Raw genomic sequence first — 54,221 nt, forward strand, 5'->3', positions numbered from 1 at the left:
GAGCCCGCCACAGTCCGCTGCTGCTGCTCGGCGGGCCCGGCTGGCGCTCGGCGGGTGCGCCGCAGGCGGCCCTGCGGCCGGCCGGCCTGCGCGCCGCGGTCAGCCTCGCCGCCACGGCGCGTGACGTGCTCCTCGCTCCGCCCGCGAACGCGCGGGCGGAGCGAGGAGCACGGTGACGGTGGCGCGGATGCCGGATCAGGTGGTGCCGACGCTGTTGCTGTAGCCGGTCATGTAGGAGGTGCCGAAGCCGTTCTGGACGGGATCCCCGCTGTCGTTGATGCAGTGCAGGATCCCCCCGCCGCCCGCCCCGTTCAGACAGACCGTCATCAGGTCGGTGAAGACGACGCCGGGGGTGTCGGGCACCTCGTACGCGCGGTCGGTGTAGATGTTCGCGTTGAGGTCGAAGAAGCAGTAGCTGCCCAGCCCCCACGCCTTGTGGTCGGTGACCGTGTCGGCGACCTTGTAGGCGGCGTAGCCCAGGGTTCCGCCGTGCGTCCAGGCCGACTGCGTCGGCACGTCGTAGGGGTGCTCGTTCTGGAAGAAGTAGGTGCGGCCGTGGTCGCCCTTCCAGAGCACCTCGTACTTCTGGTAGTGCTCCACCGCCAGGGCGTAGGCGGTGACCCGGTCGCCGTTCACCTCGATGCCGGTGTCGGCGGGGTTGACCGTCCAGCCGACCGAGCCGTCGTTGCCGTGGTCGGCGCGCCACAGCCACAGGTTGTCGCAGACGACGTCGTTGCTGTCGATCCGGACGCTGACGCCCGCGCCGCCCGGAACGGCCCCACCGATCCGGGCGTAGACGTCGAACAAAGCGGTGGGATCGGCGGAGTGGCGCACCCGGCTGCGCCCGTCGCCGACCTGCAGCAGCACCGGCGAATGCGGCGATGCGGCCTCCAGCAGCACCCCGGCGACGGTGACGCCGCCCACGTCGGCGACCTCGACCAGCGCGTTGCCGTGCGTCGCCTGCAGCGTGGCGAGCCCGAGGCCGAGGACAACGGTGCCCGGGCGGCGCACCTCGATCGGGGCGGACAGCGGGTACACGCCCGGGGTGAGCAGCAGGTGACGTCCCTGGGCCAGGGCCCGGTTGATCGTCGCGGCGCTCTCTCCGGGACGGGCGACGTGGAAGCGGGAGAGCGGGATGCCGTGCCCGGCCGCCCGTCCGGAGGTCCAGGTCGGTCCGGCCGAGTCGCCCCGCAGCGCGGGCACGAAGACCTGGTACGACCCGTCCGGTCCGGCGGTCAGGAACGGCTTCTCGCGTACGGTCGGGGTCTTCTCGACCACGGTCCAGGCGGGGTTCGGGAAGTGCTGGGCCGGAGCGCCCTCGGTGCCGACGAAGACCATGTTCCAGTTGGACCCGGTCCAGCTGCCGAAACGGTCGTTGCGGGAGAGCCACTGCTGCTGCGAACCGGAGTCCACCTGGCCGTCCACCACGCTGTCGGCCAGGAAGCCGCCGCTGGACCAGCGGTTGCCGGGCGGGCTGGGCCACAGCGTCATGTCGCCCTTGACGTGCGTGCGGCGCATCGGGCCCGCCTGGGCGACGGCCCAGCGCTCCAGGCCGTCCGGCGGCACGATGCACAGGTTCTCGGCGGCCCGCCAGAAGTTCTGGGTGCCGTTGCCGCCCAACCACTGGGCGTCGACCGTGACATGGCCGTTGATGACGACGTCGTCGGGCGAGTCGCCGAGCCCGAGGACGTGGGTGTAGAAGCCGACGTTGATGTCGACGTCGTAGGTCCCGGGCAGGAACGCCAGCGCGTACCGCTCGGCGCCGAACTGGTTGGACTGCTGGGTCTGGAAGACGGCGTCGACCTGGGCCTGGATCGCCGCGTTCCCCATCGAGGGGTCGAAGAGCAGCACGTTGGGGCCGAGATCGGTTGTGCCCGGGCGACCGGCGGCCGGGCGCGGGGCGGCGTCGGCGAGGGCCGAGGGCGTGGGCAGCGCCCCCGCCAGCGGAAGCGCGGCGGCCAGGGCGATCGAACGACGCAGGACGGTACGGCGGTTCGGGGCGACGGGCATTGCTCTCCCAGGAGTGGACGGGTGGAGGTCAGAGAGCGCTCTCTGCCGGGAGTGAAGCACTGTCACTGATGGTGCGTCAATGGAGTGGAGGCAATCGCGGACCGGTGCCTCCGTTGCGTTCAAGTCATGAACCCGGAACGGCGCTGCGGAAGCGACGCGCAGAAGGTGCAGAATCGAAGGCATGGACGCCCTCCGGTACGGAGCCGAGCGGCTCCGCCGCGACGTCGGAACCGCGATCTTCGCGCGGGTCGCCGGCCCCGACGGCGAAGAGGTCCGCAGCCGGATCCACGACACCCCCGGCCCCCGCTGGTTCGCCCCGGACCGGCCGATCCGCACCGTCCACGCGGACGCGTCCATGTTCGTCGGCGGACTGAGCGCCCTGCTGTTGCAGACCCTCCACCCGCTGGCGATGGCGGCCGTCGACCAGCACTCCGCCTACCGGCACAGCCCGTGGGGCCGACTCCAGCGCACCAGCGTCTTCCTCGCCACCACCACCTACGGGACCGCGCCCGACGCACAGGCAGCGGTGGACCGGGTCCGGTCCGTGCACGCGGAGGTCCACGGCGCCGCCCCCGACGGCCGCCGCTACGACGCGACGGATCCACACCTGCTGGAGTGGGTCCACCTGGCCGAGATCCGCTGCTTCCTCGCCGCCTACCGTCGGTACGGCGCGGAGCCGCTGACACCGCGGCAGGAGGACGGGTACGTCGCCGACACGGCACGGGTGGCGCGCGCCCTCGGCGTCCTCACGCCGCCGACCGACGTGGCCGGGCTGGAACGGCGCTTCGCGGAGTTCCACGCCGAGCTGTCGGCGACGCCGGCCGCCCGCGAGGCCGCCCGGTACCTGGTCCTCGACCCGCCCCTGCCGCTCGTCGCCAGGCCCGCCTACCTCGGTCTCTCGCTCGCCGCGGTGGACCTGCTGCCCTGGTGGGCGCGGATCGCGCTCGGCCTCCCGCTGCCGATGCCGGTGCGGGCCTCGGCACCGGTCGCCGGCCACCTCCTGGTCCGGGGCATCCGCTGGGCGACGCGCCCGCAGCAGCCGCCGGAAAGGCCGGAAAGGTCGGAGACGCCGGAGGCATAGGGCCTGCCTGCCGACCCGCGTCGGCCGGGAGGGCATGCGGCTCCGCCGCGCGGGCCCAGGCCGGCTGACGCGGTCAGAGGCAAGGCGGAGCGTGGCCCTCGTACCGGGTGTCATCGGGCGTGCGCCGAAGCGCGGCAGATCGCCGTGTCGGGCGAGCCCGGCCCAGCGAGGGTCCGCAGAGGTCGTGGGCCGGGCCCCGCGGCACAGGGGGGTAGGCGCGGGGCCCGGACCGGAGGGGAGGCGGTCGTGCGCCGGGGGACGTTCGCCCGGCCGCTTCCCTCGCGTCGGCGGCGGGTCGTCCCTGCCGCGCCGACAGGCAGCGCCTGCCCCTTCCGCGGCCGGGCAAACGGGCCCCGGCGGTACGTGTGCGCCGCGGAGTCGGGGGCAGGCGCACCCTCGCGGCGCGCCGTCAGGCCCGGCCGCACTCCTGGCGGAAGAGGGAAGAGGAGGATTCCCGTGACGACCACCGTCTCGGCGCTTCGTCAGCACACCGGCTACGAACCGGCCATGGACCTGTCCGGCTTCGAGGTGCGGGCGTCCGACGGACGCCTCGGCAGGATCGCCGAACGTCCCGTCGCCGACGCCGAGGTCCACGGCGGAACGGAGCCCGTGCTGGTTCCCGTCGGCGCCATCGTGTCGATCGACCTGACCGACCGCGTGGTCCACCTGGACTGCACCAAAGCGGAGGTCCGCAGTGTCCGGTGGGGCGTGCGCAGCGGCGCTCGCTACGTCCTGCGGGAGGCGTGAGCCGATGGGGCGCAAGCCGGAACTTCCTGGACCGATGACGTGGGCCTGGGCGTGGCAGGACCGCGCGGCCTGCGTCGAGTGCGACACCGGGCTGTTCTTCCATCCGGCGGGAGAGCGCGGCAGGGACTTCGCCGACCGGGAACAGGCGGCGAAGCAGGTTTGCGCCGCCTGCCCGGTGCTGCGTCAGTGCCGCGAGTACGCGCTGGCCACCCGCGAGCCCTACGGCGTGTGGGGCGGAATGACCGAGGACGAGCGTGGCACCGTGCTACGGCGCCGCCGGCACGCGGTCCGCGCCGCCACCGCGCTCAACGGCGTGGCGGCCGCGGGATGAAGCCGCTGGTGTGGGCCCGGTAGGCCGCGTAGCCGGGACGGTCGGCCATGTGCCGTTCCAGCAGGGCCTTGCCGCTGCCCGCGGTCAGCAGGAACGTCATCACGAGCGGGGAGACCACCGTCGCCGCGGCGACGGGCAGGCCGGTGCAGGCGAGCAGCCAGAGGCCCCACCAGACGAGGAAGTCGCCGAAGTAGTTGGGGTGCCGGGTCCACGCCCACAGGCCCCGGTCCATGACCCGGCCCCGGTTGGCCGGGTCGGCCTTGAACACGTGCAACTGCCGGTCGCCGACGGCCTCGAAGGCGAGGCCGACCGCCCAGAGGAGCGCTCCGACGACGGCGAGCGGGCCGACCGCCTGCGGCGCGTAGCACGCGGCCTGCACCGGGAGGGACACCAGCCACACCAGTGAGGCCTGCAGCAGGTACACCATCCGCAGTGCGTACCGGGCCCGCCGGGCACGGCCCGGCCCGGCCTTGGCCAACATCCGTTCGTAGCGCGGGTCCTCGCCGTGGCCGCGCCCGCGCCATGCGATGTGGACCGAGAGCCGCAGGCCCCACACCACCGTCAGCGCGGTGACGAGCGTGCGGCGTCCGGCGTCTCCGTGGCCCTCGGAGGCCGCCAGTGCGCAGGAGGTCACCGCGACGGCCGCGAAGGCGAGCCCCCAGGCGCTGTCGACGATCCGGTGCACACCCTTGACCAGGGCGAGCGCGAACGTCACCAGCATCACGACCAGCGCGGCCCCCGCGGCCGCACCCAGGCCGACCGCGAACGCCGCCCACGGGAACCCGCTCACCGCGCCGCCCCCGCCGCCGTCCTCGATGACGGCGAGGTGAGGGCCCGGTCCTCGACGCGGTTCATGCCTGGACCTCCCGGGTGAGCAGGATCTGCCGGACGTCGAGGTAGCCGGCGCGGAACCCGGCCTCGGAGTAGGCGAGGTAGAGCGTCCACATGCGCCGGAACGCCTCGTCGAAGCCCAGCTCGGCCACCTGCGCGGCGTGCGCCGCGAACCGCTCGCGCCACAGCCGCAGGGTCTCCGCGTAGTGCGCCCCGAAGCCGTCGCTGCGGCTCACGCGCAGGCTCGTGCGGGTGCGGGTGACCTCGTCGACGGCCTCGTTGGAGGGCAGCATGCCGCCGGGGAAGATGTACTTGTGGATCCAGGTGTAGGTGCGCCGGGTCGCCAGCAGCCGGTCGTGCGGCATGGTGATCGCCTGCAGGGCGACCCTGCCGCCCGGCGCCAGCATCGCGTCGAGGGTGCGGAAGTAGGCGGGCCAGAACTCGACGCCCACGGCCTCGACCATCTCCACGCTGACCACGGCGTCGAAGCGCCCGTCGCGTACCGGGTCCAGCCGCCGGTAGTCCTGCAGCCGGATCTCGACCGCGTCCGCGAACCCCGCCGCGCGGACCCGGTCACGGGCGAGTTCGAGCTGCTCCGTCGAGAGCGTCAGCGACAGCACCGTGGCACCGCGCCGGGCCGCGCGGACGCACAGCTCGCCCCAGCCGGTGCCGATCTCCAGCACCCGGCTGCCGGGGCCGACCCCGGCCATGTCCAGCAACCGGTCGATCTTGGCGTGCTGTGCCTGCTCCAACTGCTCCCAGCGGGCGGGCAGGCGCGGGAAGACGGCGCTGGAGTAGGTGAGCGAGTCGTCGAGGAAGAGCCGGAACAGCTCGTTGGACAGGTCGTAGTGGGCGCGGATGTTCTCCCGTGAGGCGGCCTCGCCGTTGGCTCCGTCCGGCTGACGCCGCTCCCACAGCCGCCGCAGCCGTTGCAGGGCGGGCGGGACGAGCGTGGTGAGCTGCTCGGCCATCACGGTCAGCGCGCCGGGCAGGTCCGGGGCGTCCCACTCGCCGGCCTGGTAGGACTCGCCGAAGCCGATCAGGCCGTCCGCGGCGAGGCGTGCGACGAACGCCTCCGGGTCGTGCACCCGGAGCAACGGCCCGCCGCGGCCGATGACCTGGTCGCCCATCAGCACACGCAGCGGCAGCCGCTTCAGGGCGCGGGTGACGACCGCGCGGGCGACGGCGGTGCGCAGCGGTGAAACGACGGGGACCTGGACGACGTCGGCCCAGCGCCGCGGGTCGATCCGGTCCCGCAGGAGCGGCGTCGGCGGGGTCTGCTGCAGGGTCACTTCATACCTTCCTGGGGCTGATGGCAGGTGCGTGGCACGACCGGCAGACCGCGCAGGTAGAGGCGGATGCCGTGGAAGCGGATGGCGAGGGCGGCCACGAGCGGGGCGAGCGGATGCCGCAGGGCCGCGGCGGCCAGCGCCCGGGAGGTGCCGGGCCGGGGCGTCCCCTTCACGGTGGCCGTGAACGCCCGCGCGCCGTCGAGGTCGAGCTGCACGGTGAGGTCGAGCCGGTCGCCGGGCACGGGCAGACGCATCCGGTAGCGACCGGCGACAGGGAAGAAGGGGGAGACGTAGAAGGCCTTGTCGGCGGTCGCGCCCGCGGCGGCGTCCGGGCCCAGCAGGTACGCGTGGCGGCCGCCGTAGGTGTTGTGCACCTCGGCCACCACGCATGCGAGCGAGCCGTCGGCGTCGTGGCACCAGTACACGGTCAGCGGATTGAAGACGTAGCCGAGGACCCGGGCCTGGGTGAGCATCAGCACCGGGCCGTCCGGGACGGCCGCGTCCTGCCGGATGAGGAAACGGTCCAGCGCGGCGCGGATCGTCGGGCCCCGGCCGTCGAAGTGGTCGCGGGCCGAGAACCCGGCCAGCGGCCGCAGCGGGCGCGCGACGCGGGGGAGCCGGTCGACGTCGACGAACCAGTAGTAGGTGCGGTGGTCCAGCCGGTAGCGCCGGCCCGCGGTGCGGACGTGGCGGACGCGGCTTTCGTAGAGCGTCGCCGGGGACGGAACTGCCGGGCAGGACGCCGGGAGCGTGCCCGTGGGGGAGTGCGCGGTGCTCACCACGCCACCCCCAGCGCGGCGGCCGCCGCGACGCCGGAGCGGCAGCCGTCCTCGTGGAAGCCCCACCCGCGCCAGGCGCCCGCGAACGCGCAGACCGGCGAGTCGAGCTCGCCCGAGCGGGCCTGCGCCGCGACGGACTCGCGGGTGTAGACGGGGTGCTCGTACTCCATACGGTCCAGCACCGAGGCCGGGTCCACCAGCGCGCCGCCGTTGAGCGTCACCAGGTACCGGTCCGGGGTGTCCAGCCGCTGGAGGCGGTTCATGTCGTAGGAGACCTGGACGGCGCCGGCCTCCGCGTCGCAGGCCGGGAGCAGCAGGTTCCACGACGCCCGGGCGGCGCGAGCGCGCGGCAGCACGGAGGAGTCCCCGTGCAGCAGGGCGGGGTTGCGCGAGTAGCGGGACGCACCCAGCAACTCCCGCTCGGTGTGGGTGGGTTCGGCCAGCACAGCCAGCGCGTGGTGCGGGTGCAGGGCCAGGACGACGCCCCGGAACGCCCTGACCCCTCCGGCCGCGTCGCCGATCTCGACGCCGCCGGCGCCGCGCACGACCCGCGTCACCGGCGTGCCGGTGCGAACCCGGTGCAACTGCTTGGCGATCCGCCGCACGTACTCCTGCGAACCGCCGGTGACGGTGCGCCAGGTCGGCGAGCCCGTGACCGCCAGCATGCCGTGGTGGTCCAGGAAGCGGAACAGGTAGCGGGCGGGGTAGGCGAGGGCGACCTCGCCGGGGCAAGACCACACGGCGGAGACCAGGGGAGTGAGGAAATGGGCGGTGAAGTACGCCGAGAACCCGTGCTCGCGCGCGAACTCGCCGACCGTCGGCCCCACGTCGTCCGCCGTCGGCGGTGGCTCCGCCAGCAGACGGCGGGCCCGCCGGTGGAACAGCGGGACCTCCGCCAGCATCCGCAGGTAGCGCGGGTCGGCGGCGCGGCGGGGCTGCGCGAACAGCCCGCGCGACCCCTTCGCACCCGCGTACTCCAGACCGCAGCCGTCGCACCGCACCGACATGCTCATCTCCGACTCCTGGGTGGCCACCCCCAGCTCGGCGAAGAGCCGCAGCAGGTTCGGATACGTGCGGCGGTTGTGCACGATGAACCCCGTGTCGACGTACTGGGGCACGCCGCGCGCGTCGACGAGCTCGTGGGTGTGCGCGTGCCCGCCGAGCCGGTCGTCGGCCTCGTAGAGCGTGACGTCGAACCGCCGTTGCAGCACGTGGGCGGCCGTCAGTCCGGCCACCCCGCTGCCCACCACCGCGACCTGCTCCCGCACCACCACGGACCTCCGCGCTTCGTCGACTGCTCCGGCATGGGGGATTCGGAGCCGCCGCGGCCCCGGATGGGTGGTCGGTGAAGATTTCCGTCTCCGGGACCCGTCCGTGCGCCGCGCGGCTGCGAAGAAGGAGCAAGAGGATGGACGCGGGCCCGGTCGACGGGCTCCGCCGAAGGCAAGGGGATGTGGGAGCGCCGTGGACGGACCGCACAGCAGGAGGGGCGAAGGCTCCGAGCCGACGTTCCTCGGCACGCCGCCGGTGCCGGGGCAACGGCCGGACGAGCTGCTGCTCCAGGTGGCGAGGGGCGACCAGGACGCGTTCGCCGCGCTGTACGAGCACATCGCCGGGCCGGTGCTGGGCATCGTGCGCAGCGTGCTGCGCGACCCGGCGCAGTCGGAGGAGGTCGCCCAGGAGGTGCTGGTCGAGGTGTGGCGCACCGCCGCCCGGTTCCGGCCGGAGAAGGGTGGCGCGCTCGCGTGGGTGCTGACGATCGCGCACCGGCGTGCCGTCGACCGGGTCCGCAGCGCGCAGGCCGCCACCGACCGCGAGCACAAGGCGGCGCTGCTGGAGCAGACCCCCGCCTACGACGAGGTGAGCGAGGCGGTCGACCACCGGCTGGAGCGCGAGCACGTGCGGCGCTGCCTGCAGGCGCTCACCCGGACTCAGCGCGAGTCGGTGGTGCTGGCCTACTACCGCGGCCTGACCTACCGGGAGGTCGCGGAGCTGCTGGCGGTGCCGCTGGGCACCGTCAAGGCACGGATGCGGGACGGTCTGATCCGGATGCGGGACTGCCTGGGGGTGACGGCATGACCGGCGCGGACCTGCACATGCTCGCCGGGGCCTACGCGCTCGGCGCGCTCGCCGAGGACGAGCGCGCGGCGTTCGAGGAGCACCTGGCCGACTGCGAGGCGTGCGCGGTGGAGGTGGCCGAGTTCCAGGCCACCGGCGCCCGCCTGGCCCAGGCCGTCGCACAGAACCCGCCTCCGGCGATGAAGCAGCAGGTGCTGGGGCGGATCGCCGTGGTCCGGCAGGAGCCGCCGCACGTCGAGATGCCCGCTCCGCGGCCGCCCTCGGCCCCCGCGCGGGCCCGGCGCGGGGCCCGGTTCGCGCTCGCGGCGAGCCTGGCCGCCGCCGTGGCCCTGGGCGGCGTCGCCGCCTGGCAGTACACCCGCGCGCAGGACGCCCACCAGCAGGCCCAGCAGGCACAGGCGGAGACGGCGCAGATCGCGGCGGTGCTGTCCGCCCCCGACGCGCACGCCGTCGTCGGCTCGGTCGGCGGCGCGGGCCAGGGCAGTCACGCGACCGTCGTCACCTCGCGCAGCGAGAACAAGGCCGTGTTCCTCACCCCCGGCCTGCCCGAGCTCTCCTCGGGGAAGACCTACCAGCTCTGGTTCGACGATGCGGGCGTCATGCGTCCCGCCGGCCTGGTGGCCCCGGGCGCGACCGACCAGACCGTCCTGCTCAAGGGCCCCATCGCCCAGGCCCAGGGCATGGGCATCACGGTCGAACCGGCGGGCGGCTCGCTGCACCCCACCACCGCGCCGATCGCGTTGATGCCGTTCCCGGCCACCTGAGGAGCCCTGGCGCGTGGGCCGTGGAAACGCCGCGACGCCCCGGGTGGACCGGGGCGTCGCGGATGCGCGGCCAGGCGTGCTCAGTGCCAGTCGCTGATCCTGACGTCGCGCGGCGCGGGGTCGCCCGCGCCGGTCTCCAGCAGCTTCTTCAGGCTCAGCAGGAAGGTCGCCCACTTGGTGCTGCAGTGGTACATGAACTCCACCGGCTCCCGCCAACCCTCGTGCCGGAAACGGACAATGGTGAAGCCGTCGGCCTCCGAGAGGTCGAAACGGACCCGGGTGCCGATCCACTCCTCCGGGCCGTCGACGACCTCCCAGAGCACGAACTCCTTGGGGCGGGCGTCCAGGACCTTCATGTCGAAGCCGCCGGGCTCGAAACGGAACCGCAGCACGCCGCCGACGTCGCCGTCGCCGTCCGTGTCCTCGGTCCACCAGCCGGCCAGGCCGTCGACCGTGGTCAGGGCCGCGTAGACCTGCTCCGGGGACGTGGTGACCCCGATCCTGTGCAGGATGTCCACCATGACGATGCCTCCTTGCGTGTGATGTGTTGCGTGTGATGCGTGAGGTGAGGGGGTTTCAGGTCTCGGGCCGGGAGTCCCGGCTCAGCTGGATCGCCTCGGCGATCCGCTTGATGCGGCGCAGGCGGGCGTCCCACGCCGCGCCCACGGAGGACAACTGCGCGACCGCACGGGCGAACTGGGCCTCGTCCACGGCGTATATCCGCTCCCGCCCGGAGGGGGTGGCGTGCACCAGCCCGGCCCGGTCGAGGACGCCGAGGTGCTTGGCGACCGCCTGCCGGGTGACGGGCAGGCGCTCGCTCAAGGTGGTCGCCGTCCCGCCGCCGTCGGTCAACAGCAGGTCGAGCATCCGGCGGCGGATGGGGTCGCCCACCGCGGACCAGAGCTCGTCGTCGACGATGACGCTCACGGTGCCTGCACCAGCCCGGAGGCGTACGGCGCGAGCCGGGGGAGGTAGTGGTCCCAGCCGGTGACGTGGTCGCGGTACTGCTCCTCCAGGACGGCCGCCTCCCAGCCCTGCTCCCGGAAGCCCGTCTCGGTCAGGCGGAGCAGTGTGCCCGCGCCCGAGGGGACCAGATCGAAGGTGATCAGGAGCGAGTTGCCCGGCGTCGCCGTCTCGTCCGGCTCGTGCATCCAGCGGAAGGAGAACCGCCGGGGCGGATCGGCCTCGACGACCGTCAGCGCCACGACGTGCGCGTCCGGCGACGCCCCGTCGCCGAAGCGGAAGGTCCCGGTGCCGCCGGGCGCGGACTCGAACTCGGCCTCGTCCGGCCACCAGCCGCGCAGGTGTTCGGGCGTGCTCACGACCTCGTAGACCACCTCCGGGGTGGCGTCGACGTGGATCTCCCGCTCGATGCTGCCGAACTCCATGGCGCCGCTCCTCGCATTCGCAACCTTTGGTTGCTTGTCACTCTAGATCGGTCCGCTCGTATGCGCAACCAAAGGTTGCCTGTTGCTGGATGCGCTGAGGCGGCGAAGCGTCCGCTATAAAGGAATATGTCCGTATATTCAGGCCTCGGTGCCGCATCATTTCGTGGACGAAATCCTGAACGGGACCAACTTCGGTGCCCGCGCCGGAAGGTGACGCGACGGAAGCAGGCCGTCACCCAACAGGTGCCGCAGGGGTGGGTGACAGGGTCGCGTCGGGCGGGGCAGACTGGGCGTCGCGCCCGGTCCGGAACCCCGCATCGCAGTTCGTCGGGACCGTCGGGGCGCCGATGCGTGTCGCAGTCACAGGGGGAGTCCGTATGTCCCGCACCATCTCGAGTCTGGTCGGTGAGCCGCTGTCGCGGCTCAACGCCGAGGTCACCTCCGCCGGGGCGGCCCTGGCCCCGACCGGCGACCCCTGCGCGGTCCGCGCCGTCGCGGACCGGGCCGTGGGAGCGGCGGCCGCCGTGGCCGTTCTCGACAACGCGGAGCTGCTCTGCGAGCCGGCCCACGACCGGCGCTCCCTGCTGCGCGCCCAGGAAGCCCTCCATGCGGCGCGCACCACCGCGCTCTCCCTCGCCGCCCCGACCGGAAGCGTCGAGGGCATCGACGCGATCCTCCGCGCGATCACCGGCGCCCTGAACACCACCACCCGCGCCTCGTCCTGAGGCTCGCCCTCCTGCGCCCCGTGGTTCTGCGCCACCTCGTCCCACGCCTCGTCGATCAGGGCTGATTCCCCCCGATCGGTGGGGCGTGGACCCTCCGGTCGGGGTATGCACCGCGTGTATACCCCGTATGTATAGTCGTCGCATGACGATCGGCCACACCCTGCTGGGCCTGCTGGAATCCGGCCCGAGACACGGTTACGACCTCAAGCGCGCCTTCGACGAGCGCTTCGGCCAAGACCGCCCGCTGCACTACGGCCAGGTCTACGCGACCATGGCGCGGCTGCTGAAGAACGGCCTGGTCGAGGTCGAGGGCATCGAGGCCGGCGAGGGTCCGGACCGCAAGCGCTACGCGATCACCGACGCCGGGGTCACCGACGTCGAGCAGTGGCTCGCCCAGCCCGAGAAGCCCGAGCCCTACCTGCAGAGCGCCCTGTACACCAAGGTCGTGGTCGCCCTGCTCACCGGGCGCAGCGCGCAGGACATCCTGGACACCCAGCGCTCCGAGCACCTGCGCCTGATGCGCGAACTCACCCGGCGCAAGTCCGGCGGAGACCTGTCCGACCAGCTGATCTGCGACCACGCCCTGTTCCACCTCGAAGCCGACATGCGCTGGCTGGAGCTGACCGCCGCGCGGCTCGACCAGCTCGCCGAGGAGCTCGCCCGATGACCCCGATGACCCCCACCGCCCACTCCGCGCGCCCCGGCCGCTCCGAGGCGCCGCTGCTGGCGGCGACCGGCCTGCACAAGTCCTACGGCGCCACCCCGGCGCTGGCCGGAGCCGACTTCCAGATCCACGGCGGCGAGATCGTCGCCGTGATGGGCCCGTCCGGCTCCGGCAAGTCCACGCTGCTGCACTGCCTCGCCGGGATCGTCAGCCCCGACGGGGGCACGGTCCACTACCAGGGCCGGGAGCTGAGCGCGCTGAGCGACGCCCGGCGCAGCGCGCTGCGGCGCTCCGACTTCGGTTTCGTCTTCCAGTTCGGCCAGCTGGTCCCCGAGCTCACCTGTCTGGAGAACGTCGCGCTGCCGCTGCGGCTGGCCGGGACGCGACGCCGGGACGCCGAGCAGCGTGCGGCCGAGTGGCTGGAGCGCCTGGAGGTCGCCGACGTCGCCGGCAAGCGGCCCGGAGAGGTCTCCGGTGGCCAGGGCCAGCGCGTCGCGATCGCCCGCGCGCTCGCGCCCCGCCCCCGCGTGGTCTTCGCCGACGAGCCGACCGGAGCGCTGGACTCGCTCAACGGCGAGCGTGCCATGCAACTGCTGACCGCCGCCGCCCGGGACACCGGCGCCGCGGTGGTGCTGGTCACCCACGAGGTGCGGGTGGCCGCCTACTCCGACCGCGAGGTCGTCGTCCGCGACGGGCGCGCCACCACCCCGGCGGCCGCGCTGTGACCGCCGCGGGGGGAACGCTCGACCACGACGTCACGACCGCCCCGGGCGGCGGCCCGGCGGACGGCGTCCCAGGGGCCGGCGACCGGCTCCGAGGCTGGGCGCGCGACCTGGCGCTGGGCGCCCGCTTCGCGCTCACCGGGCGCGAGGCGATCGTGCGCACGCTGCTCAGCGCACTCGGCGTCGGGCTGGGCGTGGCGATGCTGCTGCTGGGCACCACCGTCCCTGGCCTGGTCGCCGACCGCTCGCAACGCGGCGCCGCACGCGACCTGACCTACTACGGCTCGGCCCTGAGCCCCGGCCCGGACACCCTGCTCGTCGGCGAGGGCGACACCTCCTGGCACGGCGAGGACGTCTACGGCAGGCTGCTCAAGCCCGAGGGCCCCGCCGTCAAGGTCGTCGCCGGCCTCACGGCCTACCCGGCCCCCGGCACCATGTACGTCTCACCCGCCCTGCAGCGGGTCCTCGCCTCACCGCAGGGCTACCTGCTGCGCGACCGGCTCCCCTACCGGATCGTGGGCACCATCTCCGACGCCGGCCTGCTCGGCCCCTCCGAGCTCGCCTACTACGCCGGGGACGGCTCGCTCCGCCTGGACGGCGGCAACAGCAGCGGCGACCTCTACCGGACCAACAGCATCGGCGGCCACTACGTCGACCGCGGCATGGACCCGGTACTCCTGCTGCTGTCCGTCGTCGCCTTCGTGGTGCTGCTCCTGCCGATCGCGGTGTTCGTCGCCACGGCCGCCCGCTTCGGCGGCGAGCGCCGCGACCGGCGCCTGGCGGCGCTGCGGCTGATCGGCGCGGACATCTCCGGAACCCACCGCACCGCGGCCGGTGAGTCGCTGGTCGGCGGTGCCCTCGGCGTGCTCGCCGGGTTCCTCTTCTTCCAGGTAGGCCGGGCCGTCATCGGCGGCATCGAGATCGCCGGGCTCAGCGTCTTCTCACACGACGTGACCCCCGGGCCCGGCATGGCGGCGCTCATCGCCCTCGCCGTGCCGGTGTGCTCGGTGGTGGTGACGGCGATGGCCCTGCGCGGGGTCGCGATCGAGCCCCTCGGAGTGGTCCGCCGCTCGGCGCCCGTCCGCCGCCGCCTGTGGTGGCGGCTGGTCCCGCCGGTGCTCGGCGTCGTCATGCTCGTCCCGGCCCTCCAGGGCGGTGAGGGCTCGTCGAACTCGCTGCTGCTCCCGACCGGGATGATCCTGCTGCTGGTCGGCGTGTCCTCGTTGCTCCCGTGGCTGATCGAGCAGGTGGTGGCCCGGATGGGAGCCGGGCCGGTCCCGATCCAGCTGGGCAGCCGCAGGCTGCAGCTGTCCGGGGGCACCGCGGCCCGCGCCGTCTCCGGGGTCACCGTGGCCGTCGCGGGAGCGATCGCCATCCAGACGCTCTTCGCCGGCGTCACCGGGGTCTACACCAAGAACACCGGCCTGGATCCGCAACGGGTGCAGGCCCAGCTGGCCCACGCCGTCTCCGGATCCGGCGAGCTCGACGAGCTCACCGACCGGCTCCGGGCCGCCGACGGCGTGCTCGGCGTGACCGCCCGGGCGACCAGCACCGCGGCGATCCCGGGCGCCCCCGGCAGCTCGCCGTCGAACTGGAACCAGGCCCAGGTCGACGTCGGGGACTGCGCCTCACTGGAATCGGTCGCCCGGATCAGCGGCTGCCGTCCGGGCAGCGTCTACACCGTCGGCGTCCGGGCGGGAACCACCCTGGACCTGGCCGACCCGGAGGGGGACGGCCCGCGGCCCAAGCCACGGCTGTGGAAGGTGCCCGCCGGTGCCGGGCCGGCGGTTCTGATCGGCAACGGGGGCGGCACCATCTCGGACGACCCGCTCGTCCTGGCCACCCCGCAGGCGCTGCCCGTGGACCGGATCAACCAGCCGTACGCCCAACTCCAGCTGCGTCTGGCCGCGAACGACCCGGACGCGGTCGAGCGGGCCCGCAACGCGGCGGTGTCGGTGGACCCCACGATGGACGTGACCACCATCGAATCGAGTGTCACGCTCCACTCCTTCGACGCGCTGCGCCGAGGCGTGATCGTCGGTGCGACGGCGACCATGGTGCTGATCGGCCTCAGCCTTGCCATCGGCACCATCGAGCAACTGCGCGAGCGGCGACGGCTGCTGGCCGTGCTGGTCGCCTTCGGCACCCGGCGCTCCACGCTGGCCCTGTCCGTCCTGTGGCAGACCGCGCTGCCGATGCTGCTCGGTCTCGGCCTCGCCCTCGGCTTCGGCGTCGGCCTGGGCGCGATCCTGCTGCGGATCACCCGCTCGCCCGCCGGCTTCGACTGGACGTCGGTGGCCGAACTGGTCGGCGCGGGCACGGCCGTGGCCCTGCTCGCGACCCTGGTCAGCATGCCGGCGCTGTGGCGCCTGATGCGGCCGGAGGGCCTGCGTACCGAGTAGCCCATGGCGGTCGGCATGCGGCGCGCGCCGCATGCCGACCGCTGGTGTGCGGCCGCGGCGCGTGGGCGCGCGTCAGGCGGCGCCGGTGACGCCTGCGGGGATCAGGCGGCGGTGCAGCGGGCTGTAGCGGGTCTCGGGCGTGCCCACGAGACCCGCTTCCTTGACCGCCGCGCCGAGCCGGGCCCCGAAGTAGCGCTCGAAGTGCTCCGGGCTCTCCCACACGTCGGTGACCTGCAGAGCTCCGTCGGCGAAGGACGCGACGTGCACCACGAGGCCGTCCGGGGCGTCGCCCTCCAGGTCCACGAGGGCGCTCACCCGGTCGTACTGCTCGGGGGTGACGCCGGGCCAGCGCATGGTCAGGACGACAGCCATGGACAGCTTCCTTCCGTTGCTCGGATCGCGTGGTCGGGCGGTGCGGGTCAGGACCGGAGCGCGGCGGCGACCTGTGCGGTGTCCTCCGTGCCCCGGTAGTGGACGATGAGCCCGTCGCGAAGGGTGAAGCGGTGATGGAGGTTCATCCGTACCAGCCGCCCGCTCGCCCGGTGGCGGGCATGGCAGCGGACCACCGTGAGCACGTCGTCCCCACTCGCGGCGTAGACCAGGGGCGTGAAGTCCTCCACCTCCATCGTGGCGCCGAACTCCTCGAAGAACGCCCCCACATCGGCCTTCCCCCTGCGCGGGCCGTACCACGGGGCGACGGTCGTCGTGGTCTCCACGCCCCAGTCCACGTCGTCGCTCAGGACCGCGAGGATCCCGGCGGCATCACCCCTGCCGAACATCTCGTAGCACGAGCGCACGATCTCGATGTTGCCGTCGGTGCTCATGGGTCGACCTCCCAAGGGGAACGGCGTAACTGAAGGGACAACGGGGCGCCCCTCACACTAGGAACCGGCCGGGGACCCGCCCCGGCGGCGCGTGCGGCGACGAGGGCCGATTCACCGGGACGGCCCAGCCAGGCCTGCCGCGGGCGTCAGATCCCTTGCTGCGGCCCGTCCGTCGGGCACCAGCGGCGGATCGCGAAGGCGGCGAGCAGGGTGGCCCCGGCGAGCGGGAGCCAGAGCGCGCCCGAGCCGACCGCGAGGAGCGCCGTGAGCACGGCGGGGGAGACCGCGAGGCCGACCCCGCTGGAGAGCTGGAACCGGGCCAGGGCGGCGCCGAGACGGTCGGGTTCGGTGGTCGCGACGACCAGCGCCGTCGCGCTGCCGGTGTACATGATCTCCCCGGCGGTCAGCACCACGGACACGGCCGCCACCCCCAGTGCGGCCCAGACACCGCCCGCCGTCCCCGCGAGCCAGAAGCCGAGGTACGCTCCGGCGAGCACGACCCCGGACGCCGCCATCGCCGTCCGCCGCCCCCACCGGGCCATCCACAGCACGACGGCGACCTGGCAGAGCACCACCAGCACGGTGTTGCCGACGAAGATCCCCGCACCCCAGGCGGTGGCGGCGTGCAACGTCGTGACCAGGAAGGCGGGCAGGGCCACCTCCAGCACGTTGAAGTTGAACGCGTACGGGAGGTTGGCGAGATCCAGCACGGTGAACCCGCGACGCGGCGACCGCCCTTCCGCCCTGCGAGCGACGTCCTCGCCACCCCTGCCCGAGACCGCGCGCACCCGCAGGGAGGCGGCGAGCAGACCGGCCGTCAGGTAGCCGAGCGCGGTGACAACCGCCAGCAGTCGCAGCGCCCCGGGGCCGCCCGCCGTCGCCACGGTGGCGATCAGCGCCCCGGCCCCCAGGCCGGCGTTGCGCACCGCCCGCCCGGCCGCGAGCGCGCCGTCGCGCAGCCGCTCCTCCGCGACGGCGGTCACCAGCGCCGCGTGCGCGGGCGGCCAGCACTGGTTGCCGACCCCGAGGAAGAGCGCGGCCATCGCGAACGCGACGAGCGGCGGCGCGCCCAGGACTGGCGCGGCAAGGAGCAGCACGACGCCCAGCACCCGCACCAGCATCGCGCCCGCCACGGCGGCGGAGCGGGCACCCCGGTCGAGCCAACGGCCGGCGAACGGGACGGCGGCGAGCGCCGCCAGGAACCCCGCGGTCATGGCCAGGCCCGCCCGGGCCACGCCCACGTGCAGCACCTCGACGCCGTACAGCAGCAGGAAAGGGCGCAGCAGTCCCGACCCCAAGGAGTCGACCGCGAGCGCGACGACGTACCGGGCGCCGCCCCCGGCGCGCAGCAGCGTCCGCCAGCCGGCACGGGGGCGCGCGGACGCCGCGGCGGCTTCGGCGGAGGTCTTCGATCGGGCATCGGCAGGGCACATGGCGGTGGTCATGCCGCTCACCGTCGCGCCGGTCCCCGCCGCCGGTCACGTCGATTGACGACTCCCGTCAACCGACGTCGGCGATCCGGCCGTGAACAGGCAGGATGGAGCGCATGAGCCTCGTCGTCGACATCACCGGCCTGCCCGACGAGCGGCTGCTCTTCGCCGCCTCTCCGCTGGCCGAGCTGACCGCGATGCTGCACGTGCTGGCAGCGCCGCCGCACCACCCCGCGGGCGTTTCCTGGGCGGCCCGGGTCCGTGCCGGACTCGGAACGGAGCTGTCCGAACGGCTCGGCGAGGCGGAGTTCCTGTGGCGCTCGTCCCGTGCCGACTTCCTGCTGCCCGCGCACCCGTGCGCGACGCTCGCCGAGGAGCTCGACGCGGTCGACGCGCTGGGCGACGACCGGTTCGTCTCCGCCGCCCTGGTGACCACCTGCGGCTCCGACCGGGTGCTCTTCGGCACGCCGTCCCCGCTGGCCGACGCCACCTCCCGGGACCGGGCGCTGGAACTGGCCCAGGCCAGGGGACCGCAGCAGGCCGCCTTCGCGGAACGGCTGATGGCCGACCCACCCACCGTCCGCGCCCGGCTACGCCGCACCCTGGAGGCCTGCGGCCCGGCCTTCTTCGACGAGACCTGGCGCCGGATCCGCCCCCAACTGGCCGCCGACCTCCGGCACAAGGCCGAACTGCGCACCCGTCGCGGCCTCGGCGACACCCTGCGCGCCGTCTCGGCGGCGATCTCCCTGGAGGAGCCCTCCGAGACCGGCGGCACCCGGCGGCGCATCGTCGTCGACAAGCTGCAGGACAACAGCACCAGCGCGAACGGTGACGGGGTCACCTTCATCCCCTCGGTCTTCGGCGACCCCCATCTCGTCTGCGTCCACGCCCCGGGCTGGCGCCCGGTGCTGCAGTACCCGGTGGCGTCGCCCGACACCACGCCACCGGTCCCGATGGACGTCGTCGCCAGACGCCTGGAGGCCCTGGCCCACCCCGTCCGCCTCCGCCTGGTCCGCACCCTCGCGCGCGGCCCCCACACCACTGGCGAGCTCGCCTCCGCCTGGGAGCTGACACCCCCGGAAGTCTCCCGCCACCTCGCGGTCCTGCGCCGCGCCGGCCTCCTCACCGCCGTCCGCCGCGGCCGGTACGTCCACTACGAACTCGACACCCGCACCACCGCCTCCCTCGGCGCCGACCTCCTGGACGCCGTCCTGCGGTAGGTTCCGTCGATGACGTGCATCCGAAGGCGCAGTGCCACGCAGAACACCGGCTTCCCTTCGGTCGTCGGCACGGGACCGGGGACGACCTTGGGCGAGGTGTCGCGATGTCCCGGGTCTGTCAGGAGCGGCGAAAGGACCCAAGTCGGCGTGGTGGCATCGCAGATGCTGACTGGGCTCCTACCCGCCCGTCGACTCGGCTTCCACTGATCGTTGCTGACCCCGCCGGAGCAGCTCGGTCGGCCGTTGCGGAAGGATGGGCAGGCTGGCGCGCAAAGAGTTTTCGCAGAAGGAGAGTTGGCGTGGCGGGGGAACTGTGGGCATCGACCTTCTCACTCGCGGGTGTGGTGCTCGGTGGTGCGCTGACGGCGTTCACGCAGCGTGCCGCGCAGCGTTCGGCGGATCGGGCCGAGGACCGACGGCAGTCGCAGGCGACCACCGAGACGCGCCGGGCCGAGCAGGTAGAGGCGATCAAGGAGTTCCTCGCCTGCGCCCAGGAGGCCGAGCGGGCCGCCTACAGTCGCCCGGAACCCTGGGGGGCCGACGAGGACGGCTGGATGACCCGGGCGCAGACCGTCATGACCAAGCTCTGGACGGCGGATCGCGGACTGGTGCTGCTCTGTGATGGGTCCCTGGAGGCCCCAGCGAGCGCGTACGGACGCGCGCTCAACCACGCGGTCTGGCGGGAGATCGGTGACGTGGAGGTCAACGAGCACCTGGACGAGCACAAGAACGCCTTCATGATGGCTGCCCGAGCAAGCTTGGCCCGCGCCTGACCCGACACCCCGCAGGGGCCCGCGTGGAGGCGGTCGCCTGCGTGTGCCGAGCAGGGCGCCCCTCGGGTCGGACCGGTTCGGATCCGCACTTCCTCGACCGTGAGCTGGCCGCGTGGCTTCTTCTATGACTATTTGTGTTTGATTGAGGCTTTCTGAGACTTCCCTCAAATGCCGGAGCGTCGTGGCGGTGGTGGTGGATTTGTGAGGGAGCGTCGTATGTGCCCGGTCGGAACAAGACCGCCGGGCGTCGGCACATATGACGCGAGAAAGGCTGTTGCGATGACGGGTGGACGGTTTGTGAGGATGGCGGCGCTGGGTTCGGTCGCGGTCGCGCTGGCAGGCGGCGCGGTGCTGGGGACGGTGGGGACGGCCTCGGCGGCGCCGCGGCACCCCGGGCACCACCAGCGGTGCCATGTGGAACAGGGCCACTGGGTGCGGACCTGGCACCCGGCTTCGCGGGACCGACGCGGCATCCGCCACGCGGGCTACTGGACCCGCACCTGGGTGCCCGCCCACGTGGTCTGCGAGCGTTAGCCAGGACCAGCGGACCGAACGGCACTGCACAGCACGGACGGTCTCCCTGCCGATCGGCGGGGAGACCGTCCGTTTCTCACTCCCCGGCCGCCTGATCGCCCGCCGGTCCTTGCTGCGTCCCGTCGAGCGCCCGAGGCAGCGCGCCGCTCAGCCGCCAGACGAGGACGGCGGTCAGCGCCGCGAAGGAGACGCGCAACGCGTCGCCGACCAGCAGGCCCCGCATCGCCTCGCCGACCGCGTGCACGGTGGAGGCGCGCTTCAGCGGCGCGAAGTCGCCGGCCCAGCGCAGGCAGGCGAGGAACGCGAGCCACCAGGCGGTGAGCAGCGGAGCGCCCCGTCTGCGGCGCGACGCGGGACGCGCCGCGGCCCACAGGTCGTTGACGAACATCTTCGGCACGAACAACTGGGCCCCCGGCACCAGCCAGCCGAACAGCGCCCACGCGGGGTGACGTCGCTGTCCCTGCGGCCATACCCGGTCGGCGAGTTCACGCATGGTCCAGAGCCAGAGGACGAACAGCACCATGGCGGCGACGCCGAAGGCCTGCCACCACCCGGACAGGTTCCCGACCCACATGTCGGCCACGACACGCGCGTTGTCGGCCGCGTCGGTCTCCTGCCGCGGCAGAGCGCCGAGCATCACGTACTTGTGCCAGCCCGCCGCCTCGGTCGCCACCGTCATCAACACGAAGCAGGCAAGTGCGCCGCACACCCACAGCGCCAGCCTTCCCCGCGGTTCGGCCCGTCCAGCCATTCCACACGCTCCCGGGTGCCCGCCGATGCGGACTTTCCGCAGGTCGGAGGGGATCCTAGCGGCTGTCGTCGACGTCAGCCAGGGGGTTGCGCGGGGTGCTTCCCGCCCCACCCTCGCATGCCCGGAGCGGTCGCGGCAGGGCCCGCCGCCGCACGCCGTTTCGCTTCCGCCGTTGCGGTTAGACGCCCCGTCATGGAAGGCAGATACAGTGCGGCGGGCGCGGCCCGCGGAGTCATGATCGTCGCCGATGTCGTCGCGGGCATCCTGGTGCTGTGGATCGTCCTGTACGTCCTGAAGGCCAACCCCTCGAACGACATGGCGCACTGGATCCACAACGCGGCCGACTGGCTGTCGGCCTGGGCGCACGACCTGTTCACCCCCTCGGAGGGATGGCTGCGCACCCTGCTCAACTACGGCATCCCTGCGATCGCCTACCTGCTGGTCGGGCACACGCTGGCCAGCCGCCTGCGGTGACCCGAGCACGGGCGGAAGCGAGTCCGCCCCCGCGGGCGCATCGCGCCGCGGGGGGCGGACGGGTGACGTCGAGAGGGCTCGGCGGCTGCCTACCGCGCCGGGGTCTCCGTGTCGTTCGTCGCAAGCGGAGTCGGAGCGACCGGCACCGGGGCGCGGCGTCCGGTGAAGGCCGAGGCGACGGCCGCGACCAGGCAGGCCGCGAGGGCGAACCAGAACGCGACCGCGAGGCCGTCCTGGAACGGGCCGGTGACCAGGTGCGGGAAGAAGTTCCGGCCGGTCAGGTAGTCCGCGCGCCCCGCCGGGAGGTGCTGGAGGACCTGGGTGCCGAGCAGCTGCCGGATCGGGTTGTACCCGAGGAACGCCGCGAAGAGCACGGCCAGCGGCGGAAGCTGGGAGACCTTCGCCGCGACGGGCGCGGGAACGCCCTGTGCGACCAGGCCGTGGTCCATCGCGCCGGGCAGGCTCTGGGCCAGGCCCAGCACGATCAGGCTGAAGAAGAGGCCGATCGACAGCACCATCGCCGCGTTCTGGAACGTCGCGGTCATGCCCGCACCGACGCCGCGCTGACGGGCCGGGACCGCGTTCATGATCTCGGCGCGGTTGGGGGAGGCGAACAGACCCGCGCCCAAGCCGTTGAGGACGAGGATCGCCGCGAAGGCCGGGTAGGGGAAGTCGACGGGCAGGACCATGAGCAGGCCGAAGCTGAGCGCGTTGAGCAGCGCACCCGCGATCGTGAAGAACCGCGACCCGAACCGGTCGGAGAGCAGACCCGAGACGGGCGCGGCCACCAGCAGCCCGACGGTCAGCGGGATCATGTAGATGCCCGCCCACAGCGGGGTCTGCTCGAAGCTGTAGCCGTGCAGCGGCAGCCAGATGCCCTGGAGCCAGATCACCAGGATGAACTGCAGGCCGCCGCGGCCCAGCGCGGTGAGCAGGTTGGCCAGGTTGCCGGCGGCGAAGGTCCGCAGCCGGAACAGGGACAGGTCGAACAGCGGCTCGGCGACCTTGGACTCGATGACGCAGAAAACGACGAGGAGCACCACGCCGACGCCCATGGCCGTGAGCACCCACGGGTTGCCCCAACCGGTCGTCGCGCCGTGGTAGGGCTGGATGCCGTAGGTGATGCCGACCAGCAGCGTGATCAGCCCGGCCGCGAAGGTGAGGTTGCCCCACCAGTCGATCGCGGCGGGCTGCCGGTGACCGGTGTCCTTGAGCTTGAGGTAGGCCCAGACCGAGCCGAAGACGCCGACGGGCACGGACACCAGGAACACCCAGCGCCAGCCGACCGGGCCGAGGACCCCGCCGAGCATCAGGCCGATGAAGGCCCCGGCTATGCCCGCGATCACGTTGATGCCCAGCGCGGTCCCGCGCTGCCGCGCCGGGAAGGCGTCGGTGATGATCGCGGTGGAGTTGGCGAAGATCAGCGCGCCGCCTACGCCCTGGACGACACGCCAGCCGATCAGCCACAGCGCGGCCTCGGTGCCGCTGCCCCAGGTGAGCGACAGCATGATGGAACACGCGGTGAAGACCGCGAACCCGAGGTTGTACATGCGGACCCGGCCGAACATGTCGCCGAGCCGCCCGAAGGTGACCACCAGCACCGCGGTGACCACCATGAAGCCCATCATCATCCACAGCAGGTAGCTGGTGTTGTGCGGGTCCAGCGGGTCGAGGTGGATGCCGTCGAAGATGTTCGGCATGGCGATCAGCACGATCGACTGGTTGATCATCACCATCAGCATGCCGAGCGTCGTGTTCGACAGGGCGACCCACTTGTAGTGGGGCCCGTGCTCGTGCTCGACCTCGGGGTGTGCCTCCACAGCCACGTCGGGGGCGGATTTCGATCCGCCCGGTGGCGAGGCGGCGGGCGAGCTGGGTGGCATGGTGAGGGCTTCCCTTCGGTCAGTGTGCTGTACAACTATTTCAGGCGAGGGGGTGCCCTGTCACGGCCGGACTGCTCCGCGCGACCGCCGCGGAGCGGGGCGGACTGGGGCGGACTGGGGCGAACCAGCGGGCACCGGCGCAGGCCGGGGCGCGCGAAGGCCCACCGGGCCGCTGCGGCCTCCGGCGGACTGGCGGGCCGTGCACCCGCGAGTGCAAGCCGGGCCACCGCAGGCCGAGGCGTGGTGGGGACTACTGCCCGACGGAGGGCAACCGCAGGAATCAGCGGATGGTCGAGCACGTCCTCGGCGCGGGGCGGTCCGGGCGGTGGCTGACTCTGGTGTTCTTCGTCGAGGGGCTGGCGTGTGACGGCACGAAGGACTGCCTGCGGCGGGTGAAGGCTGCGGGGTTGCCGTGGCGGGAGTTCACGCAGGCGGCGGTGGCGTCGTGAGCGCTGACGTTCGTCTCCGTGTTGGCGCGTGTCAGCGGCGGCTGGTGAGGGTCCAGTACAGGCGCAGGACGGTGCCCTTGACGGCGTTGATTGCCCATAGGCCGCGCAGGGTCAGGTACACGACCGGGGGCGTTCCGAGGATGAGGGCGGCGTGGATGGCGCCGTTGCGGGGGCGTCCTTGGATGGCGGTGAGGATGCTGGCCGCGAGCAGGGTTGCGCACATGAGGAGCGGGATCCAGTCCCGTGTTCTGCGATCCGGTGCGTGCGGATTACGGGTCACGGTTTTCGACGATCACGGCTCCATGCGCGCCCGAGAACCCGGGAGCGCCCGCAGTCTCCTGGTGGTGGGCCGGGCCACCGTGGGCGAGCTGCGGATGGTCGCGACCCTGTGGCTCAGCGTGCTTCGGCCGTGCGGTAGACGGAGACGTGCGACGGCGACTGTGCGGTGAACTCCGCCCCCGACCAGTCGGCGTGCCTGGACTCGAGGGTCATTCCCGCGAGTTGGGCCATGAGGTCGAGTTCGGCCGGCCAGACGTAGCGGTGCGGGCTGCGGAACAGCCGCGCCTCGCGGCCGCCGGAGGCGTCGAACCGGAAGTGGTGCGAGACGACCTGCTGGTGCAGGACGTCGTAGGTGTCGAGGCCGATGTAGCCCGTCGACGACTGGCAGACCACGGCCGACTGCCCCGGGGGCAGTTTGCGCAGTTCGGGGACCCACAGCTCGACGACGAACCGCCCGCCGGGCGCGAGGTGACGTGCGGCATTCCGGAAGCAAGCGACCTGCTCGTCCTGCGTGAGCAGGTTGGAGACGGTGTTGAAGACGAGATAGACCAGCTGGTGCTCGCCCGGGACCCGGGCCGTGGCCATGTCGCCGGCGACGACGGGGATCGTGGCCTCGTCCGCCTTGGTGCGGAGCTGGTCGATCATCGGCTGGGACAGCTCGATGCCGCTGACCGGGACTCCGCGCTGCGCGAGCGGCACCGCCACGCGCCCGGTCCCGACGGCGAACTCCACGGCCCGCCCGCCTCCGGCAAGCTCGACGAGACGGTCCACTGTCGGTCCCAGCACCTCCGGCGCGAACATGCCGGTGCCGGGGGTGTCGTAGCTCTTCGCGGCCTCGTCGTCCCAGATCTCACTCTGCAGCATGGGTGGCGATGCTCCCGCACCCCTCGGCTGCCGTCAACGCATTTTCGCTGCAGGCCACTTGAGGATGCCGTCCGGCCCTGCCCCGCGCTGGAGCGCGGGGCGGCGGGGCAGCGCCCGGCTCAGCCGCCGGTCCACTCCGGGTCGCTCGGATGAGTGTGCGGGAAGCCCTGCGCCGCCGAATCGACGCCAACCCCTGGAGGCGGTCAGCCGAAGGTCGTGGGGAGGAAGATGAGCGCCGCGGCGATGAAGAGGAGGGCGATCGGGGTTCCGATGGGGACGGGCATGACGGGCTCCTGGCTGGTCGGGTCGGCGGACGTTCCGCCGCCAGTCGAGCAGCAGCCGGCCGGTCCGGCGACCCGGGCTACTCCGGATGGCGTCCCGCCGCGTCGATCCCGCGCCCCGCGCCCCGCGCGGCCGGGCACGCCGAGCGCTCCCCCCGCGCCGGAACGAGAGAGGAGCGCGAGGGGAGCGCGGGTGTGGTCGGGTCAGCCGAGTTCGGCGGAGAGGAAGTTGGCGCCGTTGTAGGTGCCCCAGCCGGTGACGCGGTCGTAGCCGGTGCCGGCCTTGTAGGCGCCGTTGTTGCCGCTGGTGACGTCGTGGAAGGCCTTGCTGTAGTTCGTCGACTGGGCCAGGGCGTAGATGGTGGAGTTGGCGAAGCCGAAGGCCGCCTTGCCCTTGGCCTTGGCCTCGCTGTCGTAGATGGCGGTGAAGGCGGCCCAGTTGGGCGCGGCCGCGCTGGTGCCGCCGTACTCGTCCCAGGCGCCCTCGCTGTAGACAGACCAGCCGCTGCTGGGGTTGGCGTCGGCGGCGATGTCGGGGACGTAGCGCTTGCTGCCGGTGTCGACCTTGCTCTGGAAGCTGGGGGTCGAGAACTGCGAGGAGATGCCGCCGCCGCTGCCGGACCAGGCGGTCTCCTTGCTCCAGCCGCCCGAGGAGGTGAGGCTGAGCGTGGTGCCGCCGGTGCCGGAGACCCACGGGTCGCTGGCGGGGAAGTCGACGGAGGTGCCGCCGTTGCCGGCGTCGTCGGAGCCGCTGTCGCCGGAGGCCGCGTAGAAGGACTGGCCCTGGGCGGCCGCCTCCTGGAGGTCGGTGTCGACGGCGGTGAGGTTGGACGGGGTCTCGCCGGCCTCGTACTCGCCCCAGCTGGTGGAGATGACCGGGACGTCGTCGCTGACGAGCGCGGCGTAGACGGCCAGCTCGCCCGCGTCGCTGTTCGGGGCCTCGTAGACCTTGACCGCGGCCTGCGGGGCGAGGGCCTGGACGACCTCGATGTCGAGTTCGACCTCGTCCTCGCCGGAGGTGTCGGTGGTGCCGCCGCCCGCGGTGCGGACCGTGGGGGCGGGCGGGGTCAGCGAGTAGCCCTTGTCGTAGGTGTTGACGTCGGACTGGCTGTAGGCGGAGAACTCCAGCAGGCCGACGGTGACGCCGCTGCCGGTGTAGCCGGAGCTGATGGCGGAGGCGACGTTGTAGGCGGAGCGGGCGTGGGCCGGGGTGAGACCCGGGTGGGTGGCCTTGGGGGAGGCCTGGGGGGACGCCTGCGCGGCCGTGTTGCGGGCGAGGTCGCTGTGGTAGTGCGCGTAGTCGTTGAGCCCGGCCACGTCGGTGACGTCGGCGGCGATGGCGGCGGGCAGCACCGGGGCGCTGGTGTTGGCGTAGAAGTCCTGCCGGGCGGAGGCGTCGTGGTAGGTGGCCAGCGTGGTGCCGAAGGCCTTCTCGACCTGCGCGGCGGTGCCGTCGGCCTGCAGGGTCAGGTGGTTGGCGCTGAGTCGGCCCACCCGCAGGCCCTGGCTCTGGAGATAGGTGGTGACCTGGGCGACGCTCTGCGCGGTGGCACCGAAGCGGTCCGCGAACTGCTTGACCGTCAGATAGTGCTTGTACTGGGCGGAGTGGGGGTCGCTGACCTGCTGCAGGAAGGCCGTCAGCCCGGCCTGGTCGCGCAGGGCGAGGCTGATCGTCACGGGTATGGACCGCCGGGCGTCGATCTGGCCGGCGCGTTGGGCGTGGGCGATCGCGGGGAGCACGTCGCCGCGCAGTGCCGTCGGCGTGGTGGCGGCGTGGGCGGGGGAGGCCACGGCGAGGGCGAGGATCGGCAGCGGTGCCGCGAGCAGTCCGACGGCGGAGCGGAGCGAGAGCTTCACGGGTCCTCCTGGGACGAAGAGGGAGGGGAAGACGAGAGGGATGCCTTGCTTCCCTGTGCTGAACCGGTGTTGCGCTGTGATGCGTCGCCGCACCGGCCCGGGGCGGGGGGATGGCCCGGGCCGGTGCGGGGGACGCGCTCCGGCGGTCGGCTACGGGGGACCGTCGGAGCGCGGCAGACCCTGAGGGTGGGCCGCCGTGGAGGGGGTGCGTCGTCCCGGAGGCCGGGGCCGGGCCTGCGGGACGACGCACGGGAAGGCCGGCGTCAGAGGCTGTTCCAGGTGACGGAGAAGCTGCTGCCGCTGAGCGAGGAGATGGTGGCCTCGGGGGTGCCGGAGTCGGAGACCATGTTGATGCCGGTCGGGTTGGTGCCGGCGAGGCCGGAGCCGTTGACCGTGTTGTTGCTGAAGTTCACCGTGCCGAAGTCGTCCAGCGGCAGGACGCTGCCGGACCACGGGGCCTCGGCGATGACCTCGGCGGAGGACCGGGCCAGGCCGCTCTCGCGCTTGGTCGTGGTCTTGGTCCAGCCGCGGGTCTTGTCGGCCAGGGTCAGCGTGTAGGTGCTGGAGGCGTAGCTGACCGTCTCGGTGATGGTGTCGCCGGGGCGGACGGTGTTGCTGTAGGTGACCGGGTTGGCCGGGTACATCTCGTACCAGGCCGAGTACTCGGCCTGGCCGCCGGAGCAGTCGGCCTCGGTGCCGGTCTGCTCGACCGAGCTGGAGTTGTAGCCGTCGAGGCCCACCCAGAAGCTGGAGTAACCGTCGCCCTTGGAGCAGTTGACGGCAGGCTGCACGAAGGTGGTGCTGACGCTGGTGTAGGTGCCGCCGGTGGCCGCGTAGCCGGACCAGTTGTCACTGGTGGTGGTGGTGTGCTTGAGGCCGCCGCCGTGGCTGACGAAGAACGGCGTGGCGCCGTGCTGCCCTGCCACGTGGTGCATCGGGGCCTGGAGCAGCGCCGCCGCGGGGGCCGCGGCGGCCGCGGTGGGGGCGAGGGCGGCGAGGGTGAGCGCGAGGGCCGAGCCGGGGGCGAGTATGCGGCGCAGGTGCACGGGGGTTCCTCTCTGCGGTGCGGGACGGTGCGGTGCAGTGCGGGAGCGAACAGCGCCGGCCCGGCCCGACATGGCGTCAGACGCGGTGCCGTTCCTGTTCACGGAAGTGCGGTGTGCGCGTGCTGACGCCCCGTAGGTCCACCGAATCGCGGACGGTGGATCACAGGGAGTGACACCCTGATGCGTGGTGCTTGAACGAGAGTAAGGCTGACGTGGACACGCTGAACAGAGGAACAGGCGGAAAACTTCTGAGAATCCTCTGGCTCGTGGTGCGCCGCCCGCTGCCTCCCCGGGGATCACCCGGTTGCCGCGCCGCGGTGAATCCGTTGCTGAGTGCCCGTCAGCCGTTCGGCCGTGGGGGTTCGCCGGCTCGTGATCGAGCGTCAGTTCCGATGCGCGGCTTGGCCTCGGCCGCCCTTGTGCGGGCCCCTGAAGGCGAACTTGACGGCCAGCCAGAAATGTCCGGTGTGCGCCGAAGGGGTGCATTGTGCGATGAAGTGCCCGCGGCCGGGAATGCCTGACCTTGCTGTGCACACGAAGGGCGTTCCGGAACCGGGCGCCTGTCAGTTGAGTCCATGGAGGACAGCTGTGAAGAGTATCCGCGTGACCGTCATCGGTGCCGTCGCCGCCGCGGCGGCGCTGGGTGTGGTGGCTCCGGCGACCGCGCAGGCCGCGCCCCGCAGCGTCGCTGCGGTGCAGACCAACCACCACCGCCACTGCGACCACGACCGCTGGAGCTGCGACCGTCACTCGAAGAGCGGCTGGTGCCGTCACCACCACCACGGTGTCGAGGCCGGCGGCGGCGGCATGGCCGCCTCGGTGGCCGCGCTGACTTCGCACATCGGTGGCTGAAACCCACGCATTCGGTGGCGGCCGCCTCGGTGCGGCCGCCACCGCGGTCATGCTCGCGAGCTGCCTGCTCACCCCGGTCCTGACCGGCTGCGGCAGCCAGCGCCAGGCGGGGGCCGTCGGGTCCGCCGCCGTCGAGGCGTCCCCGTCGGTCCCCGCCTCGTCGTCGCCGAGCGCACCGCCCGTCGCCCCGATGGCGGCCTCGGAGCCCGAGCGGATCACCATCGCGCGCCTGGGGCTGAACGCACCGCTGGTTCCCGTGGGCCGGGCGGCGGACGGCACCGTGGCGACCCCGTCGTTCGCCCACCCCCACACGGCGGGCTGGTTCAACGGCTCGGTCACCCCGGGCCAGCAGGGCACGTCCGTGATCGTGGGTCACGTGGACACCCCGACCGGGCCTGCGGTCTTCTATCCCCTGGCCGTCGCCCGTCCCGGCGACACCGTGGCGGTCACCCGCGCCGACCACAGCACCGCCGACTTCACCGTCGACGCGATCAAGGTCATCCCGCGTGACGACTTCGACGAGAACCAGGTCTACGCCGCCACCGGCCGCCCCGAGGTCCGCCTGATCACCTGCGGCGGCACCTTCGACAAGGCCACCCAGGAGTACTCCAGCAACGTCGTCGTCTACGCCCACCTCACCAGCGACCAGGCATGACGCACCGTCGCCTCTTCCCGCCGCAGACGGCCGGCCGCGAGCCGGGCCCGGGCCTGGCCGACTGCCGGCCGGGGTACTTCGACCTCCCGGCCCGGATCCTGGCCGCGGCCGGCCTCGCCGTCGACGGCGCGGTCCACGCCTACCTGGCCGGGCACTACGCCCTGACCGCGCCGGGCATCAGCATCGGCACCTGGTTCCGCACCGAGGCCGTCGTGGCGGGGCTCGCCGCGCTGCTGGTGATCGTCCTCCGGCGCCTCGTCAGCGACGTGCTCGGGTGGCTGACCGCGGCCGCGGGACTGGTGGGCCTGATCGTGTACCAGTTCGCCGGCCTGTACGAGGCGAGCCCGTTCGTCGACCTCAACGAGCTGCTCTGGACGGCGGAGCGGACCATGTCCCTGCCGGGCCAGGGGCTGGCGCTGGTATGTCTCACCCCGCTGCTGCTCGGACACCTGCACCGCGCGGTCGGCCGGACCGCCTGACCGGCGAAGAGGCCACGGAAGTCCTTGGGCCCTCCCCCCGTACCGCGGGGGACCAGGGCCCAAGGACTTCTCTGCCGTCCGGCCCGGGTCTGCCCGGGCGCGGCGCGTCTCAGACCGGAAACGGCCAGGCGGGAGACTCGGCGCCCGACAGCCCGGGCAGCACGGCGGGCATCCACCGGGCCTTGTACAGACTGCTCTTGGTGATGCCCTGGATGCCGTAGGGGAGATGGAAGGCGATCGTGGAGGTGCACCACTGGCAGGGATTCTCGCCGTCCGGCGCCACGGTGAGGACCTGGCCGCTGACGGGGTCGTCGCTGATGCTCTTCACCCCGGGTGCGTCGATCTCCTGCTGGCCGTTGTAGGGCACGAAGGCCTTGGCCGTGAGGGAGTACTGGTGGACGTGGCTGTTGGTGGTGACCCAGAGCAGGCCCGGAGCGGAGGCGACCGCGTTCACGTCGTGGCCGCCGTGGCTCGGCAGGGCGACGTGCCGCTCGAGGTGCATGCGGGGCCGGCTCGCGCTGCCGGTGACGCGCAGGGCCACCAGCCTGGTGGTGCCCGCCGCCCACAGGAGCTGACCTGCCTGGTCCCACTGCAGGCCGTGCGCCCCGGAGAGGTTGAACTGGGTGTAGTGGGCCGAGTGCGACGACTGCGAGGCGGTGTAGATCCGCACGAAACCCTGCGTGCTGGCGGCGACGGCGATGTTGCCGTTCGGGAGCACCTCGAGGGTGTGCACGTTCGCGTCCGTCCGGCCGGCCCAGTGCACCGCTCCGGTGGTCAGCGAGACCATCGCGACCAGGCCGCCCGAGGCGCAGGTGAGCATCCAGTGCCCGCCCTTCCACAGCCGGTACTTGGCCTCGCTGACGTTGGTCCAGCTGTGCTTGGGGTTGACCCGGCTCAGCTCCCTGTGGTCCAGCGGCGACCACGACCACAGGGCCGTGCGGGAGGCCCGCATCGGGTGCATGCCCTGCTGCCAGGTGGGGTTGGCCGCGTCCAGCACGAGCACCCGCTCGCTGGCCTGGTCCGCGGCCAGCAACAGGCTGCGCCCGGCGGCAGGAACCTGGGGAACGGGCGCCTGGGGGGTCGGAGCCTGGCGGGGTCCGGGTCTGGTGAAGCCTAAAGTGCCTCCCAGGCCGCCGACGGCGCCGACGGCTTTGATCACTGCGCGTCGGGACGGGCCCTGGGGGGGGACAAGGTGAACCGGCTGTTGCTGCGGGAGATGTGATCACTCCTCCACGGCAACACACTGTGGCCCCTCGGCCGTGCAGGGACACGCGCACGTCGCTGACCGGTACGGTCACCCCGGCCCGAGAGAGGACCAGGGACGGGGAAGCGGCGCCATGTCGTACGGGAACCGGCATCCGCTGCCGGCGCGACCCCGGCAGAGCGGCCGCCGCAGGACCGTCGTCTCCGCCGTCGCTCACGGCCTGTGAGTCACCTTCCAGCCAGGCACGAGTTCGACCGCGAAGCGCCTGATACCGTTCGTTATGCGGAGTCAAATCTCCGGTTGGCCTATCCACTGGAGTCGTCGATGGCACGTACCGCCGTGCGTCCGCACTACAACGTCACCTTCGCCGTGCTGCTGCTCGGCGTGGGCGCCTACTCCCTGCTGCAGTCGCTGGTCGTCCCCGTGATGCCGACGCTCATCGAGCGCCTGCACACCTCGCAGTCCACCGCGACCTGGCTGATGATCGGTTACCTGCTGTCCGCCTCCGTCGCGACGCCCATAGTCGGGCGCATCGGCGACAAGGTCGGCAAGGAGCGGATGCTGCTGCTCACGCTCGCGGCGCTGACCGTCGGCTCCGGGGTCGCCGGGCTGTCGAACAGCATCGGGCTGATGGTCGTCGCCCGGGTGATCCAGGGACTCGGCGGCGGCGTGCTGCCGCTGGCCTTCGGCATCATCCGCGACGAGTTCCCCGCGGCGAAGGTGCACGGGGCGGTGGGCATCACCGCCGCGCTGACCGCGATCGGCGGCGGGATCGGCCTGATCCTGGCCGGGCCGATCGTCGACGACATGGACTACCACTGGCTCTTCTGGTTCCCGATGATCATGACGGCCCTGGCGACCGTCGCGACGTACCTGTTCGTACCGGAGTCCCCGGTGCGCACCCCCGGCCGGATCAGCTGGGGCGCGGCGGTGCTGCTGTCGGTCTGGCTGGTGGCGCTGCTCCTCGCGGTCAGCGAGGGCCCCTCCTGGGGCTGGGGTTCGGCCCGCATCCTCGGGCTGTTCGCCGCCGCTGCGATCTGCGCGGCGCTGTGGATCCTGGTCGAACTGCGCTCGGCCGAGCCGCTGATCGACATGCGGATGATGCGCGTCCCCGCCGTGTGGACGGCCAACCTGGTCGCCCTGCTGTTCGGCGTGGTGATGTACACCACGATGACCTTCCTGCCGCAGCTCGTGCAGACCCCGCAGCGGCTCGTCGGCTACGGCTTCAGCGCCAGCGTCACCCAGTCCGGCCTCTACATGCTGCCGATGACCGGCTTCATGTTCGTCTTCGGCACCCTCACCGGCCGTCTGAGCGCCCGTCACGGAGCCAAGCGGGTCCTGGTGGCCGGGAGCGTCGCGACCGTCATCCCGTTCCTGGTGCTCGCGGCCGGACACGACCGCACCTGGGAGCTGTACCTGGCCTCCAGTCTCCTCGGCGTCGGGCTCGGCCTGGCGTTCTCCTCCATGTCGGCGATCGTCGTCGACGCCGTCCCGCCCGCCCAGACCGGCGCGGCCAGCGGGATGAACGCCAACATCCGCACCATCGGAGGGGCCGTCGGCAGCGGGGTGGCGGCGAGCATCCTCGCGGGCGGCGTGACCGCCACCCACCCCTTCCCGCAGGACTCCGGCTACACCGCGACCTTCTGGTTCCTCACCGGTGCGGCCGTCCTCGCCGCGTTCGCCGCCGTGATCATCCCCTCCGCGCGACCGAACCGCCGTTCGCAGCCGCCCGTCGCCGAAGGCCCGCTGATCCCACGCCAGGCCACCGCGGGCGACGCGGACGCCGTCGCCGAGGCGGTCGCCGACGCCGGCACCGGTGCCAGTGCCGGTGAGCCCACCGTCGCATGAGCGAGCGCACCACCACCGCAGCGGCCGGCCGGCCGCTGCGCCGCGACGCGGCCGAGAACCGCGAACGACTGCTCCGCGCGGCCTGGGAGGTCTACGCCGAGCTCGGCCAGGACGCCGGGGTCGAGGAGATCGCCCACCGCGCGGGCGTCGGCATGGGCACCCTGTACCGGCGGTTCCCCACCAAGGACGCCCTGCTCACCGCCCTGAGCGACGAGATCCTCGACACCGTCCTGCAACGCACCAGGGAGCTGGCCGAGACCCACGCCGACGGCACGGGGCTGGAGCAGGTCCTGACCTACGTCGGCTCGGTGCTGGCCTCGCACCACGGCTGCCTCACGCGGCCGTGGCAGGCCGTGCCGCCCACGTCCGACAGGCGTCGCGCCGAACTGTGGTCGCTGATGGACGGGCTGCTCGCCCGGGCCCGGGACGGCGGCGAGGTGCGCGAGGACCTCACCCTGACCGACGTCTACCTCGCCGTGCTGTCCCTGCGCGGGATCATCGACGACACCGCCCGGCGGGCCCCGGAGGTCTGGCGCCGCCACCTGTGCGTCCTCCTCGCCGGGTTCCGGCCCTCGGAGCGGGCGCTGGAGCACGCGCCCGCCGACGACGCGCTCGTCCACGCCGACGTCGCCGCCCGTTCCCCGGCCCGCTGAGGCCGTTGGCCCCGTCCCTTGCTACGCGACCTCGACGGCGATGCCCGGCAGGACGAGCCGGACGTCGAGGTCGGGGGCGAGCCGGGTGACCGCGTCGGCGTAGCGGCGCGGATCGCGGTCCCCGTCGGTGATCATCCGGTCGCCGAGGCGCCCGCTGTGGAAGGCGTAGTGGTGCGGGACGGCCAGGGTCGGCCGCAGGACGGCGGTCAGTCCCGCGGCGTCCTCGGCGTCCATCACCACCTGCCGGTGGCCCAGAGGCCGGACGCACAGGCCGTTGGTCGGCAGGATCGCGAGGTCGACGTGGCCGAACCGCTCGGGGACCGTGTCGAGTTCGGGAACCCGCAGCGAGTCGCCGCCGAAGAAGACGGTGCGGCCCCCCGCCTGGATCACGAACGTCACCTCGTGCACGCCGTGCTGCCCCGGCGCCGCGGTCACGGTGAGGTCGCCCACGGCGGTGGCCTCCCACGCCTCCACGGTGCGCAGGTTCCGGAAGCCCTTGGCGTGCGCGAGGGACGTGACCGTCCCCGGCCCGATCAGCGGGGTGTCCGGGGCGAGGCCGCCGGCGAGAAGGGCGTCCAGGTCGCAGTGGTCGTAGTGCTCGTGACTGACCACCACGGCGTCGACCCGACCGAGGCCGGCGACGGTCGCGGCGAGGGGTTCGCCCTGGTAGTACGTCGCGGTCTGGGTGAACCACGGGTCGGTCAGGACGCGCAGCCCGCCGATCTCGATCAGCTGGCAGGCGTGCCCGATCCTGGTCACGGTCAGGGGAGTGCGCACGGTCGTTCCTCCTCGGGGTGCTGGGCTCAACGCCGGTCGAGGTCGAGCAGCGCGCCGAGGAGCTCCTCGGGCGTCTCGGCCTGCGGCAGGTGACCGGTGCGCGGCAGCAGCGTGAACGCCGCGCCGGGGATCGCCGCCGCGTAGGCCCGGCCGTAGTCGGGGTCGACGATGCGGTCGCTCTCGCCCCACACCACGTGCACCGGGATGTCGATCTTGCCGAGCCGGTCCAGCAGGGTGAGGTCGGTCATCGCCGGCCCGGCGTAGCCGATCAGGGCCTGCACGTCCGGGCTCGGGCCGGGCGTGCCGCCCTGGGGCTGCGGCGCCCTGCTCGGGTCGTGGAACGAGTACGTCTGGATCTCGGCGACCGACTTGCCGCGGACGTCCGTCATGGGGTGTCCGTCGACCTCGATGCCGACGCCGTCGACGATGACCGCGCCGCTGACCCGCTGCCCGGCCTGGAGGGCGATCTCCGCGGCGAGCCAGCCGCCGAAGGAGTTGCCGATCACGGTGACGTCGGTCAGTTCGAGGTCGTCCAGGAGCCCGACGTAGGCCCGGGCCAGGTCCGTGACGCCGCGCAGGGAGGCGGGCCTCGGCGTGCCGCCGAAGCCGGGGTGGGTGGGCAGGAGCACCCGGGAGTGGGTCCGCTCGGCGAGCAGGTCGGCGAAGCCGGCCATCGTCGCCACTCCGCCGCCGCCGTGCAGCAGCAGGAACGGCCGGGTGCGGTCGCGGTCCTGGAAGGTGATCTCGACGGAGTCGAGGGGGAGCGTGCGGGTCTCGGTGCGGGTGGGCCGGAGGCTGCCGGCCGGAACGGGGCTGTTCATGGTGTCCTCCACGGACTGGTCCGCTTGCTTATCTCAGGAAGCTGATATCAGCATGCTTATATAAGTCTCCTGTGTCAATGGTGTAAGGTCTGGAACCATGAGCTACCGCCCGGCCGACGTGGGGCTGGCCGTCAAACGGCTGCAGCACCGACACCACCGCGCGCTGAACCGTGCGCTGGCCCCGCTGGGGCTCTCCCTCGTCCAGTGGGACACGCTGCGCCACCTGCACCGGAATTCCGACGCCTCGCTCCACGACCTCGCGGTGCTGACCTTCCAGACGGACCAGTCGTTCGGCTCGTTGGCCACCCGCATGGCCGACCGCGGCCTGATCGAGCGGATCCCGGGGCCCGGCCGGGCGGTGCGGCACCGGCTCACCGAGGAGGGCGCGCGTCTGCGGGCCGAAGGTCAGGCCATCGCGGACGAGGTGCTGGAGTCGTCGTTCCACCACCTCTCGGCCGCCGAACTGGACCGGCTCGGCGACCTGCTGACCAAGGCGCTGGGCCCCGAGGCCGCCGACGCGTGAGGGGCCGTCGACGGTCCTGGGGAGGTGGAGCGGATCAGTGCCCGCTCTGCCCCCAGTTGCTGATCGCGCGATCCAGGCCGGTGAGGAACAGCTCCACGCCGACGGCGGCGAGCAGCAGGCCGAGCAGGCGGGAGCCCATCTCCAGCGTGGTCGTGTGGACCTTGCGCAGCAGGCCCGTCGTCGCCACCATGCAGACGGCGTCGATCAGGGCGACGGCCACGAACGACGCCACGACGCTGGAGCGCCAGGCCCAGCCCTCCCGGCTCAGGGACTCCACGATCACGGCGGTCACCGCCAGCGGGCTCACCACGTAGGGCAGCAGCAGCTCACGGAAGCCGGAGACGAGCGGGTGCATCTCGTCGGCCTCCTCCTGGCTGTCGGCTCCCAGGTGCATCCCGAGCACCAGGCCCACGGCGTAGAGGAAGAAGATGATCCCGCCGGCCAACTCCAGCGACTCGGTGCTGATGTGGAAGAAGTCCGTCACATAGGGCGACGTCCACGCGCACAGTGCGCCCAGCAGCGCCGACGCCGCTGAGGCGAGCAGCGCCACGCGCCGCGCCTCCTGTGTGGTGCGCTCCCGCGCCACGTGGGCGAACGTCAGCATCACCTTCGGCGGCCCGACCACGGCGAAGAAGGTGACGAAGGTGCTGGTGACGTTGAGCGTCCCGGTCATCGACGACATGGCCCGATGATCCCGTAGGCGGGGCCGCGCGGGGCTGACCGGCACGGCCGACCGGCCGACGCCGTGGTCGCGTCGGCCGGTCGGCCGCGGGGAGCAGGCGTCAGGTGTTGCTGTCCCACCTCGGTGCGCCGTTGCAGGCGGTGGTGTGCGGGACGGGGGCGTAGATGACCAGGTTCCCGTCGGTCTGGAAGCAGAGGTAGTAGTACCCGCCCGGGTTGCCGCCGGTCCCGGAGTTCCACAGGGGCGTGTTGTTCTGGTAGACGACGAGGTTGCCGTCGGTCTGCATGATCGCGCTGGCGCCCGGGTGGCCCTCGGTCTGGGTGTTCCACAGTGCCTGGCCGTTGACGTTGTAGATCACGAAGTTGCCGTCGGTCTGCATCGTGAGCTGGTACTCGCCCACGCACCAGCGTGCGCCGCCGAGGAACGTGCTGCCGGCAGGCCAGGCCTTGTCGGCGGTCAGGCCCACCTGGCAGGGGACCCAGGCGTCGTGCGGGGCGACGGCCGCGGAGGCCGAGGTGGGGCCGAATGCCGCTGCGGCGGCGAAGACGGCGGCGGCGAGCCGTGCGGCTGCCAGGCGGGATCGCATGGGGCTGAACCTTCCTGGTCGATGAAACAGCGGGCCGGAAGTGCTCGTAGCCGTGCATGCCCCCGCTCGGCGGGGGCGATGACCACCGTATCCCAGGCGGGCATGCCCATGCCATGTGACGGACGCACGAGCGGGCGATCACGCCGGGCGGGCTCGGCGGGCCGGGCCTAGCGTTGCCAGGGGGACGCCTGCGGCCGGACTCCGCGACAAGGGGCTGATCATGATCAACTGGGTGCTGGCCGAGGTGAACGTCAGCGTCGAGGCCGAGCACGAAGACCGACTGATCGCCGCCTACCACCGGCTGATCGCCCGTCCGCTGCCCGAGGGGCTCCTCCAGACGGAGCTGCTGCGCGGCGAGAGCGGACGCTGGCGCATCCAGACCCTGTGGCGGGACAGGTCCTCGATGGACGCCATGCGGTCCACGTCCGCAGGGCCGTCCGCGCCCCGCCTCTTCCGCGAGATGAACGCCCAACCCGAGTTCGAGATCTTCGAGGTGGTCGACGAGTGGATCACCAAGGAGCCGGAGGAGCCAGAGGAGCCGGAGGAGCCGGGAGGAGCCTGAGGGCCCGCAGCGACCGCCGCCGACGCCGGGCCTAAGGGGCTCGCACGTCCTGCGCGGCCAGGGCCAGCAGCACCAGGGCGTCGTGTTCGGGCGTTCCGGGCGGAGCCTGGTAGACGAGCACGCGCTGACCGTCGCCCGCGGTGGTCAGCACCTCGTTGGCGAGCGTGACCCGGCCGATCGCGGGATGCCGGAACGCGGTGGCTCCCGCGCGCTTGACCCACACCTCGTGACGACGCCACAGAGCGGCGAACTCACCGCTGGCCGCCGACAGTTCCTCGACCAGCGCGGCCGTTCGACCCGGCGCGCCCAGCTCGGCGGTGTGCAGGTGCGCGACGCAGTTGCGGGCCACCCGGTCCCAGTCGGCGAACAGGGTGCGCGCCGCCGGGTGCAGGAAGGCGTAGCGGATCGTGTTGCGTGCTCCGGGCGCGTAGTCGGCGAGGCCGGGCATCAGCGCGAGTCCCTCGGGGTTGGCCGCCAGCACGTCGTTGACCTCGTCGAGCACGTACGCAGGGCTGGGCCGTAGCGACTCCAGCAGGAGCCGCAGGCCGGGCCCGGCGGGCTTCGGTTCGGCGGGTCGCCGACGTGGCGTCCGCCCGGCCGCCTGGTCGGCCAGGCCCAGCAGGTGGGCGTGCTCGTCGGGGCTGAGGCGCAGGACCCGTGCCAGCGCGTCCAGCACCGCGTCGCTGGGCGCGGTCTCCCGCCCCTGCTCGATGCGGACGTAGTAGTCCACGCTCACGCCGGCCAGCGCGGCCAGCTCCTCGCGGCGAAGCCCGGGCGTGCGCCGCACGCCCGGACCGGTGGGCAGCCCGACGTCGGCCGGGCCGATCTGCCCGCGCCGGATCCGCAGAAATCTGGCCATCGCGTTCACGGCTCCGAGTCTGCCAGCGGTCGCCCCGCTTCAGGGTGGCCGTGCCACACCCAGGATCGACGCGGCCTCCCCGGGGCAGATCCGGCGGTGCAGCCTCGAACCATGACAGATGCGATCATCATCGGCGGCGGCTCCGGCATGGGCCTCGCCCTCGCCCGGACCCTGCTCGCCCACGGCACGGATGTGACGATCGTCGGCCGATCCGCCGACCGGCTGGCGCAGGCCCGGACGCAACTGGAGCGTCCCGGGCACGGAAAGGTCGGCGCCGTCACGGCCGACATCGCCCGCGAGGAGGACGTGGCTGCTCTCTTCGCCCGGGTGGGGCAGGTGAACCACGTCGCGGTGACGGCGGCGGACGCGACCGGCGTCTACGGCCGCACTGCGGCCGTCGCGACCGCGACGGCCCGCGGCGTCATCGAGACCAAGCTGCTCGGCGCCTGGCTGGTCGGCAAGTACGCGGACGGCCGGGTCACCGACTCGATCACCTTCACCTCCGGCATCAACGCCTACCGGCCGAACGGCTCCAACACCGTCATGGCCGCAGCCAACGGGGCCCTCGCGTCGCTGGCCCGCGGGCTGGCGATCGAGCTGGCCCCCGTCCGCGTGAACGTGATCTCCCCGGGCTGGGTGGACACCGCCATCTGGGACCAGCTCGACATGGACAAGCAGGCGGCCTTCGCCGACCTGTCGAAGCGACTCCCCGCCCGCCGCGTCGGCACCCCCGAGGACATCGCCCAGGCCTTCGCGTCGGTGATGCACAACGGCTTCGTCACCGGCACCGAGCTCCACGTCGACGGAGGCCACCGCTTCGTCTGATCCGGGGTCACCCACCGGGCGATCCGCCTCCTCCCAGCGCCGAAACCCGGAGGCGGACCGCCGGGGGATCCCCCTACGATCGGCTCCGCCGCGGCGTCGGGGAACAGGGGGAGTGGTGACCAAGTACTTCGTGAACGTCTGCCTGCCGCCGACCGCACCGGAGGATGTGCGCGCGGCCTTGGACGCGGCGATGGCGCCGTTCGACGTCAACAACCCCGAAGGCGGGAACCCGGACGGCGAATGGGACTGGTGGCGGATCGACGCCGGCGACGAGGAACGCTTCATGGTCCGCCCGAAGTTCGCGGGCGACCCGCGGCTCGTCCACCAGGCGACGCACCCGAACGGGAAGCCTCGCGACCGCCTGCCCCACCGCTGCGACGGCGGCCCCGTCGGGCTGCTGGACTTCGCTGCCACCCGGGCCGCCGCGACCGCCCGGGCCGAGGTCCGATTCCGGGCCGAGCAGCACGAGTTCGGCCGCCTGGCGGCCCACCATCCACCGGCCGAACCCCGGATCGCGTTCTGGCGGCGGCACCGTGCGGACCCCCACGCCTACCCCCTGGCCCAAGCCGTCACGGACCACCAGGCGCAGCCCCTGGTCCGAGCGCTGAGCAACCCTTCCGCCCTCCCGTATCCGAACCTTCGCCTCGCGACGCACGTACTCGCGCCGGACGTCGACCCGATCGCGCACTTCACCCGCGACCTCCGAGCCGACCTGCGGCGGGCGGCCGCCGTCGCCCTCATGGCCTACGCGCTGCTCACCCTCGACGGGCAGTGGACCGAAGCCGCCGGTCCGGGGCCCTTCACCGACCTCCTGCCTGAAGAGGACCCGGCGACCGGCTTCGCCCGGCAGACCGGGAACTACCTCGAATCCCTCGACGCGGACTGCCTCGTGGTCCGTCTGTTGTGCCACTGCTGAGCCCGATGACCCACAGCGGGACGACCCTGGGAGCACGGCCGTGAAGATCACCTATCAGCGCTTCGAGTCCGCCGACGCGGAGGAACTGGTCGGCCTCCTCTCGGGAGACACGTGGCCGTTCCACGGCTCCGAGCTCGTCGACCCGGCCGCCGTGCGGCAGCGGATCGAGGAGAGCGGCTACGACGACCAGGACAACCGGGCCTTCTGGATCATCGTGGCAGGTCAACGGGCCGGATTCGTCCGGTTGACGGACCTGCGCGACGAGACACCGCTGTTCGACCTGCGGATCCGTTCCGGGTACCGGGGGCGCGGTCTCGGCGGACAGGCGCTGGCCTGGCTCACCGGGTACCTGTTCACCGAGTTCCCGGGGGTGCGGCGGATCGAGGGCACGACCCGTCAGGACAACGTCGCCATGCGCCGCGCCTTCCTCCGGTCCGGCTACGCGAAGGAGGCGCACTACCGGGACGCCTGGCCGGCGTCCGACGGGCGGGTGCATGACGCCGTCGGATACGCGATCCTGCGACGCGACTGGCTCTCCGGCACCACGACGGCTCCCGACTGGGACGACGAACGCCTCCTGTGACGCGGCGGCGTGGTCCCGGTCGTTCGTCCGGTGAGTGGCGAGGAAGTCGCCGCCGACGGCGGTCAGCCGTGTTCGAGCTGCTGGAGCAGGACCTCCGCCCGTGGCCAGGGGCCGTAGCCGGAGGCCGGGTTGAGGTGGCCGACCGGGCCGAGCTCGACGAGGCGGCTGCCCCAGTCACGGGCCAGGTCGGCGACCGCCGCGAACACGCCCAGCGGGTCGTCCGCGCTGGCGGCGACGATGCTGGGGAACGGCAGCGGAACGCGCGGCACCGGGGTCCAGCCGTGGTCGGCCAGGACCTCGGGGGAGGGGTGGCCGTCCGGCAGGGCCGTGTCGAAGTCCGGCGGCGTGGCCAGCAGCGCGCCGGTGACCTCGGCGCTGTGACGGTGGGCCCAGTGCACGGTGGTGAGGACCCCCGCGCTGTGGGCGACCAGGACGACGGGCCCGTCGACCTCGGCCACGACCCGATGGAGGGCGTCGACCTGCGCGGCGCGGCTGAGCCGGTCCTTGGTCAGCGGCGGGACCGTCCGCACCGCGCGGCCCGTGGCGGTGAGCGCGTCGGACAGGGCGGTCTGCCAGTGCTCGGCGACGTGGTCGCGCAGTCCGGGGACCAGGACGACGGTCGGCCGCTCGGCCTCGGTGGTCATGCGGGGAGCTCCGTCTCCGTGGGCTGCGTGGGTCGGGTGGTCTCCGGCGTGTCCGCCGCTTCCGGCACTTCCGGCGTTTCGCTGAGGCGGACCGCCTCCGCCGGCGCCGAGCGGGCGGTCAGCCGGACGAGGTCGCGGGGGTAGCAGCGGCGGCCGAGGAGGAAGACGGCCACCGTCACCACGGACACCAGCGGCACCAGTTGCAGGGCGCCGCGCAGCCCCGCGTGGTCGGCCAGCACGCCGGTAAGCGACGGTCCCGGGGCGAGGCCCAGCAGGCTGTTGGACAGGGTGAGCGTGGCGAAGGCGGTCGCGGAAACCAGGGCAGGGGTGAGGTTGGCGACCATCGCCGCGGCCGGCCCGGCCGTGCCCGCGCAGGCCAGACATCCCGCCGCCAGCAGGACCAGCTGCAAGGACCCGTCGGGGAGGCTGAAGGCGCCGGTGAGCAGCACCAGCGAGGCGAGGCTGCTGCCGATCGCGACGGCCCACTTGCGGGTGGGCACGGTCTGGCTGATCCGGTCGGAGAGGACCCCGCCCGCGATCATGCCGACGCCGATCAGCAGGGTGAACAGCCCGGCGGTCGCACCGGACTTGGCGGTGCTCAGGTGGTAGTAGCGGTTGAAGTAGCTGGGCAGCCAGGCGATGAGCGCGCCCGGGACCAGGAACTGCAGGCCGCTGCCCAGGTAGGCGCTGATCACCGAGACGGAGGAGAACAGCTGCGGCAGCAGCGACGGGAGCGGGGCGGAGGCGCGCGGCCCGGCCCCGGCTGCCGCGGCGCCCTTCGGGTCGAGTCGCTTCTCCGTCACCACCAGGGCGAAGACCGCCGCCAGGACCAGGCCGAGGATGCCCATCGCCCCGAACGCCCAGCGCCAGCCGAACTGCTGGGCCAGTGCGCCGCCGAGCGCGACGCCGAGCACCGACCCGAAGGCGCCCCCGGCGATGAACGCACCGGAGAGCGTCGCCCGGAGCGCCACGGGGAAGACGCTGAGGACGACCGCGATGCCCACACTGCCGTAGGCCGCCTCACCGATACCGACGAAGATCCGGCCGACGAAGAGCTGGCCGTAGCCGGCGGAGACCGCGCACCCGAGGGTGGCCAGGCTCCACAGGACGGCGGCGGACAGCAGACTCCTGACCCGGCCCCAGCGGTCCGCCAGGAACGACATCGGGAAGGTGAGCAGCCCGACGGCCAGCGCCACGACGCCGCTGAGGGACCCCAGCTTGGCGTCACTCAGCAGCCACTGGGCCTTGAGCAGCGGAAAGACGGCGTTCAGCACCTGGCGCGACATGTAGTCGGACAGGAGCAGGGCGAAACTCAGGGCGAAGACGACCCAGGCGTAGCGTCTGGGCACGGCCGGCGACGTTCCGGCGCTGGTGGGGAACCTCATCGTTGCCACCTCGGCTTGTGGGGGTAACTGGATGTGACGTGTGCTCAGAAGGGCCGGTCGCCGACGATCTCCGCGCGCTCCATGCGGCGGACGGCGGGCCAGTAGTCGTTGACGGCGTAGTGCTGGGTGCTGCGGTTGTCCCAGATGGCGACCGAGTTGGGCTGCCAGCGCCAGCGCACCTGGAACTCGGGGACGGCAGCCTGGCTGGTCAGGTACTGCAGCAGCTGACCCGCCCCGGGGGCGAAGTCCTGCCCGAAGCGGACGCGCCCGGGCGTGTGGTAGTTGACGAAGTGCGTGGTGAAGCTGTTGACGAAGAGGATCTTCTCGCCGGTCTCCGGGTGGGTGCGCACCACCGGGTGCTCGGCGTCCGGGTACTGCTCCTTGAGGGCGTGCCGCTGTTCGAGCGGCATGACGGCCCCGAAGGTGGCCTCGATGCTGTGGCGGGCGCGCAGCCCCTCGATCTGCGTCCTGACGTGCTCGGGCAGGCGCCGGTAGGCCGCGGCCATGTCGACCCAGAGGGTGTCGCCGCCGACCGGTGGGCACTCGACGCACCGCAGCACCGCGCCCATGCCGGGGGCCTCGCGCCAGGTGCCGTCGCTGTGCAGGGCGTTCTCGTAGTCCGCGGTCCGCTCCGAGCCCTTGTGGATGCGAACCAGCCCGGGGTGCTCCGGATCGCTCCCGGCGACGGGGTGGTCCATGAGCGGCCCGAAGCGCCGCGCGAAGGCGACGTGCTCGGCGCGGCTGAACGTCTGGTCGCGCAGGAACAGCACCTTGTGGCGCAGCAGCAGCGCGCGGATCTCGGTGAACAGCTCGTCGTCAGCGATCGCGTCGGCGAGGTCCACGCCGTGCAACTGCGCGCCGATGGTGGAGGTCAGCGGCTCGGCCTCGACGATGCCGCGGACCTCGGGCGGCTTCGCGGGGGTGGTGTCGGTGGCCAGGGTGTCGGTCATGATGTTTCCTCCCGGAAGGAGTGGTCACAGGACGAAGACGGAGGATCCGGTGGTGCGTCCGGACTCCAGGTCGCGGTGCGCCTGGACGGCGTCTTCGAGGCGGTAGCGCTGGTCGGTCCGGATGCTGATACGGCCGGAGGCGACGTGCCCGAACAGCTCCGCCGACAGCTCGTCCCGCTCGGCGGAGTCGGCGATGTAGTCGGCCAGCGCCGGGCGGGTGACGAACACCGAGCCCGCGAGGGCGAGTTGCACGGCGTCGATCGGCGGGACGGGGCCGGAGGCGGTACCGAAGCAGACGAGCACGCCGCGCTTGGCCAGCGACGCGAGCGAGGCGGCGTAGGTGTCCTGGCCGACGCTGTCGTAGACGACCGGAACACCCGCGCCGTCGGTCAGTTCGCGCACCCGCTCGGGCAGGTTCTCGCGCCGGTAGAAGACGACGTGGTCCACGCCGTGGGCGCGGGCCAGTTCGGCCTTCTCCTCGGTCGACACGGTGCCGATCACGGTCAGGCCCAGCAGCTTGGCCCACTGGGCCACGATCAGGCCCACGCCGCCGGCCGCGGCGTGCAGCAGGATCGTGTCCCCGGCCCTCAGGTTCCGCATGCGCGCGATGCGTCGCAGCAGGTAGGCGGCGGTCAGGCCGCGCATGGTCATGGCGGCGGCCGTCTCGCAGCCGATCGCGTCGGGTAGCCGGATCAGGTGCGCGGCGGGCAGGACCCGTTCGGTGCTGTAGGCGCCCAGCGGGCTGCCGGTGTAGGTGACCCGGTCGCCCGGGGCGACGTGGGTGACCCCCGCACCGACGGACTCGACCACGCCGGCCGCCTCGACGCCCATCCCCGCCGGGAGCGGGGACGGATACAGGCCGGATCGGAAGTAGGTGTCGGCGAAGTTGAGGCCCACGGCCTCGTGCCGGACCCGGACCTCGCCGGGGCCGGGATCGCCGACGGCGACCTTCTCGTACCGCAGGACGCTCGGGTCCCCCGTCTGATGGAAGCGGACGGCGTACGCCACGGAAGTCTCCAGGAGTGGGTGGTGGGCGAGGGCAGGCGCGGGGGCATGCGGCACGGCCGCGTGGCGGAACCGTGCGGGATCGGGCGGTTACTCGGGCCGGGGCCGGTGGATGTCGCCGCCGGAGCCCTCGGGCCGGAGCATGAAGCCGCGCTGGCCGGGCTGGCGGTTGGGCACCATGCCCAGACGGGCCAGGGTCTCCTCGGTGCTGCCGTAGTGCTCGCCGATCTTGTAGATCTTCCGGGCCTCGGCGCCGCCGGCGATGTCACGGCCGAGCGCCTCGGAGATTCTGACCATCTGCTCGATCTGCTTCACCGTGGTCATCCGCTCGCCCTTGCGGAACCACAGGTTGTCCTCGTTGCCGACCCGGACGTGCTGTCCGAGCGCGATGCCCACGGCGTTCATCGGCGCGACCGCCCGCATCGAGCTCTCGATGGTGAGCACGGCGCCGTCCGGGACGCGGCGGACGAACTCGACCAGGTCAGCCGGGTGCCGCCCGGCGAAGCCGCCGCCGATGGCCACGTAGTTGAGCACCAGCGGACCGGTCCAGATCCCCTTGCGGATCAGCCGCTCGACGGTCTCCAGCTGTGCCAGGGTGGCGAGTTGGAAGTGGGGCTGGATCCCGTTGGCGGTCAGCCGCTTCAGGTGCTCCAGGTAGAAGTCCGGCCCGGCCTCGACGACCATGTTCCGGTACGCCTTGTACAGGGCCGGGTTGGCGCCGATCGAGGTGCCGTCGAGGTCGTCGGCGGTCATGATCTCGACGATGTTCATCTGGTAGGTGTTGATCGCGATCGTCACCTGGTCCGGCCGGGGGTCCAGCTTGGCCAGCAGGTGCCGGGTGTCGTAGCTGAGCCACTTCGCCTCGTCGCCGCCCTCCTCGGGGGCGAACGAGATCGAGCCGCCGATCTGCAGCACCATGTCGGGCACCGCCTCGCGCAGCCGGGTCAGCAGCTCGTTGAACATCGACATCCGCTTCGAGCCGTGCCCGTCGAGCTCGCGGACGTGGATGTGCAGCACGGTGGCGCCGGCGTTGTAGCAGTCGACGGCGGCCTGGACGTGCTCGTCCATGGTCAGCGGGATGTCCTCGGCGTCGCCCGGCAGCCACTCGGGGCCGTAGGGCGCGGCCTGGATGACGAGCTTCTCCTGGTTCTCAGGGAACAGCGAGTCGTCGTGGAAGTGCACGGTCCCTCTCCTTCACAGGAACGGCCGACCGCTCGTCGCACTCGTCCCGATGGGACGGGGACGAGGACGAGGATCGGGGCGGGCCCCTCAGCGGGGTGCCGCTACCGTAGATCCGGACGACGGGCTTCGCTTTACCGATGGAGACGGCTGACTTGTCATTTCGGGACAGCCAGCGCCGCCTGGGCCGGTCAGTACTCAGCGGCTCGCTCGGCAGCGCGCCGCGCGCGCCACTCCCGGGCGCTGCAGCCGAACTGCTGGCCAAACCAGCGTGAGAACGCGCTCGGCGAGGCGAAGCCGAGCAGCCCGGAGATCTCCGTCAGCGACCGGCGCGGGCTCGCCACGAGCTGCTCGGCCAGCTGCCGGCGCGTGGCGCCCAGCAGCGAGGAGAACGTCTCCCCGGCCTCGGCGAGACGACGGTGCACAGTGCGCCGGTCGACGCCGAGGCTGTGGGCGATCTGCTCGACCGAGCAGCGACCGGTCGGCAGCAGCACCTCGATCAGCTCGCGCACCCGGTCCTCGGCGGCGGTGTCGCGGGGGACGGCGATCGCCTCGAAGTACTGCCGCGCATAGGCGCGCAGTTGGGGGTCGGCGAGGGCGTTGGGGGAGTCGAGCTCGCCGGCGTAGAAGACGAACCCGTCGAACTCGCGCTCGAACTCCACATGGGGGCCGAAGAGACGCCGGTGGGTTCCGGCCTCCGCCGACGGGGCCGGGTGCGTGAAACACACGGTCAGCGACTGCCAGCGCTCGCCCAGGAACCCGCGCAAGACACGGTGCAGCGCCGCCACCGCCAGCTCGGTCGCCTGCCGGTGCTCGAGCTCCTCGCCCAGGTCCAGCGTCACCTTCAGCGTCGCCAGGCCCTGCGCCTCCGAGAGCCGGATGTGCAGCAGCTCGTTGTACATGTGCTCGTGCCGCAGCAGCAGGCCGAGCGCGCTGCGCACGTCCGGCTCCTCCCGCACGACCAGTCCGATCGGGCCCAGCGTGGACAGACGCCGGTACTCGGCCAGCAGCAGCCCGAAGTCCGGCCGCCGCGCCGCCGCAGCGGAGAGCTCCAGCAGCTGGACCGCGGCCGAACCCGCGATCCACCGGTCCGGCACGGTGAGGGCGGCAGCGTCCAGCCCCACCCGCCGCAGCAGCGGCTGCGGATCGATCCCGACGGACCGGCTGAGCTCGACGTACCCGTTCAGCGACGCCGTGCGGACCAGGGGTTTCACTTCTTAGCCGCCTCCCGGTCGGTGCCTGTCCCCAAGGGGTAAGCCATCCGTCCCGTGTAGTCAAGGTCGATCGAGCCGTGCCTCCCCTGACAGCAGGTGTCAGGGGAGCGCGTCTAGCCTGCCGCGTATGAGCATCGTCGAACTCCGGCAGTACACCCTGCACCCCGGCGCCCGGGAGACCCTGATCGAGCTGTTCGAGCGCGAGTTCGTGACCGGCCAGGAGGCCGTCGGCATCACCCTCGGCGGCCGGTTCCGCGACCTCGACGACCCGGACCGCTTCGTCTGGCTACGCGCCTTCCCCGACATGACGCACCGTCGGCGCTCGCTGGAGGCCTTCTACACCGGCCCGGTGTGGCGGGAGCACCGCGACGTCGCCAACGCCACCATGCTCGACAGCGACGACGTCCTGCTCCTTCGCGGCCCGAACTTCACCCCCGAGCCGGGCGCCCGCGAGGTGACGGTCACCGTCTGCCACCCCTCGGACCCGGCGGCCTTCGACGACTACGCCGCCCGGCACCTGCGCCCGATCCACGCCCTGCACCGCACCGAGCACGCCGACAACGACTACCCCCTCCTCCCCGTCCGCACCGGCGAGGACGTCCGCGTCTGGTTCGGCCCCACGGCCGCCCCTTCGCCCTGGCCCCACCAGCACCTGCGCCTCGAACCCGTGACGACCTCCCCGGCGCGTCCACGGGGTGACGGGCCGTCACGCACCGGGAGGCTGGTGGGTTAGGCATGGGGTATCGCGGTTGCGCCGGAGTTCGTGAGGGGAACCGGTGTTGCCGGGCACCACGCAGCACGCGTGATCGACTTCTTGACCGCGGTGCGGGCGGGGACGAGCCCGCGCCGGAGGCGTTGCTCGGTGCGTTGTTCGAGGGCGGGGTGTTCCGCGCCCGTCACCGACGCCGGATCGGTGCTGTTCCTCCTCGACGATGAGCGGTCGCCGACGCTGCTCGGGTTCACCGATGCGGGCATCGGCGCGCAGCTGCTGCCGGCGGCCACCAGGATGGTGCACTGCGATGCGGCGCGGCTGAGGGACATCCTGGAGAAGACCGGCGTCGCCGTGCTCGGGGTCCGCTCCGGGAACGGGCAGGCGACCATTCCCGCACAGGTGCTGCGGAACTGGGCGACCTACGGTCCCGGTGCTGAGATGAAGCTCGACCGGACCGCCGACCCGGTCCCGCGCGTACGACGACCCGTCGGTTGCTCCGGCGAACGCCACCATGCCCGACCTTCGGGCAAAGCGACGCTGGTTCGGCGGTTCCTGACGGGACGTTCCGGTGCCTCGTGCGTGAGATGTGGGGCGGCGCGCTCGGGCTACGGGACGTTCCAGGCGGAGATCATGGGTTGCCCGTCCTCGGTGGCGAGGACGCTGAGCGTGCCCGGATGCGGATGGCCGAGCAGTCGGCTCGCGGACGCATCGAGGCCGAGCCAGCGGACGGTGAGAACGCGAGCCAGGTGGCCGTGCGCGACGACGGCGACGTCGCCGTCGTCCAGCAGCGGACGGATGCGGTCCAGTACCGCGTCCGCCCGTGCGGCTACCTGCGCGAGTTGCTCGCCCGGGTGGTCGACGTCGCCCGGAGCGACGCCGTCGCGCCACAGGTCCCAGCCTGGCCTCGTCTCGCGGATCTGCTCGGCGGTCAGGCCTTCGTAGCCGCCGTAGTCCCACTCGACCAGGTCGGGATCGGGCTCGGCACTGGTCAGACCGGCGAGCTCGGCCGTCCGCATGGCGCGGCTCAGTGGGCTGCTGAGCACGGCGACCAGACGGCGCTGCGCCAGTCTCGGAGCGAGAGCTCTGGCCGCGGCCTCGCCCGGTGCGGTCAGTGCGACGTCGGTCCGTCCGGCATGCCGGCCCGACAAGCTCCATGCGGTCTGGCCGTGCCTGATCACTATCAGCTCACCCATGGCCGCGCACGCTATCTGATCTTGTGGCACTCCGAGACGGGTTTCATCGCCTTCGCCACCCTCGCCGGTCCCTCATCGCCCCGGACGGGCCCACTGAGGGAGATGACCTCTCAGCGGGCTAGTGGGTACTGCCTCCCGGCACCCGGAGGTCCTCGTGACGGGTTGCGGCGGCGGTGAGGAGGGCGCGGAGGCCGTGGGCCACGGTCGCGGTGGGGAGCGAGGGGACGGCCTGGTCCAGCACCTGGTCGGGTGCCGCAGGGACGTGGACGAAGCCGCCGCGCAGGTGCGGGCGCTCGGTGGCTATCAGGTGCAGCAGGGCGTAGAAGACGTGGTTGCAGACGAAGGTTCCCGCGGTGTGGGAGAGGGAGGCGGGCACGCCCGCCTCCCGGACCGCGGCCACGCACGCCTTCACCGGCAGCGCGGCGAAGTACGCCGCCGGCCCGCCCGGCACGACCGGCTGGTCGACGGGCTGCTGCCCGGCGTTGTCCGGGATCCGCGCGTCGCTGAGGTTCACGGCCACGCGCTCCACCGAGATCCCCGCCCGCCCGGTGGCCTGGCCGAGCGCGAGGACGAGGTCCGGCTCCGTCTTCCTGATCGCCTCGCGCAGCGCCCCCACGGACGCGTCGAAGACGCACGGCAGGAGCACGCTCGTCACCTCCATCCCCTCCGGGTGCGGACCCTCGGCCACCAACCGGGCTGCCTCCCAGGACGGGTTCGTCGTCTCGCCGTCGAAGGGCTCGAAACCGGTGAGCAGGACCCGGGTCATCAGCGGCGGACCTTTCGGAGGGAAGCGACGGCGTGCGGCGGATCAGGATAGTCCCGGACTCACCCGCGGAAAACGGCGAGACCGGATCGGGGATGCCTGTCAGGCTGTGGAGCATGACCGCGCCGACGGACGCCAGACGCCGCCTCGCGGCGCTCCCGCTCTACGCGGGCCTGAACGGGGAGGACTTCGCGGGGCAGGACCTGACCTCTGTCCGCCCTCTGCAGGTGCGCTTCACGCGCTGCTCGTTCGGGGGCGTCGATCTGCGGCACGCCACCCTGGACGGTTGCTCGTTCACGTTCTGTGATCTCAGCGGCGCGGACCTGCGCGGAGCGTCGCTCCGTGGGGCGCGGTTGTCCGCCTGCGACCTACGGGCGGCCGACCTGCGTGCGGAGGATCTCAGCTACGCCAGGATCGGCCGAGTGAACACCGGCAGACCGTCCTACGGCCTCACCGACGCCACCGGTGTCCGCCTCGACGGGGCGCTCCTCCGGGACGTCCAGCTGGTCGACGTCATCGGTTGGCCGCCGGAACCCTGAGAGAGCAGAGGACCCGAGGTGTCGCAGAAGTGGATCCCGCCGGAGCAGTACAGCGCCGCGTTGCCGAAGGCCACGGTGTTCAGCTGCCTGATGTTCACCGATGACGCCGGGCGGCTGCTCCAGCTCAAAGCGGTGGAGGAGCAGCGGCTCGAGCGCTGGCAGTGGCCCGGCGGGAACCTCGACGACCCGGCCGAGAGCCCGTGGCAGGTCGCGGTCCGCGAGTGCCTGGAGGAGACCGGGATCGAGTACCGGGGCGCGCCGCGCCTGTTGGGCACCCGCTACATCGCCCCGCGCCCCTACTGGCCCTATGCGCACCTCGGCTACATCTTCGACGGCGGCGCCTTGTCGCAGGCGCAGTTGAGGACGATCCGCCTCGACCCGTCCGAGCACACCGCCTGGGAGGTCCGCGACCTGGAGGGCTGGCGCCCCGAGCTGACCCCGGAGCAATACGAGTGCGTCGCCGCCTTCCTCCACGCCCGGAGCACGGGTGTCCCCTGCTATCACGAGAGGTTCTGAGCAGTCACCGAATCGGGTCGAGAGCACGAGTCTCTGTTCGGGCCCTGGCCACCGGGCCGCCATCACGTCCGGCGATGATGCCGAGCGGCTCCACCACCGTCGACGCGAGGCCGAACGCCGGACCGGCACCCTGGCCGAACGCCTCCCGGCCGAGCCTCCTAATATCATCTCGCTTTCGTCGACGGACGCCGGTGTGCCCCTGGCCGCGACTGTCGTCCAGTGCCCGACACGACACAACGTCGTCCACCGCATGGCGATGGAGCCATGCCCCGAGGAGGAACGTCCATGCACGCCCGGAGGATCGGCGCCGTCGCCGCAACAGCAGTGGCGCTGGTCGCCGCCCGCGACCTTGTCCAGAAGAGGCACGCACTGCTCCGGAACTTCCCGGTGGTCGGGCACGCCCGGTACCTGCTGGAGACGATCGGGCCGGAGCTGCGGCAGTACATCGTGACCTCCAACGAGGAGGAGCGCCCGTTCAGCCGGGACCAGCGCAGCTGGATCTACGCGTCGGCGAAGGAAGAGAACAACTACTTCGGTTTCGGCACCGAGGTCGACGTCGAGCATGTCCAGGGCCACGCCTACGTCAAGCAGCGCACCTTCGCCGGCCCGCTCCCGGACGCGCACGACCCGCAGTCCCCGCTGCCCTCGGCCAAGGTGCTGGGCGGGCCGCGCGGTCGCGCCAAGGCGTTCCGGCCGAACAGCGTCGTGAACATCTCGGCGATGAGCTTCGGGTCGCTCTCGGGCGCGGCCATCACCGCGCTCAACAAGGGCGCGGCGCTGGCGGGCACCATGCACAACACCGGTGAGGGCGGCCTCTCCCCGTACCACCGCAACGGCGGCGACGTCGTCCTGCAGATCGGCACCGCCTACTTCGGCTGCCGCAACGAGGACGGGAGCTTCAACCTCGACAAGCTCAAGGAGGTCGTCGCGAGCGCCCCGGTCAAGGCGCTCGAGATCAAGCTCTCCCAGGGCGCCAAGCCGGGCCTGGGCGGCATGCTGCCCGGCGCGAAGGTGACCCCGGAGATCGCGGCGATCCGCGGCATCCCGGTCGGCAAGGACTGCGCCTCGCCGTCCCGGCACACCGCGTTCGGCGACGTCGACTCGATGCTCGACTTCGTCGAGCTGCTCGCCGCCGAGACCGGCCGGCCGGTCGGCGTCAAGAGCGCGGTCGGCGACATGGGCTTCTGGCAGGAGCTGGCCACGCTCATGGAGCGCGGCGACCGCGGCGTCGACTTCGTGACCATCGACGGCAGCGAGGGCGGCACCGGCGCCGCGCCCCGGATCTTCGCCGACTCGGTCTCGCTGCCGTTCCGCATGGGCTTCTCCCGGGTCTACGGCACCTTCGCCGAGCTGGGCCTGACCGACGACCTGACCTTCATAGGCTCCGGCAAGCTCGGTCTGCCGGAGAACGCGGCGGTCGCCTTCGCCCTGGGCGCCGACATGATCAACGTCGCCCGCGAGGCGATGCTGTCCATCGGCTGCATCCAGTCGCAGAAGTGCCACACGGACAAGTGCCCCACCGGCATCGCCACCCAGAACGCCTGGCTGGCCCGCGGCCTCGACCCGGAGTCGAAGTCCACCCGGGCCGCCGTCTACCTGCGCACCCTGCGCAAGGAGCTGACCAAGGTCTCGGGCGCGGTCGGTGTGGCTCACCCGGCGCTGATCACGGCGAACGACATCGAGATCATGAACGGCGACTACGAGGCGCGCACCCTCGGCGGCGTCTACGGTTACAAGGACGGCTGGGGCGAGCTCGGCCCGCAGCTCGCCAAGGAGATCACGGCCCTGATGACCGCCAAGCCGGCCTCCGACCAGGCGCCGACTCTCTGACGCGCTGAGGGCGACCGAAGACCCGCGTTCCGTGCTCCCGGCCTGTCCTGCCCGGCCGGGAGCACGGGTGCGGGACCGGCGTCAGCCCTGCCCTGCCCCTCCCGACGAACAGTTCCACGCTGAGGCGAGCACACCATGACTGAAGAAGTGAGATTCAAGAGCGTCGTCGGCCCCGAACTGGCCGGGTCGATCGATCTGCCGGAAGGCGAGATCCGGGGCTGGGGGATCTTCGTCCACGGCTTCACCCTCGGCAGGAACTCGCCCGCCGCCTCGCGTGTCAGCAAGCAGCTGGCCCGGGAGGGGATCGGCATGCTGCGCTACGACAACCTCGGTATCGGCGACTCCGACGGCGACTGGGGCGACGGCTCCTTCACGGTCAAGGTCCAGGACACCGTCCGTGCGGCGGCGCTGATGGCCGAGCGCGGGACTCCGGCCGACCTGCTGGTCGGGCACTCCTGGGGAGGCGCCGCGGCCATCGCCGCCGCGGCCGAGTCGAAGGGCGTCCGCGCGGTCGCCACGATCGGCGCGCCCTCCAACCCCAGCACCGTCGAGCACCAGTACGACGCCGTCGTGGACCGTGTCCTCAGCGACGGCTCGCACGAGTGGTTCGTCGGCGGCCGGACCCTGGTCCTCAAGCGCGCCTTCGTCAACGACGTCCGCCAGGCGCGCCTGCGTGACCGCATCCGCGAGCTGAACATGCCGCTGCTCGTCATGCACTCGCCCACCGACGACACCGTCGACATCGCCAACGCGGGCGAGATCTTCCGCGAGGCGCGCCACCCGCGCAGCTTCATCTCGCTCGAAGGAGCCGACCACCTCCTGACCGCGCGCGGCCAGGCGAAGCGCGCCGCCCACATCATCAGCGCGTGGGCCGACCAGTACATCGATCCGTGACGGCCCTGCCGACCGCCGGGGTCCCGGCCTGCTGGTGGAGCGTCACCAGGAGGCCGGGCCGCCGGCAGTCGGCGGGTGAGCCGACTGATCGT

At 72.6% G+C, this 54,221-nt stretch carries 60 protein-coding genes; 29 read left to right on the forward strand and 31 right to left on the reverse strand.

Features of this window, described 5'->3' with window-relative positions:
• Window positions 1-195 precede the first annotated feature (195 nt).
• Window positions 196-2,010, reverse strand: coding sequence for a pectate lyase-like domain-containing protein (locus TR49_RS04285; RefSeq protein WP_084724553.1), 1,815 nt, complete (start codon window positions 2,008-2,010; stop codon window positions 196-198).
• Window positions 2,011-2,191: 181 nt separating this feature from the next.
• Here TR49_RS04285 and TR49_RS04290 point away from each other — a divergent pair, with 181 nt between their 5' ends.
• The 3 genes from TR49_RS04290 to TR49_RS04300 all read left to right on the forward strand — a co-directional run bounded on the left by TR49_RS04290 (window position 2,192) and on the right by TR49_RS04300 (window position 4,169).
• Window positions 2,192-3,091 carry an oxygenase MpaB family protein gene (locus TR49_RS04290; RefSeq protein ID WP_042377299.1) on the forward strand — a complete coding sequence of 300 codons (900 nt, stop codon included), beginning with the start codon at window positions 2,192-2,194 and terminating at the stop codon, window positions 3,089-3,091.
• 456 nt (window positions 3,092-3,547) lie between these two features.
• On the forward strand, window positions 3,548-3,838 hold the full coding sequence (locus tag TR49_RS04295; RefSeq protein ID WP_042377301.1) for a hypothetical protein: 291 nt from the start codon (window positions 3,548-3,550) through the stop codon (window positions 3,836-3,838).
• A gap of 34 nt (window positions 3,839-3,872) precedes the next feature.
• Window positions 3,873-4,169 (forward strand): WhiB family transcriptional regulator, encoded by a 297-nt coding sequence (locus tag TR49_RS04300; protein WP_236653217.1) that lies wholly within the window; start codon window positions 3,873-3,875, stop codon window positions 4,167-4,169.
• Here TR49_RS04300 and TR49_RS04305 read toward each other — a convergent pair.
• The 4 genes from TR49_RS04305 to TR49_RS04320 all read right to left on the reverse strand — a co-directional run bounded on the left by TR49_RS04305 (window position 4,144) and on the right by TR49_RS04320 (window position 8,342).
• On the reverse strand, window positions 4,144-4,959 hold the full coding sequence (locus tag TR49_RS04305) for a DUF1295 domain-containing protein (protein WP_042377305.1): 816 nt from the start codon (window positions 4,957-4,959) through the stop codon (window positions 4,144-4,146). The genes TR49_RS04300 and TR49_RS04305 overlap by 26 nt on opposite strands.
• 61 nt (window positions 4,960-5,020) lie before the next feature.
• The gene (locus TR49_RS04310; RefSeq protein WP_042377307.1) at window positions 5,021-6,292 is read right to left on the reverse strand and encodes an SAM-dependent methyltransferase; all 1,272 of its coding nucleotides are present in this window, start codon (window positions 6,290-6,292) and stop codon (window positions 5,021-5,023) included.
• Window positions 6,289-6,951: a DUF1365 domain-containing protein gene (locus TR49_RS42405; protein ID WP_042377754.1), complete on the reverse strand. Its 663-nt coding sequence runs from the start codon at window positions 6,949-6,951 to the stop codon at window positions 6,289-6,291. The genes TR49_RS04310 and TR49_RS42405 overlap by 4 nt, the downstream gene beginning before the upstream one ends.
• 116 nt (window positions 6,952-7,067) lie before the next feature.
• Window positions 7,068-8,342 (reverse strand): NAD(P)/FAD-dependent oxidoreductase, encoded by a 1,275-nt coding sequence (locus TR49_RS04320; protein ID WP_236653218.1) that lies wholly within the window; start codon window positions 8,340-8,342, stop codon window positions 7,068-7,070.
• Window positions 8,343-8,598: 256 nt separating this feature from the next.
• Here TR49_RS04320 and TR49_RS04325 point away from each other — a divergent pair, with 256 nt between their 5' ends.
• Together TR49_RS04325 and TR49_RS04330 are read left to right on the forward strand one after the other, a co-directional pair.
• Window positions 8,599-9,150: a sigma-70 family RNA polymerase sigma factor gene (locus TR49_RS04325; protein WP_042377756.1), complete on the forward strand. Its 552-nt coding sequence runs from the start codon at window positions 8,599-8,601 to the stop codon at window positions 9,148-9,150.
• Window positions 9,147-9,914, forward strand: a complete 768-nt coding sequence (locus TR49_RS04330) for an anti-sigma factor (protein ID WP_042377311.1) — start codon at window positions 9,147-9,149, stop codon at window positions 9,912-9,914. The genes TR49_RS04325 and TR49_RS04330 overlap by 4 nt, the downstream gene beginning before the upstream one ends.
• A gap of 80 nt (window positions 9,915-9,994) precedes the next feature.
• Here the strand turns inward: TR49_RS04330 and TR49_RS04335 are convergent, their stop codons facing one another.
• Genes TR49_RS04335 through TR49_RS04345 form a run of 3 tightly spaced genes read right to left on the reverse strand, consistent with a single transcriptional unit; the run spans window position 9,995 to window position 11,302 of the window.
• Window positions 9,995-10,435, reverse strand: coding sequence for an SRPBCC family protein (locus TR49_RS04335; protein ID WP_084724555.1), 441 nt, complete (start codon window positions 10,433-10,435; stop codon window positions 9,995-9,997).
• Window positions 10,436-10,490: 55 nt separating this feature from the next.
• Window positions 10,491-10,841, reverse strand: a complete 351-nt coding sequence (locus tag TR49_RS04340) for an ArsR/SmtB family transcription factor (protein WP_042377312.1) — start codon at window positions 10,839-10,841, stop codon at window positions 10,491-10,493.
• A complete protein-coding gene (locus TR49_RS04345) occupies window positions 10,838-11,302 on the reverse strand; it encodes an SRPBCC family protein (RefSeq protein ID WP_042377314.1) in 465 nt (154 codons plus the stop codon). Before TR49_RS04345 ends, TR49_RS04340 begins: the two co-directional genes overlap by 4 nt.
• A 377-nt stretch (window positions 11,303-11,679) precedes the next feature.
• On the opposite strand from TR49_RS04345, the gene TR49_RS04350 reads away from it, so the two are divergent.
• The 4 genes from TR49_RS04350 (at window position 11,680) to TR49_RS04365 (ending at window position 15,815) form a co-directional block, all read left to right on the forward strand.
• Window positions 11,680-12,027 (forward strand): hypothetical protein, encoded by a 348-nt coding sequence (locus tag TR49_RS04350; protein ID WP_042377316.1) that lies wholly within the window; start codon window positions 11,680-11,682, stop codon window positions 12,025-12,027.
• Window positions 12,028-12,169: 142 nt separating this feature from the next.
• Window positions 12,170-12,694 carry a PadR family transcriptional regulator gene (locus TR49_RS04355; RefSeq protein ID WP_042377318.1) on the forward strand — a complete coding sequence of 175 codons (525 nt, stop codon included), beginning with the start codon at window positions 12,170-12,172 and terminating at the stop codon, window positions 12,692-12,694.
• A 5-nt stretch (window positions 12,695-12,699) separates the two neighbouring features.
• A complete protein-coding gene (locus tag TR49_RS04360; RefSeq protein ID WP_042377762.1) occupies window positions 12,700-13,416 on the forward strand; it encodes an ABC transporter ATP-binding protein in 717 nt (238 codons plus the stop codon).
• The gene (locus TR49_RS04365; protein WP_052434007.1) at window positions 13,413-15,815 is read left to right on the forward strand and encodes an FtsX-like permease family protein; all 2,403 of its coding nucleotides are present in this window, start codon (window positions 13,413-13,415) and stop codon (window positions 15,813-15,815) included. Before TR49_RS04360 ends, TR49_RS04365 begins: the two co-directional genes overlap by 4 nt.
• A 72-nt stretch (window positions 15,816-15,887) precedes the next feature.
• On the opposite strand, the gene TR49_RS04370 is transcribed toward TR49_RS04365, so the two are convergent.
• The 3 genes from TR49_RS04370 to TR49_RS04380 form a co-directional block, all read right to left on the reverse strand.
• Entirely contained in the window at window positions 15,888-16,187 is a 300-nt protein-coding gene (locus TR49_RS04370; RefSeq protein WP_042377321.1) for a hypothetical protein, read from the reverse strand.
• Window positions 16,188-16,234: 47 nt separating this feature from the next.
• Window positions 16,235-16,639: a nuclear transport factor 2 family protein gene (locus TR49_RS39630; protein ID WP_052434008.1), complete on the reverse strand. Its 405-nt coding sequence runs from the start codon at window positions 16,637-16,639 to the stop codon at window positions 16,235-16,237.
• 146 nt (window positions 16,640-16,785) lie between these two features.
• Entirely contained in the window at window positions 16,786-18,084 is a 1,299-nt protein-coding gene (locus TR49_RS04380) for an MFS transporter (protein ID WP_084724557.1), read from the reverse strand.
• Window positions 18,085-18,185: 101 nt separating this feature from the next.
• Here TR49_RS04380 and TR49_RS04385 point away from each other — a divergent pair, with 101 nt between their 5' ends.
• The 3 genes from TR49_RS04385 to TR49_RS04395 all read left to right on the forward strand — a co-directional run bounded on the left by TR49_RS04385 (window position 18,186) and on the right by TR49_RS04395 (window position 20,596).
• A complete protein-coding gene (locus tag TR49_RS04385; RefSeq protein WP_042377322.1) occupies window positions 18,186-19,289 on the forward strand; it encodes a DUF5937 family protein in 1,104 nt (367 codons plus the stop codon).
• A gap of 299 nt (window positions 19,290-19,588) precedes the next feature.
• Complete coding sequence (locus TR49_RS04390; RefSeq protein ID WP_042377323.1) at window positions 19,589-20,062, forward strand: hypothetical protein; 474 nt, start codon at window positions 19,589-19,591, stop codon at window positions 20,060-20,062.
• Between the two features lie 303 nt (window positions 20,063-20,365).
• The gene (locus tag TR49_RS04395; protein WP_236653219.1) at window positions 20,366-20,596 is read left to right on the forward strand and encodes a hypothetical protein; all 231 of its coding nucleotides are present in this window, start codon (window positions 20,366-20,368) and stop codon (window positions 20,594-20,596) included.
• Between the two features lie 76 nt (window positions 20,597-20,672).
• On the opposite strand, the gene TR49_RS04400 is transcribed toward TR49_RS04395, so the two are convergent.
• Window positions 20,673-21,275: a DUF4328 domain-containing protein gene (locus TR49_RS04400; protein ID WP_160311531.1), complete on the reverse strand. Its 603-nt coding sequence runs from the start codon at window positions 21,273-21,275 to the stop codon at window positions 20,673-20,675.
• Between the two features lie 264 nt (window positions 21,276-21,539).
• Between TR49_RS04400 and TR49_RS04405 the strand changes: the two genes are divergently transcribed.
• The gene (locus tag TR49_RS04405; protein ID WP_042377326.1) at window positions 21,540-21,821 is read left to right on the forward strand and encodes a hypothetical protein; all 282 of its coding nucleotides are present in this window, start codon (window positions 21,540-21,542) and stop codon (window positions 21,819-21,821) included.
• Between the two features lie 89 nt (window positions 21,822-21,910).
• Here TR49_RS04405 and TR49_RS04410 read toward each other — a convergent pair whose 3' ends face one another.
• Complete coding sequence (locus TR49_RS04410) at window positions 21,911-23,563, reverse strand: MFS transporter (protein ID WP_236653231.1); 1,653 nt, start codon at window positions 23,561-23,563, stop codon at window positions 21,911-21,913.
• 428 nt (window positions 23,564-23,991) lie between these two features.
• Between TR49_RS04410 and TR49_RS43510 the strand changes: the two genes are divergently transcribed.
• A complete protein-coding gene (locus TR49_RS43510) occupies window positions 23,992-24,153 on the forward strand; it encodes a hypothetical protein (RefSeq protein ID WP_160311532.1) in 162 nt (53 codons plus the stop codon).
• A gap of 31 nt (window positions 24,154-24,184) precedes the next feature.
• On the opposite strand, the gene TR49_RS04420 is transcribed toward TR49_RS43510, so the two are convergent.
• The 4 genes from TR49_RS04420 to TR49_RS43515 form a co-directional block, all read right to left on the reverse strand.
• Window positions 24,185-24,376: a hypothetical protein gene (locus TR49_RS04420; RefSeq protein WP_042377330.1), complete on the reverse strand. Its 192-nt coding sequence runs from the start codon at window positions 24,374-24,376 to the stop codon at window positions 24,185-24,187.
• Between the two features lie 170 nt (window positions 24,377-24,546).
• Window positions 24,547-25,296 (reverse strand): class I SAM-dependent methyltransferase, encoded by a 750-nt coding sequence (locus TR49_RS04425; protein ID WP_042377332.1) that lies wholly within the window; start codon window positions 25,294-25,296, stop codon window positions 24,547-24,549.
• Between the two features lie 485 nt (window positions 25,297-25,781).
• Window positions 25,782-27,434 (reverse strand): S53 family peptidase, encoded by a 1,653-nt coding sequence (locus TR49_RS04430; RefSeq protein WP_042377334.1) that lies wholly within the window; start codon window positions 27,432-27,434, stop codon window positions 25,782-25,784.
• A 263-nt stretch (window positions 27,435-27,697) separates the two neighbouring features.
• Entirely contained in the window at window positions 27,698-28,480 is a 783-nt protein-coding gene (locus TR49_RS43515; protein WP_052434010.1) for a G1 family glutamic endopeptidase, read from the reverse strand.
• 588 nt (window positions 28,481-29,068) lie between these two features.
• Between TR49_RS43515 and TR49_RS43520 the strand changes: the two genes are divergently transcribed.
• Genes TR49_RS43520 through TR49_RS04450 form a run of 3 tightly spaced genes read left to right on the forward strand, consistent with a single transcriptional unit; the run spans window position 29,069 to window position 30,466 of the window.
• Window positions 29,069-29,332 (forward strand): hypothetical protein, encoded by a 264-nt coding sequence (locus tag TR49_RS43520; RefSeq protein WP_042377335.1) that lies wholly within the window; start codon window positions 29,069-29,071, stop codon window positions 29,330-29,332.
• On the forward strand, window positions 29,325-29,987 hold the full coding sequence (locus tag TR49_RS04445; protein ID WP_042377342.1) for a class F sortase: 663 nt from the start codon (window positions 29,325-29,327) through the stop codon (window positions 29,985-29,987). The genes TR49_RS43520 and TR49_RS04445 overlap by 8 nt, the downstream gene beginning before the upstream one ends.
• Entirely contained in the window at window positions 29,984-30,466 is a 483-nt protein-coding gene (locus TR49_RS04450; protein ID WP_052434011.1) for a hypothetical protein, read from the forward strand. Before TR49_RS04445 ends, TR49_RS04450 begins: the two co-directional genes overlap by 4 nt.
• A 109-nt stretch (window positions 30,467-30,575) precedes the next feature.
• Here TR49_RS04450 and TR49_RS04455 read toward each other — a convergent pair whose 3' ends face one another.
• Complete coding sequence (locus tag TR49_RS04455) at window positions 30,576-31,499, reverse strand: DUF6528 family protein (RefSeq protein WP_052434012.1); 924 nt, start codon at window positions 31,497-31,499, stop codon at window positions 30,576-30,578.
• A gap of 495 nt (window positions 31,500-31,994) precedes the next feature.
• Between TR49_RS04455 and TR49_RS04460 the strand changes: the two genes are divergently transcribed.
• Both TR49_RS04460 and TR49_RS04465 read left to right on the forward strand, forming a co-directional pair.
• Entirely contained in the window at window positions 31,995-33,518 is a 1,524-nt protein-coding gene (locus TR49_RS04460) for an MFS transporter (RefSeq protein ID WP_063770018.1), read from the forward strand.
• Window positions 33,515-34,171, forward strand: a complete 657-nt coding sequence (locus tag TR49_RS04465; protein WP_042377343.1) for a TetR/AcrR family transcriptional regulator — start codon at window positions 33,515-33,517, stop codon at window positions 34,169-34,171. The genes TR49_RS04460 and TR49_RS04465 overlap by 4 nt, the downstream gene beginning before the upstream one ends.
• 21 nt (window positions 34,172-34,192) lie before the next feature.
• Here the strand turns inward: TR49_RS04465 and TR49_RS04470 are convergent, their stop codons facing one another.
• Window positions 34,193-34,948, reverse strand: a complete 756-nt coding sequence (locus tag TR49_RS04470; RefSeq protein ID WP_042377344.1) for an MBL fold metallo-hydrolase — start codon at window positions 34,946-34,948, stop codon at window positions 34,193-34,195.
• Between the two features lie 26 nt (window positions 34,949-34,974).
• Window positions 34,975-35,769, reverse strand: coding sequence for an alpha/beta fold hydrolase (locus TR49_RS04475; RefSeq protein WP_042377779.1), 795 nt, complete (start codon window positions 35,767-35,769; stop codon window positions 34,975-34,977).
• A gap of 97 nt (window positions 35,770-35,866) precedes the next feature.
• Between TR49_RS04475 and TR49_RS04480 the strand changes: the two genes are divergently transcribed.
• Complete coding sequence (locus tag TR49_RS04480) at window positions 35,867-36,292, forward strand: MarR family winged helix-turn-helix transcriptional regulator (protein WP_042377346.1); 426 nt, start codon at window positions 35,867-35,869, stop codon at window positions 36,290-36,292.
• Window positions 36,293-36,326: 34 nt separating this feature from the next.
• Here the strand turns inward: TR49_RS04480 and TR49_RS04485 are convergent, their stop codons facing one another.
• Window positions 36,327-36,974, reverse strand: a complete 648-nt coding sequence (locus TR49_RS04485; RefSeq protein ID WP_042377347.1) for a MarC family protein — start codon at window positions 36,972-36,974, stop codon at window positions 36,327-36,329.
• A 100-nt stretch (window positions 36,975-37,074) separates the two neighbouring features.
• Window positions 37,075-37,560 (reverse strand): hypothetical protein, encoded by a 486-nt coding sequence (locus TR49_RS44695; protein WP_052434013.1) that lies wholly within the window; start codon window positions 37,558-37,560, stop codon window positions 37,075-37,077.
• Window positions 37,561-37,780: 220 nt separating this feature from the next.
• Between TR49_RS44695 and TR49_RS04495 the strand changes: the two genes are divergently transcribed.
• Entirely contained in the window at window positions 37,781-38,122 is a 342-nt protein-coding gene (locus TR49_RS04495; RefSeq protein ID WP_042377349.1) for an antibiotic biosynthesis monooxygenase, read from the forward strand.
• A gap of 31 nt (window positions 38,123-38,153) precedes the next feature.
• Here TR49_RS04495 and TR49_RS04500 read toward each other — a convergent pair whose 3' ends face one another.
• Window positions 38,154-38,981 (reverse strand): helix-turn-helix domain-containing protein, encoded by an 828-nt coding sequence (locus TR49_RS04500; RefSeq protein WP_042377790.1) that lies wholly within the window; start codon window positions 38,979-38,981, stop codon window positions 38,154-38,156.
• A gap of 111 nt (window positions 38,982-39,092) precedes the next feature.
• On the opposite strand from TR49_RS04500, the gene TR49_RS04505 reads away from it, so the two are divergent.
• The 3 genes from TR49_RS04505 to TR49_RS04515 all read left to right on the forward strand — a co-directional run bounded on the left by TR49_RS04505 (window position 39,093) and on the right by TR49_RS04515 (window position 41,305).
• A complete protein-coding gene (locus TR49_RS04505; RefSeq protein WP_042377351.1) occupies window positions 39,093-39,806 on the forward strand; it encodes an SDR family oxidoreductase in 714 nt (237 codons plus the stop codon).
• Window positions 39,807-39,921: 115 nt separating this feature from the next.
• Complete coding sequence (locus TR49_RS04510) at window positions 39,922-40,722, forward strand: hypothetical protein (RefSeq protein ID WP_152627060.1); 801 nt, start codon at window positions 39,922-39,924, stop codon at window positions 40,720-40,722.
• A gap of 40 nt (window positions 40,723-40,762) precedes the next feature.
• Complete coding sequence (locus tag TR49_RS04515) at window positions 40,763-41,305, forward strand: GNAT family N-acetyltransferase (protein WP_042377355.1); 543 nt, start codon at window positions 40,763-40,765, stop codon at window positions 41,303-41,305.
• A 62-nt stretch (window positions 41,306-41,367) separates the two neighbouring features.
• On the opposite strand, the gene TR49_RS04520 is transcribed toward TR49_RS04515, so the two are convergent.
• The 6 genes from TR49_RS04520 to TR49_RS04545 form a co-directional block, all read right to left on the reverse strand.
• On the reverse strand, window positions 41,368-41,949 hold the full coding sequence (locus TR49_RS04520) for an RBBP9/YdeN family alpha/beta hydrolase (protein WP_042377357.1): 582 nt from the start codon (window positions 41,947-41,949) through the stop codon (window positions 41,368-41,370).
• Window positions 41,946-43,334, reverse strand: a complete 1,389-nt coding sequence (locus TR49_RS04525; protein WP_084724560.1) for an MFS transporter — start codon at window positions 43,332-43,334, stop codon at window positions 41,946-41,948. The genes TR49_RS04520 and TR49_RS04525 overlap by 4 nt, the downstream gene beginning before the upstream one ends.
• 44 nt (window positions 43,335-43,378) lie before the next feature.
• Complete coding sequence (locus TR49_RS04530; protein ID WP_042377359.1) at window positions 43,379-44,284, reverse strand: TauD/TfdA dioxygenase family protein; 906 nt, start codon at window positions 44,282-44,284, stop codon at window positions 43,379-43,381.
• A 24-nt stretch (window positions 44,285-44,308) separates the two neighbouring features.
• Entirely contained in the window at window positions 44,309-45,292 is a 984-nt protein-coding gene (locus TR49_RS04535; protein WP_042377360.1) for a quinone oxidoreductase family protein, read from the reverse strand.
• 87 nt (window positions 45,293-45,379) lie between these two features.
• Entirely contained in the window at window positions 45,380-46,471 is a 1,092-nt protein-coding gene (locus TR49_RS04540) for a beta-keto acid cleavage family enzyme (protein WP_042377363.1), read from the reverse strand.
• A 188-nt stretch (window positions 46,472-46,659) separates the two neighbouring features.
• Window positions 46,660-47,682: an AraC family transcriptional regulator ligand-binding domain-containing protein gene (locus TR49_RS04545; RefSeq protein WP_042377365.1), complete on the reverse strand. Its 1,023-nt coding sequence runs from the start codon at window positions 47,680-47,682 to the stop codon at window positions 46,660-46,662.
• 127 nt (window positions 47,683-47,809) lie between these two features.
• Between TR49_RS04545 and TR49_RS04550 the strand changes: the two genes are divergently transcribed.
• Window positions 47,810-48,415: an NIPSNAP family protein gene (locus TR49_RS04550; protein ID WP_042377367.1), complete on the forward strand. Its 606-nt coding sequence runs from the start codon at window positions 47,810-47,812 to the stop codon at window positions 48,413-48,415.
• 584 nt (window positions 48,416-48,999) lie between these two features.
• On the opposite strand, the gene TR49_RS04555 is transcribed toward TR49_RS04550, so the two are convergent.
• Complete coding sequence (locus tag TR49_RS04555) at window positions 49,000-49,587, reverse strand: histidine phosphatase family protein (protein WP_042377369.1); 588 nt, start codon at window positions 49,585-49,587, stop codon at window positions 49,000-49,002.
• A gap of 118 nt (window positions 49,588-49,705) precedes the next feature.
• Window positions 49,706-50,353, reverse strand: coding sequence for a pyroglutamyl-peptidase I (gene pcp, locus TR49_RS04560; RefSeq protein ID WP_042377370.1), 648 nt, complete (start codon window positions 50,351-50,353; stop codon window positions 49,706-49,708).
• Between the two features lie 113 nt (window positions 50,354-50,466).
• On the opposite strand from pcp, the gene TR49_RS04565 reads away from it, so the two are divergent.
• The 4 genes from TR49_RS04565 to TR49_RS04580 all read left to right on the forward strand — a co-directional run bounded on the left by TR49_RS04565 (window position 50,467) and on the right by TR49_RS04580 (window position 54,129).
• Window positions 50,467-50,889 (forward strand): pentapeptide repeat-containing protein, encoded by a 423-nt coding sequence (locus tag TR49_RS04565; protein WP_042377371.1) that lies wholly within the window; start codon window positions 50,467-50,469, stop codon window positions 50,887-50,889.
• An 18-nt stretch (window positions 50,890-50,907) separates the two neighbouring features.
• Window positions 50,908-51,405: an NUDIX domain-containing protein gene (locus TR49_RS04570; protein ID WP_042377372.1), complete on the forward strand. Its 498-nt coding sequence runs from the start codon at window positions 50,908-50,910 to the stop codon at window positions 51,403-51,405.
• Between the two features lie 285 nt (window positions 51,406-51,690).
• Window positions 51,691-53,235 carry an FMN-binding glutamate synthase family protein gene (locus TR49_RS04575; protein ID WP_042377374.1) on the forward strand — a complete coding sequence of 515 codons (1,545 nt, stop codon included), beginning with the start codon at window positions 51,691-51,693 and terminating at the stop codon, window positions 53,233-53,235.
• Between the two features lie 135 nt (window positions 53,236-53,370).
• Window positions 53,371-54,129, forward strand: a complete 759-nt coding sequence (locus TR49_RS04580) for an alpha/beta hydrolase family protein (RefSeq protein WP_042377376.1) — start codon at window positions 53,371-53,373, stop codon at window positions 54,127-54,129.
• Window positions 54,130-54,221: the final 92 nt, after the last annotated feature.

The sequence above is a fragment of the Streptacidiphilus melanogenes genome (assembly GCF_000787835.1).
In the GTDB taxonomy this organism is placed as follows: Bacteria; Actinomycetota; Actinomycetes; order Streptomycetales; family Streptomycetaceae; genus Streptacidiphilus; species Streptacidiphilus melanogenes.

Excerpts from the sequence above, each read along its gene's own strand:
- TR49_RS04285 (WP_084724553.1), bottom strand. The coding sequence starts at position 2,010 with ATGCCCGTCGCCCCGAACCGCCGTACCGTCCTGCGTCGTTCGATCGCC.
- TR49_RS04290 (WP_042377299.1), top strand. The coding sequence starts at position 2,192 with ATGGACGCCCTCCGGTACGGAGCCGAGCGGCTCCGCCGCGACGTCGGA.
- TR49_RS04300 (WP_236653217.1), top strand. The coding sequence starts at position 3,873 with ATGACGTGGGCCTGGGCGTGGCAGGACCGCGCGGCCTGCGTCGAGTGC.
- TR49_RS04330 (WP_042377311.1), top strand. The coding sequence starts at position 9,147 with ATGACCGGCGCGGACCTGCACATGCTCGCCGGGGCCTACGCGCTCGGC.
- TR49_RS04335 (WP_084724555.1), bottom strand. The coding sequence starts at position 10,435 with ATGGTGGACATCCTGCACAGGATCGGGGTCACCACGTCCCCGGAGCAG.
- TR49_RS04345 (WP_042377314.1), bottom strand. The coding sequence starts at position 11,302 with ATGGAGTTCGGCAGCATCGAGCGGGAGATCCACGTCGACGCCACCCCG.
- TR49_RS04350 (WP_042377316.1), top strand. The coding sequence starts at position 11,680 with ATGTCCCGCACCATCTCGAGTCTGGTCGGTGAGCCGCTGTCGCGGCTC.
- TR49_RS04355 (WP_042377318.1), top strand. The coding sequence starts at position 12,170 with ATGACGATCGGCCACACCCTGCTGGGCCTGCTGGAATCCGGCCCGAGA.
- TR49_RS04360 (WP_042377762.1), top strand. The coding sequence starts at position 12,700 with ATGACCCCCACCGCCCACTCCGCGCGCCCCGGCCGCTCCGAGGCGCCG.
- TR49_RS04370 (WP_042377321.1), bottom strand. The coding sequence starts at position 16,187 with ATGGCTGTCGTCCTGACCATGCGCTGGCCCGGCGTCACCCCCGAGCAG.
- TR49_RS39630 (WP_052434008.1), bottom strand. The coding sequence starts at position 16,639 with ATGAGCACCGACGGCAACATCGAGATCGTGCGCTCGTGCTACGAGATG.
- TR49_RS04380 (WP_084724557.1), bottom strand. The coding sequence starts at position 18,084 with ATGACCACCGCCATGTGCCCTGCCGATGCCCGATCGAAGACCTCCGCC.
- TR49_RS04385 (WP_042377322.1), top strand. The coding sequence starts at position 18,186 with ATGAGCCTCGTCGTCGACATCACCGGCCTGCCCGACGAGCGGCTGCTC.
- TR49_RS04395 (WP_236653219.1), top strand. The coding sequence starts at position 20,366 with ATGGCGGCGCTGGGTTCGGTCGCGGTCGCGCTGGCAGGCGGCGCGGTG.
- TR49_RS04400 (WP_160311531.1), bottom strand. The coding sequence starts at position 21,275 with ATGACGGTGGCGACCGAGGCGGCGGGCTGGCACAAGTACGTGATGCTC.
- TR49_RS04405 (WP_042377326.1), top strand. The coding sequence starts at position 21,540 with ATGGAAGGCAGATACAGTGCGGCGGGCGCGGCCCGCGGAGTCATGATC.
- TR49_RS04410 (WP_236653231.1), bottom strand. The coding sequence starts at position 23,563 with ATGCTGATGGTGATGATCAACCAGTCGATCGTGCTGATCGCCATGCCG.
- TR49_RS43510 (WP_160311532.1), top strand. The coding sequence starts at position 23,992 with ATGGTCGAGCACGTCCTCGGCGCGGGGCGGTCCGGGCGGTGGCTGACT.
- TR49_RS04420 (WP_042377330.1), bottom strand. The coding sequence starts at position 24,376 with ATGTGCGCAACCCTGCTCGCGGCCAGCATCCTCACCGCCATCCAAGGA.
- TR49_RS04425 (WP_042377332.1), bottom strand. The coding sequence starts at position 25,296 with ATGCTGCAGAGTGAGATCTGGGACGACGAGGCCGCGAAGAGCTACGAC.
- TR49_RS04450 (WP_052434011.1), top strand. The coding sequence starts at position 29,984 with ATGACGCACCGTCGCCTCTTCCCGCCGCAGACGGCCGGCCGCGAGCCG.
- TR49_RS04460 (WP_063770018.1), top strand. The coding sequence starts at position 31,995 with ATGGCACGTACCGCCGTGCGTCCGCACTACAACGTCACCTTCGCCGTG.
- TR49_RS04465 (WP_042377343.1), top strand. The coding sequence starts at position 33,515 with ATGAGCGAGCGCACCACCACCGCAGCGGCCGGCCGGCCGCTGCGCCGC.
- TR49_RS04475 (WP_042377779.1), bottom strand. The coding sequence starts at position 35,769 with ATGAACAGCCCCGTTCCGGCCGGCAGCCTCCGGCCCACCCGCACCGAG.
- TR49_RS04480 (WP_042377346.1), top strand. The coding sequence starts at position 35,867 with ATGAGCTACCGCCCGGCCGACGTGGGGCTGGCCGTCAAACGGCTGCAG.
- TR49_RS04485 (WP_042377347.1), bottom strand. The coding sequence starts at position 36,974 with ATGTCGTCGATGACCGGGACGCTCAACGTCACCAGCACCTTCGTCACC.
- TR49_RS44695 (WP_052434013.1), bottom strand. The coding sequence starts at position 37,560 with ATGCGATCCCGCCTGGCAGCCGCACGGCTCGCCGCCGCCGTCTTCGCC.
- TR49_RS04495 (WP_042377349.1), top strand. The coding sequence starts at position 37,781 with ATGATCAACTGGGTGCTGGCCGAGGTGAACGTCAGCGTCGAGGCCGAG.
- TR49_RS04500 (WP_042377790.1), bottom strand. The coding sequence starts at position 38,981 with ATGGCCAGATTTCTGCGGATCCGGCGCGGGCAGATCGGCCCGGCCGAC.
- TR49_RS04505 (WP_042377351.1), top strand. The coding sequence starts at position 39,093 with ATGACAGATGCGATCATCATCGGCGGCGGCTCCGGCATGGGCCTCGCC.
- TR49_RS04520 (WP_042377357.1), bottom strand. The coding sequence starts at position 41,949 with ATGACCACCGAGGCCGAGCGGCCGACCGTCGTCCTGGTCCCCGGACTG.
- TR49_RS04525 (WP_084724560.1), bottom strand. The coding sequence starts at position 43,334 with ATGAGGTTCCCCACCAGCGCCGGAACGTCGCCGGCCGTGCCCAGACGC.
- TR49_RS04530 (WP_042377359.1), bottom strand. The coding sequence starts at position 44,284 with ATGACCGACACCCTGGCCACCGACACCACCCCCGCGAAGCCGCCCGAG.
- TR49_RS04550 (WP_042377367.1), top strand. The coding sequence starts at position 47,810 with ATGAGCATCGTCGAACTCCGGCAGTACACCCTGCACCCCGGCGCCCGG.
- TR49_RS04555 (WP_042377369.1), bottom strand. The coding sequence starts at position 49,587 with ATGGGTGAGCTGATAGTGATCAGGCACGGCCAGACCGCATGGAGCTTG.
- pcp (WP_042377370.1), bottom strand. The coding sequence starts at position 50,353 with ATGACCCGGGTCCTGCTCACCGGTTTCGAGCCCTTCGACGGCGAGACG.
- TR49_RS04565 (WP_042377371.1), top strand. The coding sequence starts at position 50,467 with ATGACCGCGCCGACGGACGCCAGACGCCGCCTCGCGGCGCTCCCGCTC.
- TR49_RS04575 (WP_042377374.1), top strand. The coding sequence starts at position 51,691 with ATGCACGCCCGGAGGATCGGCGCCGTCGCCGCAACAGCAGTGGCGCTG.
- TR49_RS04580 (WP_042377376.1), top strand. The coding sequence starts at position 53,371 with ATGACTGAAGAAGTGAGATTCAAGAGCGTCGTCGGCCCCGAACTGGCC.